We start from the raw sequence: 56,590 nt of genomic DNA, 5'->3' as shown, positions 1-56,590 counted from the left end.
CACGATCCGTTCGCTCGGGGCACCGGCGGCATGGCTCTGCGGCTCGACGCAGAGGAAATCGACGCCAGCCGGCGCCCAGACCACTGGGCAGCGCAGGCTCTCGCTCGCGCTCAGCGTGATCGCGAGGCCGGTCGAGGGTGTCTCGATCCGGGCCGTGCCGTCCCAGCCCAAAAGGCTCCAGGCGCTTTCCGCATCAGTGGCGAAGACCGGGTTCCCGGCATAGGGCCCGCCATCGGCGAAGGCTTGCGTGCCGGTGGCGCGGAACTGGTCGCCGAAGATCAGCGCGCCGGTCGCGGTCATACCAAGACGGGTGTCGGCGGCGCAGGGAAACCAGGGATGCAAGCCCATGCCGAAGGGGAGGGCTTGATCGGCCTCATTGGTCAGCGAGAGCGCGACGGTCATACCGCTCTCACCCAGCCGGATTTCCTGTTTTGCCAGGTAGCGATAGGGATCGGGGCCGGCACTACGCCGGTGCACCAGCACGGTATGGCCGGTGCCCTGTTGCTCGACCTGCCAGGCGGACTGCCAACCGAAGCCATGGATCGTGCCGGCAGGATTGTTTGATGGCACGGTGAACCGGGTATGGCCGTCGTCGATCATGCTGTCGAAAGCGCGGTTGGCGAAGGGCAGCATCGCCCATGCGCCGAACTTGTTAGGCGTTTCGGTTTGCGGCGTCAGCCCGGCTGGCGCGTGCAGCAGCGGCCGCGTCGTCCCGTCTGATCCCTGCCATTCGAGCGCCGCGATCATGCCGCCGGCCTGCGGAGCGATATGAGCGGAGTAATGGCTCGCCGAGAGAATCAGCATTGCGATGTCCTTCAGGCCGTCTGGCTGCGGCAAGGCTAGATGGCGCAGAACCGCGTGCAGCGCGAGACGATTTTCTTCGGCATCCGATTGCAGGCAGGTCCGGTCTCATCGGTAGCGAGGCGATACGATCCAGTTCGATGAGCGGCCAGTTGGATTAGATCGCTGATGCCGCCAAGACTATCGGGGTCAGCGAAGGCCGTTCTGGATGTGACCGTGCGACGCGAAACCGTTCTGCTTCCTGTAACCGTCTTCGGCTGGCTGTTCTGTGCGGGCGCGATGGCCGAGACGCCGGCTGCCCGGCCGGCGCCGGAGCAACTCGATCTGCCGACCCTGCAGAAACAGGCCGGCCGAGGCGATGCGCCGGCGCAGTTCGAGCTCGGCAAGCGCTACCAGCATGGTCAGGGCGTCCGAAAGGACCCGCGGCGTGCGCTCGGTCTCTATCGGCAGGCGGCCGAGCAGGGTCATCCGCCCTCGATCAACAATCTGGCGGCTGCCTATCTGATGGGAGACGGCGTGCTGCGCGACGAAGCCAGAGCGCAGGCGCTGTTCGAGCGTGCCGCCGCGGGCGGCAACATGGTGGCCCAGCACAATCTCGGCCTGCTTCTGTACCGGCGCGGCAATGCCGAGGCAGACCCGCTCGCCTTCACCCGTTTCACGCAGGCAGCACAGCAAGGCCATATCGGCGCGATGCGTGCCCTGGTGACCCTCTATTCGAAAGGGCGCGGCACGGAACGGGACTACACTGCGGCGCTAAGTTGGATGCGTAAGGCCGAGGCCGCCGGTTGCGTCTCGGCCAAGACTGACCTGGCCAAGGCCTATCAGTATGGCTACGGCGTGCCGATGGACCTGCCCGTCGCCGTAGCGCTCTATCGCCAGGCCGCGGAGGCGGGCGACGTGCCGGCGCAACACAACCTCGGGGTTCGTTACGCACGCGGCGAAGGCGTCCCGCGCGACAATGCCGAGGCGCTGCGCTGGTTCCGCAAGGCCGCCGACCAGGGCTTTGCCCGGTCCTTGAGCGCACTCGGCACGATGTATGCCAGCGGTGCGGGCGTCGCCCGGGATCCTTCCGAAGCCGCGCGCCTTTATCGGCTCGCTGCCGAGCGTGGCGATGCCGACGGCCAGACCAATCTCGGCCGCGCTTATGTCGAAGGCAAGGGCGTCGGGGCCGATCCGGTCGCCGCCTTCGTCTGGCTGACACTGGCCGCGCGCCAGAACGGAACCGACGCCAAGGCGGATCTAGCCAAGCTGCTGCCCAGGCTCGATGCCGCTCAGATCGGGCGCGGCAATGCCGCAGTCGGTCGCTGGCGTCCGCAGCCGGCCTCCGGCAAGGTCGGACCATCTGACAGGGAGTTGGGATGCGAGAACGGTTGAGAGTGCTTCGAGGCTGGGCCGCGCTCGCCATGGCATTGCTACTCACCTCTGCAACGAGTGCCTTGGCCCAGACCAGCCGCGAGGCGCGCGCCTGCTTCGGCACCAACAAGGCCGACGAGCTTCTGGCCCGCTGCCAGGCGGTCATTGCCCGCGGCGACCGTGAGCCGCCGGCTGTCCGGGCGCGAGCCCATAGTCGCCTCGCCGACGTCTTCCGCGAGCGCGGCGAATCCGACCGGGCCATCCAGGAGCTGAATGCGGCGATCGCGCTGGCGCCGGGAGAGGTGCGCTACCTCGCCAACCGGGCTGTCTCCTTCTCCGACAAGGGGGAGAGGACGAAGGCGATCATCGACTACAGCGCTGCTATCGCTCGGGATCCGAAGAACGCGCTGCTCATCTTCAATCGCGGCGTCGATTACGCCGCCGGTGGTGAGTTCGATCTCGCCATCGCCGATTTCTCGCAGGCGATCGTGCTCAAACGCGACTTCACCGAGGCTTTCGACAATCGTGGCGCTGCCTTCTTTCACAAGAAGGAGTTCGACAAGGCCGCGGAGAATTTCTCGCAGGCGATCACGCTCAACTCGAAATTCGCCAACGCCTGGTACAATCGCGGCGTCCTTCTGGCCGAGCAGAACAAGCTCGATCTCGCGCTCAAGGATTTCGACGAGGCGGTGAAGCTGGCGCCGAATGACGCCTCGGTCCGGGTGAAGCGCGGCAAGGTGCTGTTTCTGCAGGGCGAGCTCGGCCGCGCCATCGCCGAGTTCAACCTGACCTTGCGCCTCGCGACGGGCTCGGTCGAAGCCTATCAGCTGCGGGCGGCCACCTACATGAAGCTGAAGCAGCCGCAGCGTGCGATCGCCGACTACACCAACCTTCTGCGCCTGACCCCGAACGATGCCGGCGCCTTCTATAATCGCGGCACCGCCTATTTTCAGAGCGGCGATAGCGAGCGTGCTGTGCTCGACTTCAACGACGCCCTGCGCCTGAAACCGAACGATCCGGCGACGCTGACGGCGCGGGCCGAAGCCCGCACTCCGCTTGGCAATGACGAGGCTGTTCTCGCCGACCTCGCGGCAGCGCTCGTCAGCGACCCGAAGTTCGCCCGGGCTCTCGTGGTTCGCGGCAACCTGTTGGCCCAGCTCAAGCGGGAGCCTGAGGCGCTCGCCGATCTCGACAAGGCGATTGCGCTCGATCCGGCGCTGGTCGAGGCCCATCGCGTCCGCGGCGATCTGTTCGCACGGCAGGGCAAGCTCGAGGCGGCGATCGCCGACTACGATGCCGTCTTGCGGCTCTCGCCGAACGATGCGCGCAATCATTGGACACGCGCCCAGCTGCATATGCGTGCCCGCGACTACGACAAGGCGATCGCCGATTTCGGCCGGACGATGGAGCTCGATCCCGGCAATGCCGGCGCGTTTCTGATCGACCGCGCCGGCGCCCGCTCGCAAAAGGGTGACAAGCCGGGCGCCCTTGCCGACCTCACAGCGGCGATCGATATCGGCCAGCCGAATGCCGGGCCTGCCTTTTATCAGCGGGCCTATCTCCATGCGGGCCTCGACCAGTTCGACAAGGCTCTGGCGGATATCGGCGAGGCGATCGCCAGGGGCAATACGCGCAGCGAAGCCTATAACCTCAAGGCCTGGGCGCTCTACAAGCTCGGCCGGCCGGCCGAAGCCTTGCCGGATGCCGAGCGGGCGGTGCTCGCGAGCCCGGGTTCGGCCTATGCGCTCGATACCCGCGGCCATATCCGCGAGGCGCTCGGCCAGCGCGACGAGGCGATCGCCGACTACCGCGCGGCACTGAAGCTCGTTCCGGATCTCACTGAGGCGCGCGATGCGTTGAAGCGGCTCGGAATCGAACCTTGAAGCCCAGCGATATCGCGTTATGGACAGGATGAGCCGCCGTCCTGGGTGGCGTCGCGCCGGAGCCTGCCATGCCGAAACCCCTGATCGCGCTCGACTGGGGCACGACACGCGTTCGCGCCTTCCTGATCGACGAGGATGGCGCGGTGCTGGCCAAGCGCAGCGCCGATCGCGGCATCCAGTCGGTGCCGGCTGGTGGCTTCCCGGCTGCCTTCGCCGAGATCGCCGGCGAATTCCGCCAGGCGCGCCCCGATGCGGCGGTGTTGCTGGCCGGTATGGTCGGCAGCCGCAATGGCTGGGTCGAGGCGCCCTATGTCGCCTGCCCGGCGGCGCCCGAGAACATCGCCGCCGCCGGCTTGGCCGTTACGCTCGACGACGGCACGCAAGCGACCATCCTGCCCGGCCTGTCCTGCGACGAGGCCGCCTTCGACGTGATGCGCGGTGAGGAGACGCTGATCGTCGGCCTCAGGCTGACCGATGGCATCGCCTGCCTGCCCGGCACCCATTCGAAATGGGCTGAGGTCAAGGGCGGCCGCATCACGCGTTTCGCCAGCTTCATGACCGGCGAGGTCTACGGCCTGCTGCGCGAGCATTCGATCCTGTCGCGGTTGGCGAGCGAGCCCGTGGCCGATGACGCAGCCGAGGGCGCGCGGCGCGGGCTTGCCGCGGCGCGGCGGCCCGGCGGCCTGCTCAACGCCGCCTTCCATGCGCGCAGCGAGATCCTGGGCGGGCGCATGGAGGGCGGTGCGGTCGGCCCCTATCTCTCTGCCCTGCTGGTGGCGCAGGAGATCGAAGGCGCCCGCGCTTTGTTCGGTGGCCTCGCCAATATCCATCTCGTCGCCGACGGCGTGCTGGCTGGGAGCTATGGCCGGGCGCTCGCCGCTGCCGGCCTCGACCATACGCTGATCACGCCCGAGGACGCCTTTATCGCCGGCGTGACCCACCTCGCCACCGGGCTACACGCATGATCATCGTCTTCGGCTCGCTCAATGTCGATCTGGTGACGCTGGTCGAGCGCTTGCCGGGTGCGGGGGAAACCGTAATGGGCCCCGGCTATGTCCTGCATCCCGGCGGCAAGGGCGCCAACCAGGCGTTGGCGGCCCGCCGTGCCGGCGCCGAGGTGACGCTCGTCGGCGCGGTCGGCCGCGACGGCTTCGCCGAGATCGCGCTCGGTCTCCTGGACGAGGATGGCGTCGATCTTTCCCACGTCGCGCGCACCGACGCGCCGACCGGCGCGGCCTTCATCGCCGTCGATGCCGATGGCGCCAATCAGATCGTTGTTGCAGCCGGCGCCAATGCGCTGGCGAAGGCCGATGCCGCCGAGGAGTTGAAGCCGGGCGAGGACGATCTCCTGCTGCTCCAGCGCGAGGTGCCGGAGAGCGAGTGCTTGCGGGCCGCGCGCGCGATGCGCGCCGGCGGCGGCCAAGTGATCCTCAACCTTGCTCCGGCCGGGGAACCAGCCCCGGAGTTGCTGGCGCTGACGGACATCCTGATCGTCAACGAGCATGAGGCGCTGATCCTGGCCCGCTCGCTCGGCTGGGACGAGACCGAGCCCGATGCGATCGCCCAGCGCGTCGATGGCGAGCGCAGTATCGCCTGCATCGTCACGCTGGGGAGCGCCGGCGCGGTCGGCTGGCATGGCGGCGTCCGGCGCCGGCTCGAGGCGCCGGTGGTCGAGGCGGTCGACACCGTTGCGGCCGGCGACAGTTTCGTCGGCGCCTTCGCTGCGGCGCTGCAAGCCGGCTTCGGCTTCTCGGGTGCGCTGCAGCGCGGGCTCGCCGCCGGCTCGCTGGCCTGCACTGTCGCCGGCGCCCAGCCGAGCGTGCCGCGCCGCGAGGCGATCGAGGCGCTGGCGGGCAAAAGTGTCCTGTAGAACACCGGCTGCTTCATTGACCGGCGGTTAAGGCTGACCTTGCGCCGCAAGGCGAATTCTCGCTTGCGGCGGCGGTTTCTGCTCACAGATTTACGCTTGGTCAGCATCTTCGCCTGCAGCGTAGCCAACAGGGACACGCGAAGGGGAAGCCGTTCATGGCTCGGCCGATTGTCTGGTTCTTGGGCGTTGGCGGGCTGGCCAGCCTGCTCGCGCTGGGCTCTGCCGGCACTCTCGATCGGATGGCCCGGCAGGCGCCGGCTCCTGCCAAGGCCGGTGCGAGCGAGCGCGCGCCGGCGAACGCTGAACGCGTGCTGACGGTGCATGCCGACTATCGCGGCCACTATGTCGTCCACCCGTCGATCGACAACTATCGTGTGAAGATGATGGTCGACACCGGCGCGAGCTTTATCGCGCTGACCGACGCCGACGCCCGCGCGCTCGGGGTCAGGCCGGACCGCGCTGCGTATACAATCGGGCTCGGCACCGCCAACGGTGTGGTGCGGGGCGCCAGGACGATGCTGCGCGAGGTGCGGCTCGGCGACATCTCGGTGCGCGATGTCGAGGCCGTCGTGCTGCCCGCCGGCGCCCTGTCGGTCAGCCTGCTCGGCACATCCTTCCTGCGCCGGCTGCGTGGCTATGAGGTCCAGGGCGGCCGCATGGTCCTGCGCGGCTGAGCAGCCTGCCGTCGGTTCCCAACCTCATGCCGATCGGCTATGCCGGCCTTGCGTCCCCGCCCTGTCATGCTCAGGCTGCATTCATGTAGCCTGTGGCCTGTCCGTTCCGCACGCGTCTCGCTGCATGGTTTCCGCGCAGGCCTTACGGCCGGCGCTCCTCGAAAATGGATGGCCCGATGTTTCCGAAGCCCCTGCCCGAGCTCTTCCCGAACACCTTCGACTACGAATCGCTGCCGATGGTGAAGCCGACCGGCTTCCGCGAATACGATGCGCGCTGGTTCTTCGGGAAAGAGCTCAACCTGATGGGCGTGCAGGCTGTCGGCATGGGCCTGGGTACGCTGATCAAGCGCATGGGCGTCAAGCCCGAGATCGTCACCGCCCATGACTTCCGCAGCTATTCCTCCTCGATCAAGATGGCGCTGGTCACCGGCCTGATGGCCGCCGGCTGCAAGGTCCACGACATCGGCCTCGCCATGTCGCCCATGGCCTATTTCGCCCAGTTCGAGCTCGATGTGCCCTGCGTTGCCATGGTCACCGCCTCGCACAACGACAATGGCTGGACCGGCATCAAGATGGGCGCCCAGCGCCCGGTCACCTTCGGCCCGGACGAGATGGGGCAGTTGCGCGATCTCGTGCTGGCGGGCGATTTCGACCTCTCGGGCGGGGGCTCTTATCAATTCGTGCCCGACTTCCCGGCGCGCTACATCGCCGACCTGACCAACCGTCCGAAGATCAAGCGCAAGCTCAAGGTCATCGCCGCCTGCGGCAACGGCACCGCCGGCGCCTTCGCGCCGCAGATCCTGGAGGCGCTCGGCTGCGAGGTCATCCCGATGGATGCCGAGCTCGACCACACCTTCCCGCGCTACAACCCGAACCCCGAAGACATGAAGATGCTGCACGCCATGGCCGATGCCGTGAAGCAGCACGGCGCCGACGTCGCGCTCGGCTTCGATGGTGACGGCGACCGCTGCGGCGTGGTCGACAACCATGGCGAGGAGATCTTCGCCGACAAGATCGGCGTGATGCTGGCGCGCGACCTCGGCAAGCTCAATCCGGGCGCGCAGTTCGTCGTCGACGTCAAGTCGACCGGCCTGTTCTCGACCGATCCGGAACTGCAGAAGCTCGGCGTCAAGACCGACTACTGGAAGACCGGCCATTCCTACATCAAGCGCCGGGTCCGTGATCTCAACGCCCTCGCTGGCTTCGAGAAGTCCGGCCATTTCTTCTTCAACGCGCCGGTCGGCCGCGGCTATGATGACGGCGTCGTCACCGCGATCGCCGTGATCGACATGCTCGACCGCAACCCGGATAAGTCGATGGCCGAGCTCTATGCCGCGGTGCCGAAGACTTGGGGCACGCCGACCATGGCGGCCAAATGCGCCGACGAGATCAAATACGGCGTCAGTGACAAGGTGACCAAGCGCATCGAGGCGATGAAGGCGGCGGGCGACAAGATCGCCGGGCAGGCGATCCGCGACGTCATCACCGTCAACGGTGTGCGCGTCGTCAACGAGGACGGCACCTGGGGGCTGGTCCGCGCCTCCTCGAACAAGCCGGAACTGGTCGTGGTCTGCGAGAGCCCGGTCTCGGAAGCGCGCATGCGCGAGATGTTCAAGGCGATCGACAGCGTGCTGCGCGAGAACCCGGAAGTCGGCGCCTACAACCAGACGATCTGACGATCGCCTCCGGGCGGGGCTACCTCTTCTGGCCCCCGCCCGCCGCGGCATTGCGGGCAGCCGCTTGTCCGCCGGCTTCGTTGAAGTGACGCTGTGCGTCGCCGAGCTGAGCGCTCGGCTGGCAATCGGGCGTGCAGGAATAGCTCTCGCGCTCGAGGCCGCGCTGCACGGTCAGGATCGAGTCGCTGGCCGCGCCGACGCGCACGCTGGATTCCGCCAACAGGGCGCCGGTGGCATCGAGAGCGATCAGGTTGGTCACGCCGTAGCTTTTGCCGGTGACGACCATGACGCCATTGGGCTGGACCGTGACGTCGGCGATCGCCGGGTTGCCGACAATCACCGTCTGGGCCCGTTCGGGCAGCCGCAGCACTTTGGCATGATCGACCGTCACCGTAACGGCATCGATTTTCGCTTCCCTGCCGATGTCGCCCTGGTTTTCCGGTACTGGCGCCGGCACGAGCCGGGCCTGCGCGCGTGCGAGGTCGGCTGAAAAGCTCAAGCCCGCAGCGCCCGCAAATCCGGCGCAGACGAGCGCCAGGAAGGATTTGGAGAGCCGCGATCCCGGCATCGCAATGGACATGGTCCGCGCCCCAAGGTTTCGAACGGGGTGAGGTAAGCCGAAAATGATGAATGCATTCCTAAGATGGCGATTTGAGCGAGGTGCCCGCTGGCTCGACAGTCATTGAAGGTCGTTGATGTGCAGTGAAAAGCACAGATGTCTGACGGCGTCGCTTATGCTAACGTAGCGTAATATTTTGAAGTCATGCGAAGTTGTTTCAGATAAATTGGCAATGAGAAAAGTTTTATACCAGTCATTAACTACGGTTTCCTGATAAAAGCTCATTAACCATCAAGTGAAGGCCTATAAAATTCGGCGAATTATTCGGTCGCCTTAACCGATCTGCAAGGGGGGCTCTGTAGTGTCTCTCCTGTCGCTGACCGAAGCCACTTAGAGCGAAGGCAGCAGTCAAACGTGGTGCAAAGGAGACTACCATGAAGAACCTGTTTGCGCGTTTCGCCAAGGACGAGTCGGGCGCCACCGCCATCGAGTACGGCCTGATCGCTGCCCTGATCGCCGTCGTCTGCATTACCATCTGGGGCAGCATCGGCACGGGCCTGAACGCCAAGTTCAAAACGGTCGCCACGGCGCTCGGACAGTAAGCGCTAAAGCGGTCGACCCTCGTTGGACGGCACGAAACGCCCTGGAGCCTAACCCAGGGCGTTTCACATTTCTTCGACGCCTGATCCATATCTGCGTTTGAGTTGGTAAGCCTTTGGTGAGGCGACTGCGGCAAGATCGCGCGACTCCGCATGGAATCTCTGTGATGACGATACCGCTGCTCCTGATTCTCGTCGTCTTCCCAGCCGCCATGGCCTATGCCGCGGCCAGCGATATCGTGTCGATGACGATCTCCAACCGACTCTGCCTGGTGCTGGCCGCCAGCTTCGCAGTGTGCGCGGTGAGCGTTGGGCTGACCTGGAGCCAGCTTGGCTGGCACGTGGCCGCCGGTTTGCTCGTGCTCGCCGTCTGTTTCGGCTTTTTCGCGGCCGGCTGGATCGGTGGCGGTGACGCCAAGCTCGCTGCGGTGACCGCGCTTTGGTTCGGCTTCGACCAGTTGCTGCCCTACATTCTGATTTCTTCGTTCGCAGGCGGAGCACTTACTCTGGGGCTGCTCCAACTGAGAAAAATGCCGCTGCCGCGGCCTGCGATGAATTGGGATTGGGCGCTGCGTCTGCACGACAAGGACGAGGGTGTGCCCTATGGCGTAGCGCTGGCTTTCGCTGCGCTCGTGGTGCTGCCGGAAACGGCGATCTGGCGCGCCGCAGTTAGTGCCTGAGATATCGATCCTGTTTCATGGTGATCGATCCGCGCAAAAAGATACCTCCGGTTAACCATAAGTTGACGATTCCGGGGCCACGATCCGGCTGAGGGTCGGCGTATGCCGGCCAAGGATCGTGTGCCATGAGTCCCGCCCGCATCATCATTTTGGCTGTAGCGGTTGTCGCCGGTCTCGGCGCTGCCTTGCTGATCAGTCAGCCGCCGAAGGTCACGACCCCGTCGGAGACCACGTACGAGCCTGCTCCCACGGTCGAGGTGCTGGTCGCGGCCGCTGATGTCCCGCTCGGCAACAAGCTGGCCGCGGGCGATCTCAAATGGCTGGCCTGGCCGCTGGCGAGCCTGCCGACCGAGGTGATCCGCCGTCAGGACCTTCCCGGAGGCGAGGGCGAATTCGTCGGACAGATCGCCCGCGCGCAGCTTTACAGTTCGGAGCCGATCCGGCGGGAGAAGTTGCTCAAGGCCGATTCCGGTTTCCTGGCGGCGATCTTGCCGCCTGGTAAGCGCGCGGTCGCGATCACCACCGATAGTCGCGGAGCCAATACCGCTGGCGGCTTCATCCTGCCCAATGATCGCGTCGACATCATCCGCACCAGCCGCGACGACAGCAACGCGAGGGACGGCGCGGCGGCGGCGAGCGAGACCTTGGTCGCCAATGTCCGCGTGCTCGCCATCGGCCAGAACATCCAGGAGAAAAACGGCGAGAAGGTCGTCATCGGCGAGACCGCGACACTCGAGCTCGATCCGAAGCATGTCGAAGCGGTGACGCTGGCGCAGAAGACCAGCACCCTCTCTCTGGCGCTGCGCAGCCTGCAGGATGCCGGTGACAAGAGCCTGCCGAGCGACGAGGGCGGCCTCACGCTCGTGCGCTTCGGCGTCGTCACCAAGGCGGTGAAGCCATGATCCCCATGCCGAGGTTCACTCCGCTGTTTCTCTGTGTCTACAAGTGCTGCCTTGCCTCGACGCTGGCGATCGTACCTATGATCACATCGCTGGTCGTTGCTCCGGCCTTGGCGCAGAGCAAGGGCGCCGCGCCGGTCCTGAACGTCGGCGCCAGCGAGCACGCTATTTCGCGTCGGCTCGATCTCTCGATCGGCCGCTCGCTGATCGTCGAGTTGCCGCGCGACGCCAAGGAGGTCTTCGTCGCCAATCCCAAGGTGGCGAACGCCGTGGTGCGCTCGGCCCGCAAACTTTTCGTCATCGGCATGGCCGACGGTTCGACTTCGATGTTCGTAATGGACGCCGAGGGCAGGCAAATCACGGCCCTGGAAATCGAGGTCGGCCGCGACCTCAACGTGCTGCGCCAGACTCTGCGCGCGGCGATGCCGGGCGCGGACATCCAGGTCAAGCCTGCTGGGGATTCGATTCTTCTCGTCGGCACCGTCGCGAATGCCTCCGAGGCGACGCAGGCCGTGGATATCGCAAGCGCCTTCGTCGGCAGCTCCACCACGGGAGGTTTCGTCCAAAGCACGTCCAAAGGAGGTGTGATCAACTCGCTGACCATTCGGGGACGCGACCAGGTGATGGTCAAGGTCACCGTTTCCGAGATCGCCCGCAAGGCGATCAAGCAGCTCGGCATCAACTCGACCGGCGAATGGAAGCTGGGCAAGCTCAGCATTACCCCGACGATCGACAATCCGTTCTCGGTGCAGCCGCAAACGCTCGCGGCGACTTCGATCGCCGCCGGCATCGGCAATTCGACCAACGTTACCTTGCGTGCACTCGAGCGGGCCGGCATGTCGCGCATTCTCGCCGAACCAACGGTCACGGCGATCTCGGGCGAAAGCGCGAAGTTCACTGCGGGCGGCGAGATTCCCGTGCCGAGCGGCTACAGCTGCGACGTCTCGGGGCGCTGCAATCTCAGCATCGTCTACAAGACGATCGGTGTTTCGCTGAATTTCACCCCGATCGTGCTGTCCGATGGCAGGATCTCGATGCGGATTGCGACAGAGGTCACCGAGCTTGACGCTGAAAATCAGCTGCTCCTCGCCGATACCAGACAGACCGGTGCGGTCAACGCACCGGGTTTCCGGACGCGCAAGTCGGATACGACAGTCGAGCTGCCCTCTGGCGGAACGCTGGCGACGGCAGGCTTGATCCAGCGCGTCTCGCGTCAAGCGATCAACGGCATGCCGGCGCTGATGAACATTCCGATCATCGGCACGCTGTTCCGCTCGCGCGACTATCAGCGCGAGGAGACCGAGCTGATGATCGCGGTGACACCCTACATCGTGAAGCCGGTCGGGCCCAATACGCTGCAGCGGCCGGATGACGGCTTCGTCGAGGCGCACGATGCCCAGACGATCCTGATGGGACGCTTGAACAAGATGTACGGCTCGACGAGCGGAGGGCCGATCCCGCAGGCCTACAAGGGTCGCGTCGGTTTCATCGCTGATTGAAGACGGGCCGTGACAAGGATGGCGATCATGGTCGTACACAGGAAACCGCACCCGAAGCGCGCTCGGCGCGCCGCATTGCCGGTGGCTCTTGGCGCCGCGCTCCTGCTCGGGGCTTGTGCCAAGGGCGATATTTCAACCTCCGGTATCCCGATCGATACCCGCGAGCGCCATCCGATCGTGTTGCGCGATGCGCCGAATTCGCTGGATGTCTTTGTCGGTCGGGCAGGCGGTGGATTGGATCCGCGCCAGGCCGATGACGTCACCCGTTTCGGCGCGGACTATCGTCGCAGCGGCAAAGGTGGTCTCGTCGCGGAGGTACCGACGGGAACCGGGCGCGACCTCGCCGCGCGCGACACGCTCGACAGCATCCGTCGCTCGCTGGCCAGGGCCGGTGTCTCGCCCGGCGCTCTTTCGGTCAGGACCTATCCGATCGCCGATCCCGGGCTCGCATCGCCGATTCGCCTGACCTATGCCTCGCTGCAGGCGGGATTGCCGCATTCCTGCGGACAATGGCCGACCGATCTTGGCGCTTCCAGCTACAAGACGAGTGCAACGAACGAGCCCTACTGGAATTTCGGCTGCGCTACTCAAGCCAATCTCGCTGCGCAGATCGCCGATCCGCTCGATCTGGTGCGCGCGCGCAGCGAAGGTCGCCTCGACACCCTCAAGCGCATGGAGGCGATCAAGAAACTGCGTGAGGGCAAGGATCCGTCCACGCAGTATCGCCAGGAACAAACCAAGGTCAGTGACGCCGTCGGAGGCAAATGATGGCGAACATGCCAGGATTTGAGCCGGATACCGGCGGCGAGGAGATCATCGCCCCGTTGCCCCGCGTCACCTTGCAGGCCTTCTGCGAAACGCGGGAGGTCGCGGACTCGATGCAGGCGGTCGCCGCCGACCGCCGCATGGACAAGGTCCAGGCCCGAGTGCAGATGGGGGGGCCGGCCGCGGCGGTCGAGGCTTTCCGCGGCGCGCCGACACCGAATGTGATCGTCCTGGAAACGGTCAGCGAGCCGTCGGGGCTGATCGCGAATCTCGATGCCCTCGCCGCGAGCTGCGATCCGGGCACCAAAGTCGTCGTCATCGGGCATGTCAACGACATCCAGCTTTATCGCGAGCTGATCCGGCGTGGCGTCAGCGACTATCTCGTCGCTCCGTTCGGCGTTCTCGACCTGTTGCGTACCCTGTCCGAACTCTATGCCGCATCAGGCTCGGCGACGCTGGGGCGTACCATGGCCATCGTCGGCGCCAAGGGCGGCGTCGGCGCTTCCACCGTCGCGCACAATGTCGCTTGGGCGGTCGCTCGCGATCTCGGCGCCTCGACTGTGATCGCCGACCTCGACATCGCCTTCGGCACGGCCGGGCTGGATTTCAATCAGGATCCGCCGCAAGGCATCGCCGACGCTGTGTTCGCGCCGGAGCGGCTCGACGCCAACATGCTCGACCGGCTTCTGTCGCGCTGCAGCGAGAACCTCTCTTTGCTCGCGGCTCCGGCCATGCTGGATCGGACGATCGATCTTAGCGACGACGCGTTCGAGCTCTTGTTCGACCTGCTGCGCGCGAGCGTGCCCTGCATCGTGCTGGACGTGCCGCATCTGTGGTCGGGCTGGGCGAAGCGCGCGCTCGTTAGCGCCGATGAGGTGGCGATCGTCGCCGCGCCGGAGCTCGCCTCGCTGCGCAACGCCAAGAATCTGGTGGACCTCCTGCGTGCGGCCCGGCCGAACGATTCCGTGCCTCGCCTGATCCTGAACCAGGTCGGCTTGCCCAAGCGGCCGGAGATCGAGGCCGGCGAGTTCGCCAAGGCGCTCGGGATCGAGGTGCTGAGCTCCATCCCCTTCGATGCGCCGCTCTTTGGCACGGCAGCCAACAACGGTCAGATGATCGCCGAGGTCCAGTCGGGCGGAAAGGCAGCGGAGGCCTTCGTCCAGATCGCAACTGCTCTCACCGGGCGCGGCGAGCAGAAGCGTGGCAAGCGTGGCCTGTTCGAGCCCTTGGCCAAGCTGATGCGTCGGAAGGCCTGAAGATGTTTGGCAAGCGACAGGCGACTGCCCCGGCTCCGACGACTCAGTCGAGCGCAGCGCCGCTCTCGTCAGTGCGTCCGGTCGAATCGCGTTCCGCCGCCGCGGAGGCGCGGCGTCCGCCGCCGCCAGCGCCGGTCGAGGCACAAAAATCCGACGAATACTACCAGATGAAGAGCATGATCTTCGGTGCTCTCATCGAAGCGATCGACCTCTCCCAGCTGGCCAAGCTCGACGGCGAATCGGCACGTGAGGAGATCCGCGACATCATCAACGAGATCATCTCGCTGAAGAATGTCGTGCTCTCGATCTCCGAGCAGGAAGAGCTGCTCGACGACATCTGCAACGATGTGCTCGGCTATGGGCCGCTCGAGCCGCTGCTAGCGCGCGACGACATCGCCGACATCATGGTCAACGGCGCCGGCCGGACCTTTATCGAGACCGGCGGCAAGATTCAGCTCACCAGCATCCGCTTTCGTGACAACGCGCAGCTGATGAATATCTGCCAGCGCATCGTCAGTCAGGTCGGCCGCCGTGTCGACGAGGCCTCGCCGATCTGCGACGCGCGCCTCGCTGACGGCTCGCGCGTCAACGTCATTGCTCCGCCGCTTGCGATCGACGGGCCGGCCCTCACCATCCGCAAGTTCAAGAAGGACAAACTGACCCTCGACCAGCTCGTCCGTTTCGGCGCGATCTCGCCGCCCGGCGCCGAGATCCTGAAGATCATCGGAAGGGTCCGCTGCAATATCGTGATCTCGGGCGGTACCGGTTCGGGCAAGACGACGCTGCTCAACTGCCTGACCAATTACATCGAGCACGATGAGCGTGTAATCACCTGTGAGGACGCGGCCGAGCTGCAACTGCAGCAGCCGCACGTAGTCCGCCTCGAGACCCGTCCCCCCAATCTTGAAGGGTCGGGAGCGGTCACCATGCGCGATCTCGTCAAGAACTGCCTGCGCATGCGGCCCGAACGCATCATCGTCGGCGAGGTGCGCGGCCCGGAGGCCTTCGACCTGCTCCAGGCGATGAACACCGGCCATGATGGCTCGATGGGCACGCTGCACGCCAATACGCCGCGTGAGTGCCTGAGCCGCATCGAATCGATGATCACCATGGGCGGCTTCAGCCTGCCCTCGAAGACCCTGCGAGAGATGATCTGCTCCTCGGTCGATGTGATCATCCAGGCTCAGCGCATGCGCGACGGCTCGCGTCGCATCACCCACATCACCGAGGTGATGGGCATGGAGGGCGATGTGATCATCACCCAGGACCTGATGCTCTACGATGTGCTCGGCGAAGACCCGAACGGTCGGCTGATCGGCCGGCACCGCTCGACCGGTATCGGCCGGCCTCGCCTCTGGGAACGCGCCCGCTATTTCGGCGACGAGCAGCGGCTCGCCACGGCGCTCGACCAGCTCGAGCTCGAAGGCCGGGCCGACGCCTAGGCGCGGGGAGAAGGCACGTCATGGACTATGGCCAGATCGCCGCCGCTATCCTCGCCGCTGTCTCGGCGGGCGGGATCGCTTACGCCCTGTTCTACCCTCGGCTCAGCGGCCAGGCGCGCGCCGAGCAGCGCCGCCGCGAGTTCGCCGCCCCGGCCGTGGTCCGCGCCGCGGCGGATCGTGAAGCGCAGAGCCAGGTAAGGCGCGGGCAGGTCGCGCAAAGCCTGAAGGATATCGAAAACCGCGAGAAAGCACGCCACAAGCTCACGATTGACGGGCGAATCGAGCAGGCCGGGCTCTCCTGGTCGCGCAAGCAGTACTGGCTGCTCGGCGTCGCGCTGGGCATTGCCCTGGCTGTTGTGCTCTTCATCGTCTCAGGCAACTGGGGCGTCGTGCTGGTCAGTTTCCTCGTCGGCCTTTTCGGCCTGCCGCGCTGGTATCTGGGCTATCTCGGCAAGAAGCGGATGCTGCGCTTTACCAACGAATTCCCGAATGCGCTCGATGTCATCGTGCGCGGCATCAAGTCGGGCTTGCCGCTGAACGATTGCCTGCGCATCATCGCCAGCGAGGCTCAGGAGCCGGTCAAGACCGAGTTCCGCCTGATCGTCGAAGCGCAGACGCTTGGCCTGTCGCTGACGGACGCGGTCGCCAAGCTGTTCGAACGCATGCCCTGCGCCGAGGCCAATTTCTTCGGCATCGTTCTGGCGATCCAGCAGAAGACCGGCGGCAACCTCGCCGAAACCCTGGCCAATCTCTCGCGCGTGATCCGCGAGCGCCGCAAGATGCGCGACAAGATCAAGGCCGTGTCGATGGAGGCGAAGGCGTCCGCCTCAATCATCGGCTCCTTGCCTCCCGTCGTCGCCGTCCTCGTCTACCTCACGAGCCCAGGCTACATGGACGCGCTCTGGACGACCGATATCGGACGAGCGGCGCTCGTCGGCTGCGGCGTCTGGATGGCAACCGGCGTGCTGGTGATGCGCAAGATGATCAATTTCGAGATCTGAGGAGCCTTTGGCATGCTCGCGCTCCTGATCGAGAAGCTCACCGATATCAGGTTCCTGCTTGCCCTGGTCGGCGGAGTGGCTGTCGCGATCACGATCATGACCGTGGCGGCGCCCTTGCTCGAAGGCAATGTGCTGGGCAAGCGCATGAAATCCGTCGCCACCGAACGCGACAAAATCCGAGCACGTGAGCGCGATCGGTTGACGCGGCAGAACGAGCGAGTCTCGCTCCGGCAGGAGCCGAAGGTTTTCATGCGCGACATCGTCGAGCGCTTCAAGCTCAGCGACTGGCTCGGTACCGAAAACGCCAAGAAGCAGCTCACCATGGCTGGCTTCCGCGGTCAGCAGGCCGAGGTAGGTTTCCTCTTCTTCAGGCTGATCACCCCGATCGCCCTCTTTCTGTTCGCCCTGTTTTACCTCTTCGTGATCAATAGCTTCGGCCAGACCTTTATCGTGCGGGTCGGCATCGTGATCGGCGCTGCCTATCTCGGCATCAAGGCGCCCGAAATCTACCTGTCCAATGCGACGACAAAGCGCCAGCACTCGATGCGGCGCGCCTTCCCGGACGCGCTCGATCTGATGCTGATCTGTGTCGAATCGGGCATGTCGATCGAACTCGCCTTCCGCAAGGTTTCGACCGAGATCGGCAGCCAGTCGGTGCCGCTGGCCGAGGAGTTCTCCCTCTGCACGGCGGAGCTGTCCTATCTCTCCGAGCGTCGGCAGGCCTACGAGAACCTCGCCATACGCACCGGGCTCGAATCGGTGAAGTCGGTGTGTACGGCGCTGATCCAGGCCGAGCGTTACGGGACGCCACTCGGAACAGCGCTGCGGACGCTCGCGCAGGAGAGTCGTGATCAGCGGATGAACGAGGCGGAAAAGAAGGCCGCGGCCCTGCCGCCGAAGCTGACAGTGCCGATGATCCTGTTCTTTCTGCCGGTGCTGTTCGTGGTGATCATGACTCCGGCGATGATCAAAGTCTTCGCCAACTTCTAAGCGACGCTTGTGACGGAGTTCGGAGAAGCACCCGCTTTTTGCCATTAGCTTCCACGCCAGATCAGCCACCGGGCTGCCTCAAGCAGGCCTCCTGCGATGATCTGGTCCAGGGAGGCTTCCCAACGCCTTCATGGTGCCCCCAGGCAAAACTTTGAGCGATAGGCGCGCGGGTGGAGGTTGAATTGCGAGTGGTGCGAGCTGCATGTCGTGCCAAGCTGTGACAGGCAATCAACCATTGCCGGTCTTGCTTCCCCCGGAGTGAGGATCCGGCACGCGCTCCGCCTCTTGCTGCCGGAACAAGGGCTCAGGGAGCGCCGCGGGTCTTCAGCCGTTCGTGGGCTGAGCGTCGTCCTGCGTTGGCCTCGACGTCGGGGCTGCGGCACGGGTTGTTGGCTTGGCCTTGCTGCCGCGCAGCAAATCCCAGCTGTTCGGCTGGCTGACCGAGCGGCGCAGATAGGCGATGGTCGCCGAGGCCTCGGCCGGGCTCATGTCCTGGCGGGCCAGTTGCTCGGCGTCCTGGAAACGCCCCTGCAGGCCGAGCACCAGGACGAGGTTCTGGCGCACCCTGGCGTCGGCGCCAGGTATGGCAGCGGCCTCGCGCAGCACGCGTTCGGCATCTGGCAGATGCTTCGACAACGCGAGCGACAGGCCGAGATTGGACATGATGGTTGGTTCGTTCGGTGCCAGCTTCAGCGCGGCCGCATAGAGCTGTTGGGCACGCTCATGCTCGCCGAGCTGGTCGGAGACAGTGCCTTGTGCCGACAGGATCCGCCAATCGGGCCTTTCCGGCAGATGGGCGCGGCTGAGCACGTCGTCGGCCTGCTTCAAGCGGCCATTGTCGGCGAGCGAGCGGCCATAGGCGCCGAGCAGCTCACGATCTTCGGTATGGACGATGACCGCGCCTTCCAGGATGGCGAGAGCCTGGGCATTCTTGTCGAGTGCGCGCAAGGCGCGGGCATAGAAGAAGGCGGCGTTTCGGTCCTTCTGATTCGCCTCGTAGCGCGGGGCCCATTGCGCCTCCTCGCTGCGCCATTGCGCCTCGGTGCGTGGCTGGGTCTGCCTGGTGCCGATCGAGCCGGTGACGTCGCCGGGGCCGCCGCGCATCTGGCAGGCGCCGAGCGCAAGGCAGAGGGCCGAAGCCGCGGCGAAATGGCCGAAACGGAGTGCGCGGATGCGGATGGACATCAGCCGGAATGCCTCGCCGGTACGGGAAAGCTGTTGCCCTCGGTGATAAAACGTTAACCCTAACGGACTGTTAACCGGGCGGATTCGCGTGGGCTTGAATGCCGGCGCCTGGCTCGCCAATCCGAGGTTTGTCGATCGTGCACCCGTTGCTGCTCCCTGCCGGAACGTCCGCCATCCCCGTCCATTGCGTCGCCAAGGCCGACTGGCCGGCCTTGCAAGAAAAACTCGCGTCCGTCTCGCGCAGCTTTGCCCAGGCTCAGGGCTTCGAAGCACGGCCGGGCCAGCATGCCCTGCTCCCGGACGCCGCCGGCTCACTCGCCGCCGTGGTGCTCGGGGTCGAGCCCACCGGCCCGCGGCGACGCGACCCGTTTGCTCCAGGCCGCCTCTCCACCAGCCTGCCGCCGGGCGACTATGCCCTGGCGGGTGATATCGGCGATGCCGGTCTCGCCGCGCTCGGCTGGCTACTCACCGCCTATCGTTTCGAGCGCTACCGCAAGCCCAAGCCCGCTGCGGCGCGGCTCGTCCTGCCCCAGGGCATCGACGGCGACGAGTTGAGCAATCTCGCCGACGCGAGCGCCCTGGCGCGCGACCTCGTCAATACCTCCGCCGCCGATCTCGGCCCGGCCGAAATCGAGGCGGCCGTGAGGGCGTTCGCTGACACCTATGGTGCCGAGGTCGGCAGCACGGTCGGCGACGATCTGCTTGTGGCCAATTTTCCAATGATCCATGCCGTCGGCCGGGCTTCGACCCGGGCGCCACGGCTGATCGATCTCCATTGGGGCGCAGCTGATCATCCCAAGGTGACACTGGTCGGTAAGGGCGTCGCCTTCGACACTGGCGGGCTCAACCTCAAGACCGACGCCGGCATGCTGCTGATGAAGAAGGACATGGGCGGCGCAGCGGCGGCGATCGCGGCGGCGCGCATGATCATGCAGGCGAAGCTGAAGGTTCGCCTGCGCCTGCTGGTGCCAGCGGTCGAGAACGCGGTCTCGGGCGCCTCCTTCCGCCCCGGCGACGTGCTGCAGAGCCGGAAGGGGCTGACCGTCGAGATCGGCAATACCGACGCGGAAGGGCGGCTCATCCTCGCCGACGCGCTGGCGCTTGCCGACGAGGAGGCGCCGGAGCTGCTGATCGATTTCGCCACGCTGACCGGCGCCGCCCGCGTCGCGCTCGGGCCCGATCTGCCGCCCTTCTATACCCATGATGACGGGCTCGCCGCCGAGATCGCCCGCCTCGGCGCCGCCGTGAACGACCCGGTCTGGCGCATGCCGCTCTGGCCGCCCTATGACGGCATGCTCGACTCCAAGATCGCCGACCTGAACAATGTTTCCGGTGGCGCCTTCGCCGGCTCGGTGACGGCCGCGCTCTTCCTCAATCGTTTCGTCGAGAAGAGCCGCTCCTATGCCCATTTCGACATCTATGGCTGGAATCCCTCGACCAAGCCGGGGCGCCCGGAAGGCGGCGAGTGCCAGGCGGCGCGGCTGACCTACGCGCTGGCCAAGCAGTTCTACGGCGCCCGTTAAGCCTGCCCTGCGACTTCGGTTGCACGGCGGCGGTGGTGCGATAATGATACGGCCCCGTAACGATCGGGGGCGGCATGGCGCTGGAGATCAAGCCGACGCAGGCGCTCAAGCTCTGGCGCGAGGTTCATCTCGACCTGGTGCGCGATACCCAGTCCGACTTGTCGGTCCGCCAGACCGCGATCCTGCTGACCATTTATCTTGAGCTGCCGCCGCATACCGTGCGCGGCCTCGCGGCGCGCCTCGGCGTGACCAAGCCGGTGATCACCCGCGCTCTCGACAGCATGGGCAAGCTCGGCCTGGTCAGCCGCAAGCGCGACGAGTTCGACAAGCGCAATGTGGTCATTCAGCGGACGGTCGCAGGCGCGTTGGCGGTCGAGCACCTCGCCGATCTGGTCACGGCTCGGGCGCGAGAGCTCGGCCCAGCCTGAGCGTTCCGCGCTTCGCCCGTTAACCGGACGGGGCTAGAGTGCTGTCATGACCGCGATTCTCGACCGCCGCCTCACCCCCGCCCGCCCGGACCTCGCCGCCCGTCATCTCGACGGCAAGGTCGAGGCGCTCGCTTTCGCGGATCCGATCCCGATGCGGGTGGTGACGCCGTCAGCGCCGCTGCGGCGCGAGCCGCGGCCGGATGCTCCCCTCGACACCGAGGCGCTCGCCGGCGAGGCCGTCCGGGTCTACGAGCAGCATGAGGGCTGGGCCTGGGGCCAGCTCGTCGGCGATTCCTATGTCGGCTATCTGCCGGAGGACTGCCTGGCCGGCGACGCGCCGGTTCCGACGCATCGCGTCAGTGCGCTGCGGACCTTCGTCTACCCCGGTCCCTCGATCAAATTGCCGCCGCTGGAGGCGCTGTCCATCGGTGCGGCACTGGCGGTCATCGGCGAGAGCGGCGACTTCTTCACGACCGGGCATGGCGGCTATATCTTCAAGCAGCATCTTTGTCCGCGCGATCAGCACGAGCCCGATTTCGTCGCGGTCGCCGAGCGCTTCCTGCACGTCCCCTATTTCTGGGGTGGCAAGACCAGCCTCGGCCTCGACTGCTCGGCGCTGGTCCAGCTCTCGCTGGCTGCGGCTGGCGTGGCGGCGCCGCGCGATTCGGACATGCAGGAACAGGGGCTCGGAGAAGCTGTCGCCGTTGATGACGGCCTCGCTGGCCTGCGCCGCGGCGACCTCGTCTTCTGGAAAGGCCATGTCGGCATCATGACCGACCCGGACACGCTGCTGCACGCCACCGCCTTCACCATGAGCGTGATCAGCGAGCCCCTGCGCCCGGCGCGCGATCGCATCCTCGCCCGCAATGGCGGGCCGATTACCGCGATCAAGCGCGTGGCGCCTCAGTAACCCCGCGCCGGATCGACCACGTTCTCGAGCTCCCCGCCGGCTTCCAGCCGCCTGATCTGCGCCGCGATCTGGTCGGCGACGGCTTCCGGCGCCGACATGGCGGCATTATGCGGCGTCACCGTCACGGCGGGATGGCTCCAGAGCGGCGAATCCTGCGGCAGCGGCTCGGTCTCGAAGACGTCCAGCACCGCAGCTCTGAGCTCGCCGGCATCGAGCGCTGCGAGGATGTCCGTCTCGACCTGCAATTTGCCGCGGCCGGCATTGATCAGCACCGGCCCGCCGAGCCGTCCATTGCGGGCGAGGCTTGCAAGCAGCGGGCGGTTCAGGATGCCGTGCGTCTCCGGGGTGTGCGGCAGCAGGCTGACGAGAATGTCGGTGCGGGCGAGGAAGGCTGCCATGCCGTCCTCGCCGGAGAAGGTGGCAAGTCCCTCGATCGTCTTTGGCGAGCGGCTCCAGCCGGCGACGTCGAAGCCGATGATCTGGAGCTTGCGCGCCGCATCTTGCCCGAGTTCGCCGAGCCCCATGATGCCGACGCGCACTTCGCGCGCGGCCGGCTGGTGGCGGTCGTCGTCCCAGGACTTTTCGCGCTGCTGCCGATCATAGCGGTGCTGCTGGCGCAGCTGCATCAGGCAGTGCAGCACGACATATTCGCTCATCCGCGTCGTCAGGTCGGGGTCGATCACCCGCGCGATCGGCACTTCGGGCAAACGGCTGTCGGTAAAGAGATGGTCGACACCGGCGCCGAGCGAGAAGATCGCGGCGAGATTGGGCAGGCCGGCGAGGCTCCCCTCCGGATGCTTCCAGCTCGCGACATAGTGGACGGCGCGCCGGTCGAAGGGCTCGCCAAGCGTGACGATCGGCAGCTCGGGCAGCAGTGCCGCGAAGCGCTCGCGCCAGCTCTCGACATGCCAGCCGGTGATCGCCAGAAGCAGGCTCATAAGCGGAAACTTTCCTAGGCGGGGATGATCAATGGGCCACGCGTAACAGCAGCCTCGCCGCGGCGATAGGCGCTCTTCAGGCGGATGCGGGCGGCGTCGAAGCCGGCCTCGCTGCGGGCATGGATGATGCCGAGTGGCCGGTCCGGCCCGACCCGGTCGCCGAGGCCGGCGAGCTCGGTGATGCCGACGGCATGGTCGATCTCGTCCTGCGGGCGGGTCCGGCCGCCGCCGAGCGCGACCACGGCGAGACCGATGCCGCGCGTGTCGATCGCCTCGACCAGCCCGGGCCGGTCGGAGAAGACCGGCCGCACGATCGGAGCGCGGGCGAGATGCCGTTCGGGGTGCTCCAGCAGGTCGGCCGGGCCACCGAGCGCCGCAATCATATGGATGAAGCGCTCCGCCGCCGCGCCGCTGGCGAAGGCGTCCTCGATCTTCGCGATCGCTTCCTCGCGCGTCGCCGCCAGCCGGCCGAGCAGCAGCATCTCGGCGGAGAGCGCCACCGTGACCTCGTGGAAGCGTGGTTCGCGCCGGCGCCCGGTCAGATAGTCGAGCGCATAGGCGACTTCGAGCGCATTGCCGGCGGCGGAGGCCAGCGGCTCGCTCATATCGGTGAGCAGCGCCCGTGTCGGCAGGCCGGCACCGTTGCCGACATCCGTCAGGCTCTGCGCCAGCGCCTCCGCCTTGTCGAAATCGCGCATGAAGGCGCCGGAGCCGAACTTCACGTCCATGGCGAGGCCATGCAGGCCGGCGGCAAGTTTCTTCGACAGGATCGAGGCGGTGATCAGCGGGATCGATTCGACCGTGCCGGTCACATCCCGGATCGCATAGAGCCGCTTGTCGGCCGGGGCGAGGTCGGCGGTCTGGCCGATGATGGCGCAGCCGACCTCGCGCACGACATGGCGGAAGAGGTCGATGCCCGGCTGGGTGACATAGCCCGGCACCGCGTCGAGCTTGTCGAGCGTGCCGCCGGTATGACCGAGGCCGCGGCCGGAGATCATCGGGACATAGCCGCCGCAGGCCGCGACCGCCGCCGCGAGCGGCAGCGAGACCGTGTCGCCGACGCCGCCGGTCGAGTGCTTGTCGAGCGCCGGGCCCGGCAGATCGCGCCAGTCCAGCACCGTGCCGGAATCGCGCATGGCGAGCGTCAGCGCGACGCGCTCCTCGGCATCCATGTCGCGAAAGAAGATCGCCATGGCGAAGGCGGCCGCCTGGCCCTCGCTGACCGAGCCGTCGGTCAGGCCCGCGATCATCTGGCGGATGTCCTGGGCGCTCAGGCGCTCGCCGTCGCGCTTGGCGGCGATGATCTCCTGCGGCAGGCGCATCAATAGGCTCCGTCTGTCCGTTCGGGCGGGGTGGTGCCGGCGATGATGTCGGCGAGCACGCCGTAGAGCCCGCTGGCGCCGAAGCGGAAGGTTTTTGGCGTCGCCCAGCCCGGCTCCATGATCTCGTCGGCGAGGTCGAGATAGGCTCTGGCATCGGCCAGCGTGCGCAGACCGCCCGAGGGCTTGAGACCGACCGCCCTGCCCGAGACCTTGATCGCCTCCAGCATGGTGCGGGCGGCGGCCGGCGTGGCGGAGGTCCCGGTCTTGCCGGTCGAGGTCTTGATGAAGTCGGCGCCGGCGGCGATGGCGAGATCGGAGGCAGCGCGCACCGCTGCCTGATCCGGGTATTCGCCGGTTTCGAGGATGACTTTGAGCGTCTTGTCGCCGCAGCTGCCGCGTGCTTCGGCAACCATTTCGCGCGCGATCTCGACATTCCCGGCGAGAAAGGCGCGCCAGGGCAGCACCAGGTCGATCTCGTCGGCTCCATCCGCGATCGCTTCGGTGATGTCGCTGCCGATCAGGCTGCAATTGCTGTTGCCGGCGGGGAAATTGATCACGGTCGCGATCCTGACCGGCGAGCCCTTGAGTGTCTGACGCGCCAGCTTGACGAACTGCGGCCAAATGCAGATCGCCGCGACCGGGCCGGGCGCGGCAACGGCGCGGGCACAGAGCTGCAGCGCGCCGGTCTCGTTCGCCTGATCGGACAAATCGGTCAGATCGAGCAGGCGTAGCGCACGCAAAGCGAGATCGGCGTCGGACATGGTCAGAGCTCGCTAAGGAAGGCGCGCAGCACGCGCCGGAGCGCCGTGGTCGCGGTCGCCGCGACGTCGCGCGTCTCGCCATGGCTGGGCGCACCGCCGAGGATGCCGGCGCCCATATTGGTGACGATCGAGATGCCGGCGACGCGCAGCCCGTAGCGGCGCGCCAGGATCACCTCCGGCACGGTCGACATGCCGACGAGGTCGGCGCCGAGGGTCTTGGCCATCTTGATCTCGGCAGGCGTCTCGAAGCTCGGTCCGGAGAACCACATATAGACGCCCTCGCCCATATTGGCGCCACTGGCGGCGGCGGCCTTCTTCAGGCGGGCGCGCAGATGCGGGTCATAAGCGTCGATCATCGGCACGAAGCGGCCGTCGCCGATATCGCCAACCAGCGGGTTCGGGCCGTTGTAGTTGATGTGGTCGGTGATCAAAGCGAGGCTACCGGGCCTGAGATCGGGCCGCAGCGAGCCCGCGGCATTGGTCAGCACCAGCGGCGGCGAGCCGAAAGCGGCGAGCATGCCGAGCGGCACGCGCATGATGGCGGGGTCGCCGGTCTCGTAGAAGTGCGCGCGCCCCTCGAAGACCAGCACGCGCTTGCCGTGCAGCACGCCATAGCTCAGCCGCTTGGCGTGGCCCGAGACAGAGCCCTTGGGAAAGCCCGGGATTTCCTCGAAAGGCACCGAAATCGGATCGACCATATCGTCGATGATGCGTCCGAGCCCGGTGCCGAGCACGACGGCGCAGTCGATGCCGCCATCGATGCCACGATCGATCAGTACCGATGCCGCTTGGTCGAAAAGCGCATCCGCCGCCATATTGTCTGCTCCATCGGCGCGTTGTCTGCGCTCATCGGGTCACTCTGTAGGCGCCCGCAAATCACTTCGGCAAATTGGCCGGTCCGAACGAGGCTGGCAACAGCTCGGCCAGCGAAAAGCGGGCGCGGATGCCCTCCGGTCCGGCGATCAGGATCGGCGTCTCCGGCGCGGCGAATTCGCGGATGCGCTGGCGGCAGGCACCGCAGGGCGTCACCAGTTCGGCGCCGTCGCCAATGACGACGATTGCCCGGATCGCGCGCGACCCACCCGCGACCATCGCCGAGATTGCGCCGGCCTCTGCGCAGGCGCCAACCGGATAGGCTGCGTTCTCGACATTGCAGCCCGGATAGACCTTGCCGTCATCGGCCAGGATGGCGGCGCCGACCTTGAAGCGTGAATACGGCGCGTAGGCCTTCTGCTGCACGGCAAGAGCCGCGGCGAAGAGCGCGTCGAGATCGGGTTCGGCGGACACTCAGCGTTCTTTCACATAAGGCAGGCCGGAGGCCTTCGGCGGCGTCGCCCTGCCGATGAAGCCGGCGAGCAGCACCACTGTCATCACATAGGGCAGGGCCTGGATCGCCTGCACCGGGACCTGGCCGATGCCGGGCAGGACGACGCCCTGCAGCCGGATCGCGACGGCATCGAGCAGTCCGAAGAGCAGGCAGGCGAAGAGCGCTGGCCAGGGCCGCCAATTGGCGAAGATCACGGCGGCGAGCGCGATGAAGCCCTTGCCGGCGGTCATCTGCGGCAGAAAGCCGGCCGATTGCGAGACCGCGAGATAGGTGCCGCCGAGCCCGCAGAGCGCGCCGCAGATGATCACCGCGGCATAGCGCAAGCCGGCGACCGAGACGCCAGCGGTGTCGACCGCAGCGGGATTCTCGCCGACCGCCCGCAGGCGCAGGCCGAAGCGGGTATGCTTCAGCGTCAGCGCCGTCAGCACCAGGGCAAGCACCGCGAGATAGACCGGCGCGGTATGGCCGGAGATCGCGATGTCGTAGATCGGGCCGAGGATAGGGATGCCCTTGATCGCTCCGACCAAAGGCAGGTCGAGCTCGGGAAAGCGGGCCGATCCTTCGAGGTTCGGCGTGCGCCCGCCTTGCCCGTACCAGGCATTGCCGAGGATGGCGGTGAGCCCGACCGCCAGCATGTTGATCGCAACGCCGGAGACGATCTGGTTGCCGCGCCAGGTGATCGCGGCGAAGCCATGCACCAGCGACAGCGCGATCGCGGCGAGCATGCCGGCGCCGAGGCCCGCCCAGGCCGAGCCGCTGTGATAGGCGACGACGGCCGAGGCGAAGGCGGCGATCAGCATCTTGCCTTCGAGGCCGATGTCGACGACGCCGGAGCGCTCCGACCAGAGCCCGGCCAGCGCGGCGCAGAGCAGCGGGATCGACAGGCGGATCGTCGAATCCAGGATGACGGCGAGCGTCTGGACGATCTCCATCGCCTAGCCTCCGCGCCCGAGATTGAGCACGCTCGCCACCAGCCGCCGGAACAGCCCGTCCAGCGCGCCGGCGAAGAGGATGACGATGCCGCCGATCACCACGACCATGTCGCGCGTGATGGTCGGCTTGTCGAAGGAGAGCTCCGCCCCACCCTGGTAGAGCACACCGAAGAGCAGCGCCGCGAGCCCGACGCCGACCGGGTGGCCGCGGCCCATCAGCGCCACCGCAATGCCGACGAAGCCGTAGCCGGCGGTGAAATCGAGCACGAGCCTGTGCTGCACGCCCATGGCTTCGTTGACCGCGAGCCCGCCGGCGAGCGCGCCCGAGATCGCCATCGCCACCATCGTAATGCGGGCTGGTGAGATGCCGGCATAGGCCGCGGCGCGCGGATTGGCGCCGACGGTGCGGATCGCGTAGCCGAGCCGCGAGCGATAGATCAGCGCCCAGACCGCGACGAGAGCGGCGAGCGCCAGCAGAAACGAGGTGTTGAGCGGCGTCGAGGGTAGTTTAAGGCCGAAGGCGCCGAGCAGCTCGTGAATCGGCGTCAGCACAGCCTGCTTCGGGAAATCCGGGGTCTCCGGCTGCATCGAGCCCGCTTTCCCCATGACCTCGACCAGCAAATAGACGATCAGCGTCGCTGCGATGAAGTTGAACATGATCGTGGTGATCACGACATGGCTGCCGCGCGTCGCCTGGAGGTAGCCGGGTATGAAGGCCCAGAGCGCCCCGCCCGCGGCCGCGGCGAGGATGGCGAGCGGGACCAGCAGTATACCCGGCAGCGGCGCCAGCCAGAGGCAGGCGAGCGCGGCGAAGATGCCGGCGATGGTCGCCTGGCCCTCGCCGCCGATATTGAACAGGCCGGCATGGAAGGCGACGGCGACGGCAAGTCCGGTGAAGATGAAATTGGTAGTGTAGTATAGGGTGAAGCCGAGCCCCTCCAGGCTGCCGAGCGAGCCCTTGAGCAGGAGCGCCGTCGCCTCCAGCGGGCTTTCGCCAATCGAGAGCACGACGAGCCCGGCGACGACGAGCGCTGCCGCGACAGAGACCAGCGGCACCAGCGCGGTGTCGGCCCAGCGGGGAAGTTCGATCGGGGCCGCGCTCATGCCGCGCGCTCGCTGACGCCGGCCATCAGCAGGCCGAGATCGCGCTCGTCGGTCGCCACCGCCTCGCGCTCCCCGGTGATCTGGCCGCCGCAGAGCGCGAGAATGCGGTCGGAGAGCGCCATCACCTCCTCGAGCTCGACCGAGACGAGCAGGATCGCGACACCCTGATCGCGTAGGGCGATCAGGCGGCGATGAATGAATTCGATCGCGCCGATATCGACGCCGCGCGTCGGCTGGCCGACCAGCAGCACCTTCGGCGCCCGCTCGATCTCGCGGGCGAGCACGATCTTCTGCTGGTTGCCACCGGAGAACTTCGCCGTCTTCAAGGCCGGGTCGACCGGGCGGACATCGTAATCCTGCATGCCGGCCCGGGCATGCTGCTCGACGAGGGTCGGCGACAGGAAGGGGCCTCGCCCGAAAGCCGGATCGTCATGATAGCCGAGGATCGCGTTCTCGGCTGCGGCGAAGGCGGTGACGAGGCCGGTCCTCAGGCGATCCTCGGGGATATGCATCAGCCCGAGCCGGCGCAGATTGGCTGGGTTGCGGTCGGCGGCGTTGAGGATCTGGCCGCCGAGCCGGATCACCCCGCGCGTCGGCTGGATCAGTCCTGCGAGGACGTCGAGCAATTCGCTTTGGCCGTTGCCGGCGATGCCGGCGATGCCGACGATCTCGCCTTCGTGCAAAGTGAGGCTGGCGTCGCGCAAGGTCTCGCAGCCGCGCTCGTCGATCACGGAGAGGCCGGCCGCCTCCAGCACCGGCGCACCGCGCTTTCGCGGCGTCTTCTCGACGCGCAGCAGCACGCGCCGGCCGACCATCGCCTCGGCGAGTTCGGCCGGTGACGTCCTGGTCGTCTCGACATGCGCGACCATCTCGCCGCGCCGCATCACCGAGACGCGGTCGGTCACCGCCATGATCTCGCGCAGCTTGTGGGTGATCAGGATCACCGTCTTGCCCTGCGCTTTCAGGGCCTTGAGCAGTTCGAAGAGCTGGTCGGCCTCGGCCGGGGTCAGCACCGCGGTCGGCTCATCCAGGATCAGTATCTGCGCGCCCCGATAGAGCGCCTTCAGGATCTCGACGCGCTGCTGCAAGCCGACCGAGAGCTCGCCGACGATCGCGTCGGGATCGATGGCGAGCCCGTATTCCTGGGAAAGCCGTGCCAGTTCCGCCCGCGCCTTGGCGATGCCACCCTTGAGCAGCGCCCCGCCCTCGGCGCCGAGCACGATGTTCTCGACGACCGACAGCGGCTCGACCAGCATGAAATGCTGGTGGACCATGCCGATCCCCGCGGCGATCGCATCCGAGGAGGAGCGGATCCGGTGCGGTTCCCCACGGACCCGAATCTCGCCGGTATCGGCCTCGTAGAAGCCATAGAGGATCGACATCAGCGTCGACTTGCCGGCGCCGTTCTCCCCGACGATGCCGTGGATCGAGCCGGCGGCGACCGAAAGCGACACGTCCTTGTTGGCCTTGACCGGGCCGAACGCCTTGCTGATGCCGATCAGCTCGATGGCAGGGGGCGGGCTCGTCACCGGCAGCGCAAGCTCACATCGTGCACTTGGAATCCGACATGTAGTCGTGGACCTTGACGGTGCCGGCGATGATGTCGGCCCGCGCCTTGTCGGCGGTGGCCTTGATCTCGGGCGTGATCAGCGCCTTGTTGTTGTCGTCGAGCGCCCAGCCGACGCCGTCCTCCTTCAGCCCGAGCACCGAGACGCCCGGCTTCCAGGTGCCGTCGCGCGCCTCCTTGAACGAGGTGTAGGTGGCGACGTCGACGCGCTTCAGCATCGAGGTCAGCACCTTGCCGGGATGGAGCATGTTCTGGTTCGAGTCGACGCCGATGCCGAGCTTGCCGGCGTCCGCTGCGGCGCGCAGCACGCCGATGCCGGTGCCGCCTGCGGCGTGGTAGATCACGTCGGCGCCGCGATCGATCTGCGACTTGGCGAGCTCACCGCCCTTGACCGGGTCGTTCCAGGCGGCCGGAGTCGAGCCGGTCATGTTCTGGAAGATCTCGGCGTCCTTCTTGCCGGCCTTGACGCCCTGGACATAGCCGCAGGCGAATTTGCGGATCAGCGGGATGTCCATGCCGCCGACGAAACCGACCTTGCCGGTCTTCGAGGCGAGGCTGGCGATGAGGCCGACGAGATAGGAGGCCTCATGCTCCTTGAAGACGACGGACTGCACGTTCGGCAATTCGACGACCATGTCGATGATGGTGAACTTCAGGTTCGGGAACTCGGCCGCGACCTTCTGCAGCGCGGTCGCCTGCGAGAAGCCGACGGCGATGATCGGCGAATGGCCGTCGCGAGCGAAACGGCGCAGCGCCTGCTCGATCTGGGCGTCATTGGTCGGCTCGAAATCGCGGAACTCGACGCCGGTCTCGGCCTTGAACTTCTCGGCCCCGACGAAGACGCCCTCATTGAAGGATTTGTCGAATTTGCCGCCCTTGTCATAGACGATCGCCGGCTTGATCGCGGTCTGGGCCATGGCCGCTATGGCCGAAAGGGCGACGCCCGCCAAAGCGAGCGCGAGAGATTTCAGTTGCATCGAGCCGTTCCCCTGTCATGCGCGGAATGGTTGCCCCATCCCTGCCTGCGGTCACGATGGCACGGCTTGCCGACGGGGCCAAGCGGGCTGGAGAGCCCGCTTGGCGATATATGTCATATATGAACAGTCGCCTTAGCCGCGCTGGATCGAGACGCCGCCATCGGCGAGGAAGGCCGTGCCGGTGACGAAGCTCGACGCGTCCGAGGCGAGAAACAGCGCGGCGCGGGCGATCTCCTCCGGCTGCGCCATCCGCTTCAGCGCATGGATGCCCTCGACGAAGGCGGTGACCTCGGGACCGGAGGTCGGATCGTTGGTGATGCTCGCCGGCGTGTCGGTGCCGCCCGGCAGCAGGGCGTTGACGCGGATGCGCTTGCCGCCGAGCTCGGCCGCGAGCGCCTTCACGAGGCCGATCTGCCCGGCCTTGCTCGCCGCATAGGCCGACATTCCGGCGAGCCCGGCAGTGTAGCCGACGAAGCTCGCGGTGAAGATCAGCGAGCCGCCGCCGCGGGTCTCGAGCGCCGGCGCCTGATACTTCGCGCCGAGGAAGGCGCTGGTCAGGTTGGTCTCGATCAGCTGGTGCCAAGTCGCCAGCGACATCTCGGCGACCGGTCCGAGATCGCCGACCGTGCCGGCATTGTTGAAGGCGATATCGAGCCCGCCGAAGCGCTCGGTCGCCGTTTCGACCAGGCGCTGCGCCAAGGCCTCCTCGCGAATGTCGCCGGCGACAGCGATCACTTCGCCGCCTTCCGCCTTGATCTCGCCGATGAGCGTATCGAGCTCGCTCTGCCGCCGCGCCGTGATCACGAGCCTGGCGCCCTCGGCCGCGAACAGTTTTGCCGCCGCCCTTCCGATGCCGGAGCTCGCGCCGGTGACGATCGCGACCTTGTCCTTCAGTGCCATCATGTCCCGTTCCTTCGTTCAGACGATGAGGCACGGGTGATCGCAGGCGGCGGGCGGGTGCAGACACCCGCTTCCTGTCACGGCACCGCACCCGATTGCTGGCAGGACGGGATCGGCCTAGCTTTCCCGCCATGACGCTGAACGATGCCGAGATCGAACGCTACGCCCGCCATCTGGTGCTGCCGGAGATCGGCGGCCCCGGCCAGGCCAAGCTCAAGCGCGCCCGGGTTCTGGTGATCGGCGCGGGCGGGCTGGGAGCGCCGCTGATCCCCTATCTAGCCGCCGCCGGCGTTGGGACGATCGGCATCGTCGACGACGACCATGTCTCGCTCTCGAACCTGCAGCGGCAGATCATCTTCGGGGCGGAGGATATCGGGGCGCGCAAGGTGGTCGCGGCCGCCAATTTCGTCACGAGGCTCAACCCGCGGGTCGAGATCGAGGAATACGTCACCCGGATCGACGCGCATAACGCCCGCGCCCTCGTGGCGTTCTATGATGTCGTCGCCGATGGCTCAGACAATTTCGCAACGCGCTATGCCGTCTCCGATGCCTGCTTCCACGAGAAGAAGCCGCTGGTGACGGCGGCGCTCGGCCGCTTCGACGGCTCGCTGACCACGATCCGCGCGCATGAGACCAGCGCCGACGGCCGGCCCAATCCGACCTATCGCTGCCTGTTCCCGCAGGAGCCGCCGCCCGGCACGGTTGCGCCCTGCGCTGAGGCCGGCGTGCTCGGCGCGCTCGCCGGCGTCATGGGCTCGATGATGGCACTGGAGGTGATCCGAGCCATCACCGGCTTCGGCGAGCCGCTGGTCGGCAAGCTCCTGCTCGTCGACGCGATGGCGATGCGCTTCGGGACGATGAAATACGGCTGGGATCCGGAAAATCCGCTGAACGGGACGGCGAGAAGCCAAACAGCGAATGCTTCAATTTGATCTAACGGGTTTCATCTGAATTTTTGCATCCTCTGCCATGGTTATGAGCTTGGCAGGGGACTTACCGATGCGCCGGCTGGTCATTTGTGTTGTCGGGTGCATTCTGTGCACATCGGTACAGGCGTTCGAGAGTACTTGGGTTTGGCTCGCGAGCTATCGAATTCTCGAACCAAGCTGCCGTTCCGACATTCAGTCGGCCTTGAAGGGCTTGTCGACGTCCGATCTGGAAGAAGCGATCGAGATCGCTCGCCAACGAGAAGTGGTATTCACCTCCAGGGTTAAGACAGCCGGCGATGCTGCGAGGGCGCAGAATGAGCTCGATGACTACCACGTCGTGATGGTAGCTCAGCTCGAAGGCGGGCTGAAGACAATGGGATGTCCGAGGGTCATTCAGAAGCTCGGCCTCAACCTTCCCAAGCCTATGACCAAGGAGCAGGTTACCGAGATGGCTCGCTCGGCCCCGCTCCAAAGTTCCGAGCGCACGGATTCAATCCCTGCTGCCGACCGGATCGGCACGAAAGCAGCCTATCAGCTTCAGAAAAATCATCACTTTGAACATCACGCAAAAGAAGAGTTGCGACCTGAACTCATTGCGAGTGACCTCGTTGAGCGAGGTCGATCGCACTCCCCGCGATGCGCCTTCGTTCGTGGGCATGCTCCGGACCTACACCGAACGCTGGGCGATCGTTTGCGATGGAGAGGCGGAGGCGAACATCGTGACCTTTCATCAGGATGCCCGGAGATGGCGCAGTTACAAGGTTGAGCATAGCGCTCGAAAGAGCGCGAGCAACGATGCCTCGTCAGCCGAGCCAGTTCTCAGAAAAGGGCTACAAAATTAGGCCGAAGCCGCCCGCTTTGCGTCGATCACGTCCCAGAGCTGTGCCGCCAGATCCGGCCCGCCGAGCTTCTTGATCGCGCGCACCCCGGTGGGCGCGGTGACGTTGATCTCGGTCAATCGGCCGCCGATCACGTCGATGCCGACGAGCAGGAGGCCGCGCTCCCTCAGCGCCGGGCCAATGCGCTCGCAGATTTCGAGCTCGCGCTTGGAGAGGTCCGTCGGCTTGGCTGCGCCGCCGCGTACCATGTTGGCGCGCAGGTCGCCGACCGCCGGGACGCGGTTGACCGCGCCGGCCGCCTTGCCGTCGATCAGGATGATGCGCTTGTCGCCCTCGGAGACCTCCTTCAGGAAGGCCTGCACGACCCAGGGCTCGCGGAAGAGGTTGGCAAACAGGTCGTAGAGGGAGCCGAAATTCGGGTCGCCCTTGCCAGTCTTGAACACGGTCGCGCCGCCATGGCCGTAGAGCGGCTTCATCACGATATCGCCGAACTCCTCGCGGAAGGCCTCGATCTCGGCGCGGTCGCGCGTGATCAGCGTCGGCGGCATCAGATCGGGAAAATGCGTGACGAAGAGCTTTTCCGGCGCGTTGCGGACCTCCGTGGGATCGTTGACCACCAGCGTCTTCGGATGGATGCGCTCGAGCATATGCGTCGAGGAGACATAGGCCATGTCGAAGGGCGGGTCCTGGCGCAGCAGCACCACGTCCAGCGTCGAGAGGTCAGTGCGCTCGGGCTGGCCGAGCGTGTAGTGGTCGCCCTCGACGTCGCGCACCTCGACCGGATTGATCACGGCGGTGACCTTGCCGTCGCGCAGGGTCAGCTTCTCAGGCGTGTAGGTGAAGAGCCTGTGGCCGCGCGCCTGCGCCTCCAGCATCAGCGAAAAGCCGGTGTCGCCGGCGATGCGGACCTTCTCGATCGGGTCCATCTGGATGGCGACGTTCAGCGGCATGGGCGAAAGCTCCGGTTGCGGCCGTTATATCGGCTGCGCGACCATTGCGGCGCAAGAGGGCTGGCCTTGCGTCAGAGCACGAGCTCGAACACGCGGGGGACATGGCGAGGCAGCCGCCAGGGCGCGAGGAAGACGGCATCGGCCCGAAGGTTGCGCTGCATCGCCCAGGGATTGCGCGCCAGCCATTGCCTGATGCGGGCCTCCATCAGCCGGCGCTTGTCCGCCGTGATCGCCATGGCGGCATCGTCGAGCGATGCGCGCGCCTTGACCTCGACGAAGACGATATCGTCGCCGCGGGCCATGATCAGATCAATCTCGCCACCCTTGCCGCCGAAACGGCGCTGCAGCAGGCGATAGCCCTTGGCGCTGAGGAAGGCGACGGCGAGCCACTCGCCGCGGCGGCCGGCGAGGCCGGAATGGCGCGCGCGGCGACTGCGCAGCGCCTCGCTCATGGCGCGCGGGTCAATTCGAGGGCGCGGGCATAGACGACGCGGCGCGGCTGCCCACTCGCGGCCGCGACCTGCGCCACCGCCTCCTTCAGCGAAACCTTGGCGAGCGCGGCGCGCAGCGCCTCGTCGAGCGTGTCGCCCTGTACCGCCGCGGCGGAGGCGTCGGGTGGGCCGATGATCACCACGATCTCGCCGCGCGCCTCCTCGGCCTCGGAATAGTGCGCAGCAAGGTCGGGCAGAGGGCCACGGCGGACGTTCTCGTAATACTTGGTCAGTTCGCGCGCGACAGCTCCTGACCGCGCGCCGAGCACCGCAGCGGCGTCAGCCAGCATCTCCGCGAGGCGTCGCGGCGATTCGAAGAAAACGAGCGTGCCGGGAATGGCGGCAAGCTCGGTCAGCCGGGCTTTGCGGCCGGCGCTCTTCGGCGGCAAAAAACCCTCGAAGAAGAAGCGGTCGGTGGGCAGCCCCGCCAGCACCAGCGCCGCCAACACGGCGGACGGGCCGGGAATGCCGGTGACCGGCAGCCCTTCCGCGACGACCTCAGCGACGAGCTTGTAGCCGGGATCGGAGACGAGCGGCGTGCCGGCGTCCGAGATCAGCGCGAGCTTGCCGCCCTTGCGCAGCCGTTCAAGGATCTTCGGGCGCATCTGCGCGGCGTTGTGCTCGTGATAGGGCAGCAGCGGCGTCGCGATGCCGTAATGCGCCAGCAGCGTCTTCGAGGTCCTGGTGTCCTCCGCCAGCACGGCATCGGCGGCGGCGAGCGTCGACAGCGCCCGGAAGGATATATCCTTCAGATTGCCGATTGGTGTTGCGACGATGTGGAGGCCCGGCGCGAGCGGCTCGGCCTCGGCCCGGAGGCCGAAGGCCGTATAGCTCGGAGCGCGACCAGTAGCAGGCAGGGCGGATATGGGGCCGGACATGGCGGCGAAACTGCCACAGCGATCGGCAAGATGCCACCGCCGGCCCGGCAACCTAGAGTTAACAACTTGAAAATAGCTTCGCTCACTGGCAGGACTTGTTCACGGTTCGGGACAAGACATTCAGCTGGTGTGAGCTTGCCTTGCGCCTCGCCGAGGAGTGGAGACGAAAACCGTGTCGCGTCACTTGAAGCTCCTCGTCCCGCCGAGCCGCCGGCTGATCCTGCTATCCGGCGTTGGCGCCGCGCTCGCTGCCTGCAGCGGCGGTACCGGCGGCCTTCCCGGCTTCGACACCCAGACGACGCCGCAGGGCGGCGGTACTCAGCCCAGCGGTCCGACCATCGGCGCCGGCTCGGTAAAGGTCGGGCTGATCCTGCCGCTGACCGCCGAAGGCCAAGGCGCGACCGTCGGCAACTCGCTCAAGAACGCCGCCGAGATGGCGCTTGCGGAATTCCCCGGCGCCGACCTCACGCTGCTGGTCAAGGATGATCGCGGCACGCCGGAGGGCGCCCAGGCCGCAGCGCAGGAGGCGCTCCGCGAGGGCGCGGAGCTGATCATCGGACCGCTTTTCGCGCCCTCCGTCCAGGCCGTCGGTCAGGTCGCCCGCGGTGCCGGCAAGCCGGTGATGGCCTTCTCCAGCGACAGCAATGTCGCCTCGCGCGGCATCTATCTGCTCTCTTTCCCGCCTGAGAACGACGTCAACCGCGTCATCGCCTATGCCTCGGCGCAGGGGCGCAAATCCTTCGCTGCACTGGTACCCGAGACCGCCTATGGCAAGGTCGTCGAAGGCGCCTTCCAGCAGGCGGTCGCCAATCGCGGTGCTCGTGTCGTCGTGATCGAACGCTTTGGCTCCGACCAGAACAGCATGCGCGCCGCGGCGACGCGGCTCGTGCCGGCGCTGCAGCAGGCCGATGCCCTGTTCGTGCCCGCCGACGCTGCTGCGATGCCGACGCTTGGCCTCGTCTTGCAGCAGGCCGGCTATGACCCCGCCAAGGTCAAGCCGCTCGGCACGGGCGTCTGGAACGACGCCAATGTCGCGCGCGTCCCGGCGATCCAGGGTGGCTGGTTCGCCTCGCCCGACACCGCCGGCTTCAACGCCTTCTCCGGCCGCTACCAGAAGCGCTTCAACAGTGCCCCGACGCGGACCGCGACGCTGTCCTACGACGCGGTCTCGCTGGCGGCGGCGCTCGCCCGAACTCAAGGCAGCCAGCGCTTCTCCGAAAGCGTCTTGACCAATGCCTCGGGCTTTGCCGGGGCCGACGGGGTCTTCCGCTTCCGTCCGGATGGGTTGAATGAGCGCGGGCTTGCCGTGCTCGAGCTGCGCAACGGCCAGATCGTCACGGTCAACGCAGCCCCGCGCGATCTCGGCCCGCGGACGAACTGAGGCTCGCGAAAGGGCGTCATTCTCGGGCGGCGCAGAGCGCCGACCCGAGAATCTCTTGCAGAATGAGGCGCCTTTCACGGGCGCCTTTTTTGCCCTGAGATGCTCGGGTCAAGCCCGAGCATGACGTGAGCAACTGCTCACCCGCCGATGTTGAACGCCGCCAGCGCGGCCATGTTGACGATATCGGAATCCTTAGCCCCGAGCGGCACGATCTGAACCGGCTTGTCGAGGCCGACCAGCAATGGGCCGATCACGGTCGCACCGCCGAGCTCCTGCAGCATCTTGGTCGAGATCGAGGCCGAGTGGAACGCCGGCATGATCAGGACGTTCGCCGGCCCGGTCAGGCGGCAGAACGGATACTGCGCCATCAGATCGCGATTGAGCGCGACGTCGGCGGCCATCTCGCCATCATACTCGAAGTCGACGCGCTGGCCGTCGAGGATCGTCACCGCATCGCGCACCTTTTCCGAGCGCTCCCCCGCCGGATGGCCGAAGGTCGAGAAGGCGAGCATCGCGACCTTCGGCTCGTAGCCAAGGCGACGCGCGACGCCGGCGGCCTCGATCGCGATCTCCGAGAGTTCCTGCGCCGTCGGCATCTCGGTGATCGCGGTGTCGGCGACCAGCACGGTACGCCCACGCGTGATCGCGATCGAGACGCCGATCAGCCGATGGCCCGGCCGGTCGTCGATGACACGGCGGACCTCTTCCAGCGCGATCGAGTAGTTGCGGGTGACCCCGGTCACCATCGCATCGGCATCGCCGAGTGCGACCATGGCGGCGGCGAAATGATTGCGATCCTGGTTGATCAGGCGCTGGCAGTCGCGGAACAGATAGCCGTGCCGCTGCAGCCGCTCGTAGAGGTACTGCGCATAGGCTGAGTTGCGATGCGAGAGCCTCGCGTTCTGGACCTCGATGCCCTTGGCGGCGAGGTCGACGCCGAGATGCTCGGCCGTCTCGTTGATGCGCTCCTCGCGTCCGACCAGGATCGCCTTGCCAAGCTCCTGATTGACGAAGGAGGCCGCGGCGCGGATGACCTGCTCCTCCTCGCCCTCGGCGAAGACGACGCGCTTGGGATAGCGCCGGACGCGCTCGAAGATGCGGTTGAGCGTGCCGGTGACCGGGTCGCGCCTTGCCGAGAGCTGCGCCTTGTACGCGCCGGTGTCGACGATCGGCTTGCCGGCGACACCCGTCTCCATCGCCGCCTTGGCGACCGCCATCGGCACGACATGGATCAGTCGCGGATCGAACGGTACCGGGATGATGTAATCCTTGCCATAGCGCGGGCGTGCGCCCTGATAGGCGGCGGCGACCTCGTCGGGGACGTCCTCGCGCGCCAGCGAGGCCAGTGCCTCGGCTGCGGCGATCTTCATCTCCATGTTGATCGTGGTGGCGCGGACATCGAGCGCGCCACGGAAGATGAAGGGGAAGCCGAGGACGTTGTTGACCTGGTTCGGATAGTCCGAGCGCCCGGTCGCCATGATCGCGTCGTCGCGAATGGCGTGCACCTCTTCCGGCGTGATCTCCGGATCGGGATTGGCCATGGCGAAGATGATCGGGTTCGCCGCCATCGAGGCGACCATCTCCGGGGTCACCGCGCCCTTCTGCGACAGGCCGAAGAAGGCGTCTGCGCCTTCCAGCGCCTGCGCCAGCGTGCGCCGGTCAGTGACCGCCGCATGGGCCGATTTCCACTGGTTCATGCCCTCGGTGCGGCCCTGGTAGATCACGCCCTTGGTGTCGCAGAGGATGACGTTGTCGGGCTTGAAGCCCATTGCCTTGAGCAGTTCGATGCAGGCGATGGCGGCGGCGCCGGCACCGTTGATGACGAGCTTCGTCGACTTGACGTCGCGCTCCGTCAGGTCGAGCGCGTTGATCAGGCCGGCGGCGGCGATGATCGCGGTGCCATGCTGGTCGTCATGGAAGACCGGGATGTCCATCAGTTCGCGCAGGCGCTGCTCGATGATGAAGCATTCCGGCGCCTTGATGTCCTCGAGATTGATACCGCCGAAGGACGGGCCGAGATAACGCACGGCCTCGATGAACTTGTCGGCATCCTCGGTATCGACCTCGAGATCGATCGAGTCGACATCGGCGAAACGCTTGAACAGGATGGATTTGCCTTCCATCACCGGCTTGGAGGCGAGCGCGCCGAGATTGCCGAGGCCAAGGATGGCGGTACCATTCGTGATCACCGCGACGAGATTGGCGCGTGCGGTGTAGTCATAGGCGCGGCTGGGATCCTCGGCGATCGCCAGGACCGGCACCGCGACGCCGGGCGAATAGGCCAGCGACAGGTCGCGCTGCGTTGCCATCGGCACGGTTGGAATGATCTCGAGCTTGCCTGGCCGCCCCTGCGAGTGGAAGAGCAGCGCCTCCTGATCGGTGAAGGTCGGACGGGTGCGCTTGGGCGGCGGGGAGCGATCGTTCATGCGCTTGTTCTTTTTCAAAGGCGTTTCCTCGGGGGAGCCGACCATAGGGTAGCGCCGCTTTCCTCGACAAGGCGCGATTGCGCGACAGCACCTTTCCTGTGACGGCAGGGTAGGGACGGGAGCGGAAGCGTCAGAGGCCGGCGCGCATGCGCCCGACGCAGTCGCCGACATAGCGGTCGAGCTCGACCGCCTGCTCGCTGACCAGACGCGCCGCCTCGACGACCCGTGCTGCGGCCTCGCCGGTGGCTCGGGCTTCGCCCCCGGCTCCGGCGACGTTCTCCGTGACGGTGGCGGCCGAGCCTGCCACGGCCTGGGCGTCCAGCGCGATGCCTGAGGCGATCGTGCCCTGGCTGGTCACGACCTGCGCGATCGCGTCCGAGGTTGTCTCGATCGTCCCCATCGTCCCTTCGATCTGTCCGACGGCATTGGCGACGGCCGCGGCAGCGCCACGGATCTCCTGCAGCGTGGCGCCGATGTTCTGTGTCGCCTGCTGGGTCTGCTCGGCGAGGTTCTTGACCTCGCCGGCGACCACCGCAAAGCCGCGGCCGGCAACCCCGGCGCGTGCTGCCTCGATCGTCGCGTTGAGAGCGAGCAGATTGGTGCGGACCGCGATGTCCTCGATGAATGCAAGCACGGCCCCGACCTTGTCGGCGGCAACCGCGAGCCCGTCGACGTCGGTTCGGGTCGAGCGGACATGGTTCGCCGCCTGCCGCGCGGTCTCGGCGGCAAGATCGGTCTGGCGCGTCAGCTCGCGGATCGAGGCGTCGATCCGCTCGGCCGCGTGGGCGACGCTGCCGACGCGTTGCGAGGCGAGCTCCGCCTGTTGCGTCGCCTCGCCGGCCCGCAAGGTGGTACGGTCGGCGTTCGCTGCCATGCCGCGCGCCGCCTCGTGCATGCCGCGTGCCGAATCGCCGACCCGGCGCAATGCCTTGCCCACTGTCACTTCGAGATTTACGGCCAGCTCCTCGAGCGCCGCGCGGCGCAGCGTTTCAATCTCGTCCCTGCGGGTCTCCAGTGTCTTCTCGGGCGTGACGTCAAGCAGGATGCCATCCCAGATCGCCGTCCCGTCGGACAGGCGGCGCATCGTCGCCTCGCTGCGCAGCCAGACGATGCCGCCATCGGGCGCGGCATAGCGCGCCTCGAAGCGCCAGACGTCGTCCAGGGCTGTCAGAGCGGCGCGCGCTGCCTCGAAACGCTGCCGATCCTCCGGCAGCATCTTGCCGAGCCAGGCCTCCGGATCGCGTTCGACCTCCTCCTTGGTAACACCCAGGAGTTTGTCGATGGCGAAGGATGCGAACTGATAGCGCAGCGAACCATCGGGTGACACGACACGCTGATAGAGGGTGCCGGGCGCGCGCTGGATCAGCGTGCGCAGGCGATAGGACGTCTCGCGCCGGTCCCGGTCGTTGCTGAGGACGAGTCCGACCAGGATGGTGCCGATCGTGCTGACCACGATCATGATCGGCACAGCCTCGCGCAGGAAGCGTTCCGCCGCAGGCCAGTTCGGCATGAAGACGTTCGAGGCGATGAGGCAGCCGGCGCTGATCAGGCTGAGCAGGACGAGATCGCGCAGCGTCAGCGAGCGCTTCTGCCGGCCGAGCCAGGCGGCGTAGATCACGCCGGCAACGGCGTGCAGGACGATTCCGGCGATCCCGGTCGGCATCCCGACACCGCCCAGATTGTAGCGCGCAGCGGCGAGGGGGACAGCAGTCAGCAATGCGGCGAGCGGTCCGCCGATCGGGCCGGCCAGGATCGCGAAGGTGTTACGCGAATCGACGACCAGTCCGGGCTGGATGACGAAGGGATTGGCCATGCTGCACAGCGCTCCCGCGGCGAAGAGCACGCCGACGACGAGCTGGCGCAGCAGCGGACGCTGATCGATCCACGTGGCGGCCGCCGTCAGGATCAGGGCCGCCAGCAGCAGGAAGGACAGGCTCTCGATCAGGTTGATGAACAGTGACATGGCGGGCCCTTGGCCGGGAACGGCCCGATGAAGCTGCTTTAATTTGTTGAAAGCCATCCTAACGGATGGCCTTGCCGGCGCGATTTGCTAGCGTGCCCGCCCCATGCGCCACACCACCCCAAGCGATGTTGCGGAAGCCCGCTCCGCCAGCACGGCCGATCTCGGCCGCGTCACGCCGATGATGGCGCAGTACGTCGAGATCAAGGCCAATAATCCCGATTGCCTGCTGTTCTACCGGATGGGCGATTTCTACGAATTGTTCTTCCAGGACGCCGAGATCGCCTCGCGCACGCTCGGCATCGTGCTGACCAAGCGCGGCAAGCACCTGGGCGAGGACATCGCCATGTGCGGCGTCCCGGTCGAGCGCGCCGACGACTATCTGCAGAAGCTGATCGCTGCTGGCCATCGCGTCGCGGTCTGCGAGCAGACCGAGGATCCGGCCGAGGCCAAGAAGCGCGGTGCCAAATCGGTGGTGAAGCGCGATGTCGTCCGCTTGGTCACGCCCGGCACCATTACCGAGGAGCGCCTGCTCGATCCCGGCCGGGCGAGCCTGCTCGTCGCGGTGGCCCGGCGCCGGCTGTCGGACGAGGTTTATGCCTATGGCATCGCGGCTGTGGACATTTCGACCGGTCGCTTCGCCGTGCTCGAAACCGACCAGCGCGGGCTTGCCGTCGAGCTTGCCCGCCTGGAGCCGCGCGAGATCGTCTGTCCCGATGCGATCCATGACGATCCCGAGCTGAAGGAATTCTGGCGCGACGTTGCAGCTCCCGTGACGCCGCTGGCGCGCGAAGGGCTCGACCCGGCTTCCGGCGAGCGCCGGCTGAAGGAGTTCTTCGGCGTCGCTACGCTCGATGCCTTCGGCGCCTTCACGCGTGCCGAGATCGCCGCCGCCGCTGCAGCGCTCGCCTATGTCGAGCGCACCCAGCTTGGCGCCCGTCCGCCTTTGTCGCCGCCTGTCCGCGAGGGCCAGAGCGCGACCATGCTGATCGACGCGGCCACGCGTGCGAATCTCGAACTGACCCGAACCCTCGCCGGTGAGCGCTCGGGCAGCCTGCTCGCCACCATCGATCGGACCGAGACGCCGGGCGGCAGCCGCCTGCTCGCCGAGCGGCTGGCCGGGCCGCTCACCGATCCGATCGCGATCGGACGGCGGCACGATGCCGTGACGCTCCTGGTCGAGACGCCGTCGCTGCGCGAGGCGCTGCGGCGTGATCTTTCCCGCGTGCCCGACATCGCCCGCGCGCTGGCCCGGCTCTCGCTAGATCGTGGCGGCCCGCGCGATCTCGCCGCGCTTGGCGTCGGGCTGGAGGCCGCCCGTGGTGTCGCCGCCGCTCTGCTGCGCCAGGGCGATCTGCCCGATGAACTGCGCGAAGCGGCCCTCGCGCTTGGCCGCACCGACCCTGATCTCGCTACGCGCCTGTCCGCAACGCTCGCCGACGAGCTACCGCTCATGAAGCGCGACGGCCGTTTCGTGCGCGAGGGTTTCGACGCGGCTCTCGACGAACTCAGGCTGCTGCAGGTCGATTCGCGCAAGGTGATCGCGCAATTGCAGGCGCGCTATGCCGCCGAGACCGATTGCCGGACACTGCGGATCAAGCACAACTCCATGATCGGCTATTTCGTCGAGGTGCCGCAGGCGGTCGGTGAGACCTTCCTGAGGGAGCCCTGGCGGGCGGTGTTCGTGCATCGCCAGACCATGTCGGACGCGATGCGCTTCTCCTCGGTCGAGCTCGGCGAGCTCGAGGCCAAGATCGCCTCCGCCGCAGACCGGGCGCTGAAGCTGGAGCTCTCGGTCTTCGCGGCGCTGACCGAGGCCGTGTTGGCGCAGGCCGAGCCGATCAAGGCGGCGGCGCAGGCACTGGCGGTGATCGATGTCGCCGCGGCGCTGGCCGAGCTCGCGATTGATGCCGGCTGGACGCGCCCGCAGGTCGATGACGGTGCCGCCTTCACAATCAAGGCCGGCCGCCATCCCGTGGTCGAGGCCGCGCTGAAGCGGCAGGGCCAGCCCTTCGTCGCCAATGACAGCGAATTGTCCGCCGCTGCGCAAGGCCGGGACGGCCGCATCTGCCTGATCACCGGCCCCAACATGGCGGGTAAGTCGACCTTCCTGCGCCAGAACGCGCTGATCGCCGTGCTCGCCCAGATGGGCTCCTTCGTGCCGGCTGGGAGCGCCCATATCGGCGTGGTCGACCGGCTGTTCTCGCGCGTCGGCGCCGCCGACGATCTCGCTCGCGGCCGCTCGACCTTCATGGTCGAGATGGTCGAGACTGCCGCGATCTTGAACCAGGCCGGGCCGCGTGCCCTCGTCATCCTCGACGAGATCGGCCGCGGCACCGCGACCTTCGACGGGCTCTCGATCGCCTGGGCCGCGATCGAGCATCTGCATGAGGCCAATCGCTGCCGGGCACTGTTTGCGACGCATTATCACGAGCTGACGGCGCTGGCCGAGCGGCTCGACCGCGTCGTCAACGCCACCGTGCGCGTCACCGAATGGAATGGCGAGGTCATTTTCCTGCATGAGGTCGTGCCCGGTGCGGCCGATCGCTCCTACGGTATCCAGGTCGCCAAGCTCGCCGGCCTGCCGCCGGCGGTGGTCGAGCGGGCCCGCGCCATCCTCGGCGAATTGGAGAAGAGCGAGCGCGAGAAGCCGGTCGCGGCTTTGGTCGACGACCTCCCGCTCTTCGCCGTGCAGATGCGCAAGCCGGCACCGGCCGCAGCGCCGGTCGCTGGCCCCGATGAATTGCGCGAGGCGCTTTCTGGGATCGACCCCGACGAGATGACGCCGCGCGAGGCGCTGGAAGCGCTCTACAGGCTTAAGCGTTTGAACTGAGCCGACGCTTGATCCCCTCCGCCGCCGCCACACCGGTGGCGAAGCAGGCTTGCAGCAGATAGCCGCCTGTCGGCGCCTCCCAGTCGAGCATCTCGCCGGCGATGAAGAGGCCGGGCAGGCGCTTCAGCATGAAGTCCGTGTCGATCTCGTCGGTGACGATACCGCCCGCTGTCGAGATGGCGCGGGCGATCGGTGCGGTACCTGTCAGGCGCAGCAACGCGCTCTTGATCAGGGTGGCTAGATTGCCGGCTTCGGCCGGCAGCGGCCCGTTTGCCGTCTCCCGCAGCGCCGCCGCTGCCACTGGCGAAAGCCCGGCCGCCTTGCGCAGGTGGTTACTCAGCGTCTCGCCGGCCCGGCGGCGTTCGAGGCGGGCCGCCAGTGCGGACTCGTCGAGATCGGGCCGCAGGTCGATGACGAGGTCGGCATGGCCGTCGCGGTCGATCGCCTTGCGCAACGGTCCCGACAGCGCATAGATCGCCCCGCCCTCGATGCCGTCCGCGTCGATCATTGCTTCGCCAAGGACGCGCTGCCCGGCGAAGCTCAGCGCGATCCGCTTCAGCGGCTGCCCGGCGAAGCGCTCACGCATCAGGGGCGACCAGGCGACCGTGAAGCCGGCATTCGCGGGTCGCAACGGCGAGATCACGACACCTTTTTCGGCAAGCAACTCGACCCAGGAGCCATCCGAGCCCAGTCGCGGCCAGCTTGCGCCGCCGAGCGCCAGCAGCGTCGCACGCGGGCTCACAATCTCCTCGCCGCCTTCGCGAGCGGTGAAGCGCAGCGCGCCACTCTCGTCCCAGCCGATCCAGCGTCGGCCCGACACCAGTCGCACGCCGAGCCCATCGAGCCGCGTCAGCCAGGCGCGCAGCAGCGGCGAAGCCTTCATCGCTCTGGGGAAAATACGCCCGCTCGAGCCGATGAAGCTTTCGGCACCGAACCCGTCGGCCCAGTCGCGTAGCGCCGGTGGCGGGAAGGCGTGGATCGCCGGCTCCAGCCAGCTTCGCGCTGCGCCATACCGATCGAGAAAGCTGTCGAGCGGTTCGGAATGCGTCAGATTGAGCCCACCGCGGCCGGCGAGCAGGAATTTGCGCGCCGGCGAGGTCATCCGCTCATAGATCGCGACGTTGTGGCCGGCCTCGGCCAACCGCTCGGCCGCGATCAGCCCGGCCGGGCCGGCGCCGATGATGGCGACGTCCGGTTCGCTCAATTGCCAAACACGGTGTTGAGCTGGCTGCCGACCATGATGAAGGTGGTGCGCTTCGGCATCTCCTTCAGCCTGACCGCGCCGATATAGGTCATCGCCGAGCGCACCCCGCCCATGATCTCCTGCATCGTGCCCTCGACCGGGCCGCGATAGGGCACCTCGACGGTCTTGCCCTCGGAGGCCCGGTATTTGGCGACGCCGCCGGAATACCGCTTCATCGCCGTGTCGGAGGACATGCCGTAGAAGACCATCGCGACCGGCACGGTCTCGCCGTCATGGGTCTCGTAGCGGATCTCGCCCTCGCATTCGTCGTGGCCGGCGAGCATGCCGCCCATCATCACAAAATCGGAGCCGCCGCCATAGGCCTTGGCGACGTCGCCGGGCACGGTCAGCCCGCCATCGCCGCAGACCAGGCCTTTCAGCCCGTGGGCGGCGTCGGAACATTCGATGATCGCCGAGAGCTGCGGATAGCCGACACCGGTCATTTTGCGGGTGGTGCAGACCGAGCCCGGGCCGATGCCGACCTTGACGATATCCGCGCCGGCCAGGATCAGCGCCTCCGTCATGTCGCCGGTGACGACGTTGCCGGCCATGATCGCCGCGTTCGGGAAGGCCTCGCGCGTCGCCTTGACCGTGTCGACGAACTTCTCGGTGTAGCCATTGGCGACATCGAGGCAGATCTTGTCGATCGGCGCCTTGGCGTGGACCGCTTTCAGCTTGTCGTGGTCGGAATCGGTGGTGCCCAGCGAATAGAAGGCGTTGGCGGAGCCCGGCTCCTTGAAGAAGGCGATCAGCTCGTCGGCGTCGTAATGCTTGTGCAGGGCGACCATGGCGCCGTGCTTCAGTAAAGCGCGCGCCATCGCCATGGTGCCGACCACGTCCATATTGGCGGCGATCAGCGGAAAGCCCGTCCATTCGCGGCCGGTATGGGCGAAACGGAAGCTCCGGTTGACGTCGACCTCGGCGCGGCTGCCGAGCGTCGAGCGCTTCGGCCGGATCAGCACGTCGCGGAAGTCGAGCTTCGGATCGTTCTCGATGCGCATGATGAAAGCTCCGGCGGCTGACGCAGACGGTGAAAGGCGCACGCGGCTTCAGGGAGCGTGCCGGGATTCATAGCCGCTCGAACCTTTCGGAGCAATGCAGGGGGTGTCATTCGGATGCCGTGGATCAGACACTTTAGTGATCCCTAAAGTTTCTCTGGACAGGTCGCTCGCATCACGATACTTAAGCGCATGCTTCACCAACCAGAGCAGCTCGACCTGATGTTCCAGGCGCTGGCGGATCCGAACCGCCGGCAGATGGTGCAACGGCTCTGCGAGGGACCGGCGAGCGTCAGCGAGCTCGCTGCGCCACTGCAGATGACGCTGTCGGCTGTGGTGCAGCATCTCGCCGTGCTCGAAGGAGCCGGGTTGGTGCGTTCGCAGAAGGTCGGGCGGGTCCGCACCTGCCAGCTCGACACGCAGGCCTTGCGGGCGGCGGAGCGCTGGATCAGCGAGCGCCGCTCCCTCTGGGAGCGACGCTTCGACCGGCTCGGCGCCTTCCTCGCCGAGCAGGACCAAGATTTGAAGGAAGGAGGCGGATAATGACCGAACGGACCGTCGTCCATACCGATTTCACCATCGAGCGCCGCTACGATGCGAGCCCTGCCCGCGTCTTCGCCGCCTTCGCCGATCCCGTGGCGAAGCGGCGCTGGTCGGCCTGTCATGACGAGGGTGGGCTCGGCGAGCACAGGCTCGATTTCCGCGAGGGCGGCCGGGAGACCATGCGCGGCGCTCCGGCGGAAAGCGGCGTCTTTGCGATGAACGCGACCTTCGCGGAGATCGTGCCGGAGCAGCGCATCATCTACAGCTACGAACTGCTGCGCGACGATGTTCGCCTGTCGATCTCGCTGGCGACGATCGAGTTCCATCGCGACGGCGCCGGCACGAGGCTGCTCTTCACCGAGCAGGCTGCCTTCCTCGACGGCCATGATCGGCCCGAATGGCGCGAGCAGGGCTCGCGCATCGGCTTCGACAGGCTGGCCGACTATCTCGCGCAGGAGCAGGCGCCGGCCTGAGCCGCACCCGTCTTCGACCAAGAACCCTTTCAACCCGCTCCTTTCCAGAAGCAGGAATGCACAGCCATGTCCCTGACGCTCTATTTCCATCCGCTTTCCGGCTTCTGCCAGAAGGCACTGGTCGCGCTCTACGAGAACGACACGCCGTTCACGCCGCAACTCGTCAATTTCGGAGATTCCACCGAGCGCGCCGATTTCCTGAAGCTCTGGCCGATCGGCAAGTTCCCGCTGCTGCGCGACGATAGCAATGGCAGGCTGGTGCCGGAGACCAGCCTGATCATCGAGTATCTCGCATTGCATTATCCCGGTCCGGTGGCGCTGCTGCCGGAGAACCCGGTCGCGGCGCTCGAGGTTCGGCGGCTCGATCGGCTCTTCGATCTCTATGTCGCCATCCCCATGCAGAAGGTGGTGCTCGACCGACTGCGCCCGGAGGGCAGTCATGACCCGGTTGGCGTCGCCGAGGCCAAGGCGACGCTTGCGTCAGCTTATGACGTGCTGGAGGCCGAGCTCGGCGACCGGCACTGGCTGACCGGCGACGCTTTCACCATGGCCGACTGCTCGGCCGCACCGGCGCTGTTCTATGCCGAGCGGGCGCTGTCCTTCCGCGACAGCCATCCGCGGCTCTGGGCCTATTTCGAGCGCCTGCGCATGCGGCCGTCCTATGCCCGCGCCTTGGCCGAGGCCGAGCCTTATTTCGAGTTCTTCCCGCGCAATCCGGGCGATGCCGGGCTCTCCCGCTAGTCCAACCCTCTTCGATCCTCATCAGCCAAGAGAAACAACCATGACCGCCACCCCCGTCGTCCATGCCAGCTTCACCCTTGAGCGCAGCTATGCCGCCTCGCCTGCCCGCGTCTTCGCCGCCTTCGCCGATCCCAAGCAGAAGCGCCGCTGGTTCGCCGAGGGCGAAGGCTGGGAGGTCGAGCAATTCGATGTCGACTTCCGCGTCGGCGGCCATGAGCGCAGCCGTTTTCGCTTCCAGGGCGGCCCGCCGATCAACAACGACACCGTCTATCAGGTGATCCAGCAAAACGAGCGCATCATCCTCGCCTATGCGATGGCGATCGATGGAGCGCCGCTCTCGGGCTCGTTGCTGACCATGGAATTCATGCCCGAGGGAACCGGCACCAGGTTCGTCTTCACCGAGCAGGGCGCCTATCTCGACGGCAAGGACGGCCCTATCCAGCGCGAAGAAGGCTCGCGGGAGCTACTCGAAAGCCTGGCAAGGATGCTCGGCGAGCCTGCGAACGCTGCGGCCTGAGGCGCGGGGCGCCATTCATCCGCCATTCACCGGCAGTTCATCCCCCGCCGGCTAAGCGGGATGGTGGCGCAGCCTGACCGGGAACACCCGGCGGGTCACGCCTCCGATGTCACGATCCGGGGGGATCTTTCGGCTGTGCTCAAGGCCGTCGACCAGCGTATCCAGGCCGCCGGCCCGCCATCCGATTGGCAGGTCGCCAAGAGCTTTGCGCGCCTGACCGGCGGCTTCTGGCGCGGTGGCACCGCCAGCCGGGCCTGGTTCTGGTCGCTCGCTTTGGCGAGCGCGATCATCCTCTCCGTCTTCGCCAACGTCACCGTCAATCGCTGGAATGGCTGGTTCTTCGACGCGCTCGAGAAGAAGGACGGCGAAAGCGCGCTGATCGCCATGGCGGTCTTCCCGGTGCTGGTGCTGATCGCGGCGGGCCTGGGCGTCATCATCCTGATTTCGCGCGAGACCTTTCAGGTCCATTGGCGCGCCTGGGTCACGGCCAAGCTCGCCGATCGCTGGATCGGAGAGCGCCGCTTCTACCGGCTCGGCCTTTCCGGCTACGAGCCGGCCAATCCGGAATACCGCATCGCCGACGATGTGCGCTGGGCGACCGAGCCGGTGGTCGACTTCGCCATCGGCCTGCTCTCGGCCGTGATCACCGCGATCACCTTCATCGGCATCCTCTGGTCGATCGGCGGCTCGCTCAGCGTCGAGGCTCACGGCGTTCCGTTCGAGATTCCGGCCTATATGGTCCTGGCCGCGATCATCTATGCCGTCCTGGTCTCCGGCCTGATCACCTGGGTCGGTCGGCCGCTGCCGCGCCTGATCGCCGCCCGCAACGAGGGCGAGGCACGCCTGCGCTTCTCGCTGATGCGTATCCGCGACCATGGCGAGACGATCGCGCTCTCGCGGGCCGAGGTCGGCGAACGCCGTGCCGTCGCCGCGACCTATGACACCCTGGTCACGCGCTGGCTCGCCATGATCCGCCAGCGCGGCCGGCTGACCTGGATCACCAATGGCAGCGGCGCCCTCGTCCCGGTCGTGCCGCTCCTGCTGGCTGCGCCAAAGTACCTCTCGGGCGAGATGTCGCTTGGCGACGTCGTCCAGGTCGCCGCCGCTTTCGTCGCCGTGCAGAACGCCTTCAACTGGGTGCTCGACAACTTCATGCGGATTGCCGAGTGGCTGGCCTCGGCGCGGCGCGTCAACGAGCTCGCCATTGCGCTGGGCGCGATCGAGGCCGGCTCGGCGGAAAGCGACATCGTCGTCCTGCCGAGCGAGGACGGTGGCTTGCAGCTCGACGAGTTGACCTTGACCGACCGCGACGGCCGCACGCTCCTCGCCGATTTCGGCCTGGCGCTGCCGGCCGGAGCGACGATCCATGTCGCCGGCGAGATGGGGCACGGCAAGGCCGCCTTGATCCAGGCCGTCGCGGGCCTCTGGCCCTGGGGCCGGGGCTCGGTTGCTCTGCCGGACGAGGCGCGTATCGCGGTGCTGCCGCAGCATCTGCACCTGTCGGAAGGCAGCCTTCGGGCCGCGCTCGATCCGATCGGCGGCCATGGCGCTGCGCAGGCGGAGGCGGCCTTGCGGCACTACGGTCTCTCGGGCCTCGTGCCGCAGCTGGATCTGTCGCGCGACTGGGAGAAGGCGCTGACCACTGGCGATCGCCAGCGCCTCGCTCTGGCGCGCGCCGAATTGGCGGAGCCCGACATCCTCCTGCTCGACGAGGCGACGAGTGGTCTGGAGACCGAGGCGGCGCTCGATCTGCTGGCGCGATTGCGGGCGGCCCGTCCCAATGCGGTCATGCTGCTGATCGGCCAGAGCCCCGGCTTCGCCGAAGCGGCCGACCATCATCTCACCATGCGCCGCGCCGGTGGCGTCGCCCGCATCGTCTCCAGCGATGGCGTGCGTCCGGCAGCGCTCGCCGAAGCCGGTGGCGGCTGAGGCTCAGGCAGGATTCAGGACCTTTTCCATCCAGTGCCGGCACTCCCGGCCTTCACGATACGGAGCGATCACATGTTGAACATCTGGGACGTCTATTGGGGCCTGCGCGTCGAGCAATGCCCCTGCGACGTGCACTTCGTCGAATGGCTGGAAGAGCAGGGCCTGACCGGCAAGCGCATCTACCATTTCGGCACTGGCGGCCACCATTATGTCGGCATCCGCTGCGCCGAGCCGGAATTCGACAATACGGTGCTTGGGATCACCGCCTCGCCGAAGGAATACGATGCCTTCGTCAAGCTCGCGATCGACAATCCGACGATCACCAAGACCTACAGCGCCTATTTCGGCGACATCTACACCAGCAATGTCCGGCTGCTGCCGCGGTTCGACGTCGTCACGCTGTTCCACTCCTGCGAGTTCCGCAGCGAGAAGAACGACGCCTATGGCGCGCTGACCGATCTCGAGGTGATGCAGCTCTTCACCGACCAGACCGATACCGGCGGCTACATCCTGTTCTACACCGGCTCCTTCGCTTACGAGGGAGCCAAGCCGATCATCGCGGACTGGGCCAAGTCCCGTGGAGTTGAGGAGATCGGCGAGTTCAAGACGCTCCGCATCTTCCGCAAGACCGCCTGAGGCGATTGCGCTGGCCAGCGAACGGCGCTAATTCCGTCTCGTCTGTTCACACGAACCAAAGGAGGGCTGCGTGATCACGTTCTTTCGTCACCATCGTCAGCGCGGCCCCGTTCAGGCCCTGCAAGCCAGCTTGCAGGGCTGACCGCACAGGCGATCCCCACGGTTCTCGTCCAGGTCTGCCCTTCGTGAGGGCGTAGCGTTTCCGCTGCGTCTCATCCTCTCATCGAGCACAGCGTTCCGCATTCGTGACGCTCCGGGGCAGGACCCCGGCCGGATGACGACGCGCGGCTCGGGCAGTCCAGAGACCGACCATGACCCTGATCACCCTGCGCAATCTCAGCGTCACGCTGGGAACGCCGCTCTTCACCGATCTTTCGTTCTCCCTTGTTGCCGGCGATCGCCTCGGTCTCGTCGCCGCCAATGGCCGCGGCAAGTCGACCCTCCTGCGCTGCCTTGCCGGCCTCGTCGAACCTGCGGCCGGCGAGATCACGCGCTCGCGCGGCCTGCGCATCGGCCATGTCGAGCAGGACGCCCCGCCGCAATTGCTGGACCAGCCCGTCGACCGGCTGCTGCTCGATAGGCTGCCGGCCGATCAACGCGAGAGCGAGCATTGGCGCGTCGAGGTCGCGCTCGACACGCTCGCGATACCCGAAGAACTGCGCCGGCGTCCGCTCGGGCAATTGAGCGGCGGCTGGCAGAGGCTCGTCCTGCTGGCGCGTGCAGGTATCGCCGAGCCTGACCTGTTGTTGCTGGACGAGCCGACCAACCATCTCGACCTCGCGCGGATCGGCCTGCTGGAGAGCTGGCTTGCGGCCCTGCCGCGCGACATGGCCGTGATCCTGTCGAGCCATGACCGTGCCTTCCTCGACAGCGCGACCGGCAAGACCCTGTTCCTGCGCCAGGAGCACTCACAGCTCTTCGCGCTGCCCTATTCGCGGGCCCGCGTCGCGCTCGACGAGAGCGACGCTGCGATGGCGCGCCGCAACGAGCGCGATCTCAAGGCCGTCCAGCAGATGCGGCGGCAGGCGGCGAAGCTGAACAATCTCGGCATCAATTCCGGCAGCGATCTCCTGCTGAGCAAGACCAAGCAGCTAAAGCGACGGGCCGACGAGCTCGAAGCGGTGGCGCGTCCGGCCCATCGTGAGCGCTCCGCGGGCGCGATCAGGCTCGCCAGCCAGGGTACGCATGCGCGGGTCCTGATCGCGCTCGACGACGTCGCAGTCGAGACGCCGGACGAGCGGCTGCTGTTCAAGACTGGCAAGCGCTGGATCAGCCCCGGCGACCGCATCGTGCTGCTCGGCTTGAACGGCGCCGGCAAGTCGCGCTTCATCACCATGCTCCATAAGGCGATCGCAGGTGGCGATCAGCGCGGCATCAAGCCGACGCCCTCGCTGGTGCTCGGCCATGCCAGCCAGAGTCTCGCCGAGCTGCCCGATGCCGAGACACCGCACGGGCTGATCAGCCGTCGCTTCGATATCGGCGACCAGCCGGCCCGCGGCCTGCTTGCCGGCGCCGGCATCGTCATCGATCGCCAGACCGGTCCGATCGGCGCGCTTTCGGGCGGGCAGAGGGCGCGGCTCGCCATGCTGGCGCTGCGCCTCGCCCGGCCGAATTTCTACCTGCTGGACGAGCCGACCAACCATCTCGACATCGAGGGGCAGGAAGCCTTGGAAGCCGAGCTCACTGCCGGCGAGACGAGTTGCCTGCTGGTCTCGCACGATCGCAGCTTCGTTCGAGCCATCGGCAACCGCTTCTGGCAGATCGATCGGCGGCGGCTGGTCGAGGTCGACGATCCCGAGACGTTCTTCGCGGAGGCCATGGCGGGCGAGGGCTAGCAATTTCGCTCGCCACTCTCCAGGCAGCCGGCGCGTCCTGCGCCAGCTTCATGGCGCGCATTCGCCGCGGTGTACCGACTTGTGCATCGCGGCGGAGGCGCTATCTCTCGGGCCGGCCGTCAGGGCCAGCCGCCAGCAACCCGCCTTGCTCGCCGCATTCTGCGTGCGAGCACAACCCGACAAGAGTGCTGATGTCGTTTGGCCCGCACGAGCCAGGGATGCCGCTGCGCAAGCGCAGCCGCTGGTGGTGGCTCGGCCCGCTCGCCAGTTCGGTGATCTTCATCGCCTCGCTGGTCGTGCTCTACTACATCGTTCGCGAGATCGAGCCCGGCGAGCTTGCCCGTGCCTTCGCCAATGCCAGCCAGCGCCAGCTCCTGCTCGCGCTCGGCTTCACCGCGCTGAGCTATCTGCTGCTCACTGGCTATGACGCGGTGGCTCTGCGCCGGCTCGGCCTGTCGATTCCCTATCGGACGACGGCGCTCGCCTCCTTCACCAGCTATTCCGTCGCCTTTACGCTCGGCTTCCCGATCGTGACCGGCGGCACGGTGCGCTACTGGATCTATTCGGCCAAGGGCGTGCGCGCTTCGGAGGTCGCGAGCCTGACCGTGATCGCCGGCCTCACCTTCTGGCTCGGTCTCGGCATGATCCTCTGCGCCAGCCTGTTCTACGCCACGGATTCGGTGGCCCAGCTGGCGCGCACCTCGCCTCTGGTGGTCCAGGCAGTCGGTGGTGCGGTCACGCTCGGAACGCTCGGCTACCTCTTCTGGATCGCGACCGGCGAGCGCACCTTGCGGGTCAGCGGCTGGAACCTGCCGCTGCCGGGCCTGGGCGTCACGCTGGCGCAGATGCTGCTCGGCGCCGCCGAGGTCTGCGCTGCCGCCGCCGTGCTCTACGTGCTGCTGCCGGGCGGCCACGACCTGCCCTATGAGAGCTTCCTGGCGGCTTACATCTTCGCCTGCCTGATCGGCATCGCCAGCCATGCGCCGGGCGGGCTCGGGGTCTTCGAGGCGACCATGCTGATCGCGCTCAGCCGCCTGCCCTTCGAGCAGGTGCTCGGCGCGCTGCTGCTCTTCCGGATCATCTACTACATCCTGCCCTTCATCCTGGCGCTGGTGCTGCTGGCGCTGAACGAGATGTTCCGGCGCATCAGGCGGCACGAGCGCTAAGTCTTAAAGTCTCAGCTCTCGCCGCCGTTGCTCAGATATTCCTCGGCCGTCAGCACGATCCTGTGGTCGATCTCGCCGATCGCCTCCTCGTCCTTGCCCTTGTAGGGCACGGCGTGGAGCACATGGCGGATCGCGTTCAGGCGCGTGCGGAACTTGTCGTTGGCGCGCAGCACCGTCCAGGGGGCCTGATCGGTCGAGGTCTTGTCGAGCAAGCCGTCGAAGGCGTCGGAATAGGCGTCGAAGCGCGGGATCGCCTCGAAATCGATCGATGACAGCTTCCAGCGCTTGAGCGGATCGTGCCAGCGCGCGTGCAGCCGGCTCATCTGCATCTCGCGACCGATGGTCAGGAACAGCTTGACCAGCCTGATGCCGTCGCGAGCCAGCATGCCCTCGAAGACCGGAGCTTCGCGCAGGAAGCTCTCCGACTGCTCTTGCGTGCTGAAGCCCATGACGAGCTCGACGCCGGCCCGGTTGTACCAGGAGCGGTCGAAGAACACGATCTCGCCGGCCGCCGGCATCTCTGCCGCATAGCGCTGGAAATACCACTGCCCCTTCTCGGTGTCGGATGGCTTCGACAGGGCGACGACCCGCGCCTGGCGCGGATTGAGATGCTGGGTGAAGCGCGTGATCGCGCCGCCCTTGCCGGCACCGTCGCGCCCCTCGAAGACGATGACCAGCCGCTCGCCCTTCTCGCGCACCCAGCCGAGCAGCTTCTGCAGCTCGATCTGGAGCGGCTCGAGCTCCTTCTCGTAGAGCTTGCGCTTGTATTTCCGGTGATAGGGGTATCCGCCGCTGGCGAAGGCCTTGTCGTCGATCTCCTTGGGCAGGGCTTCCGCTTCGATGTCGAAATCGAGCTCGTTATGCTTTGCCTTACCGTGCTTGCCTGCCTTCATGCCATTCGAAGCCTTCTTCGCCATCGCGATTGTCTCCTGCGCTGGCTCGCAAGCTAGAGTGCGCGGTGCAGGAAGGGAATTGCGCCCTGGTGCCACTCCGGCCTAAGAGGCCTCGCCGCAGACCACGCCTCGAAAGGCAGGAACCGCATGCACGCTTTGGTCGACCCAAAGGCGCCGGTCACCGCCGCGCTGATCGAGGCCATCGGCGTCCCCGCCGTGCTGCTCGACCCGCAGGGCGTGATCCAGGCACTCAGCCCGACAGCGCCGGCCCTGATCGCGGCACTCGCCAAGGGCAAGCCGCTCGCCTTGGTGATGCGCGATCCTGATCTGATCGATGCGATCGAGCAGGTCTCGCGCCATGGCGGCCGCCGTGCCATCGAGCTGATCGAGCGCGTGCCGGTCGAGCGCACCTTCCGCATCCATATCGCCGCGCTCGCCGGCAGCGGTTGGCGCCGGGCGGTGCTATTGACCTTCGAGGACCTCAGCGAGCAGCGCATGACCGAGCGCATGCGCGTCGACTTCGTCGCCAATGCCAGCCATGAATTGCGCACGCCGCTCGCCTCCGTGCTCGGCTTCATCGAGACCCTGCAGGGGCCGGCGCGCAACGACGCCGCAGCGCGCGACCGGTTCCTCGCGATCATGCGCGAGCAGGGCCTGCGCATGGCCCGCCTGGTCGATGACCTGCTCTCGCTCTCGCGCATCGAACTGCGCGCCCATCTCGCGCCGGAGGCGCCGGTCGATCTTGCCGGCATCGCCCGCGAGATCCTGGACTCGCTCGTGCTGATGGCGCGCGAGCGCGAGGTGACGCTGAAGCTCGACGTGCCGCAGCGGCCTGTCACCGTCGCGGGCGACCGCGACGAATTGCTGCGGCTGATCGAGAACCTGGTCGAGAACGCGATCAAATACGGCCAGCGCGGCGGCGAGGTCGACATCATCGTTGGAGTTTCCGACGGCGAGGTCAGCCTCAGCGTGCGTGACGACGGGCCCGGCATTGCCCCGGAGCACCTGCCCCGTCTGACCGAGCGCTTCTATCGTGTAGACACGGCCGCCAGCCGCGAGGCCGGCGGCACGGGCCTCGGGCTCGCCATCGTCAAGCACATCGTCCTGC

At 66.9% G+C, this 56,590-nt stretch carries 52 protein-coding genes (2 of these 52 only partly in view); 31 read left to right on the top strand and 21 right to left on the bottom strand.

All coding sequences use genetic code 11. The annotated features are described in order from the left end of the window. Positions 1-804, bottom strand: partial view of an aldose epimerase family protein gene (locus BLM15_RS20975; RefSeq protein WP_126114577.1) — the 5' portion only. It extends 81 nt beyond the left edge of the window; the window shows 804 of its 885 coding nt (coding positions 1-804); its start codon is at positions 802-804; its stop codon lies off the left edge, out of view. Positions 805-1,017: 213 nt separating this feature from the next. Between BLM15_RS20975 and BLM15_RS20970 the strand changes: the two genes are divergently transcribed. The 6 genes from BLM15_RS20970 (at position 1,018) to BLM15_RS20945 (ending at position 8,257) form a co-directional block, all read left to right on the top strand. Beyond that, complete coding sequence (locus BLM15_RS20970) at positions 1,018-2,175, top strand: SEL1-like repeat protein (RefSeq protein WP_164547600.1); 1,158 nt, start codon at positions 1,018-1,020, stop codon at positions 2,173-2,175. 2 nt (positions 2,176-2,177) lie between these two features. Then, complete coding sequence (locus tag BLM15_RS20965) at positions 2,178-4,037, top strand: tetratricopeptide repeat protein (RefSeq protein WP_236846782.1); 1,860 nt, start codon at positions 2,178-2,180, stop codon at positions 4,035-4,037. Between the two features lie 68 nt (positions 4,038-4,105). Then, the gene (locus BLM15_RS20960; RefSeq protein ID WP_126114574.1) at positions 4,106-5,002 is read left to right on the top strand and encodes a 2-dehydro-3-deoxygalactonokinase; all 897 of its coding nucleotides are present in this window, start codon (positions 4,106-4,108) and stop codon (positions 5,000-5,002) included. Continuing rightward, positions 4,999-5,907, top strand: a complete 909-nt coding sequence (locus BLM15_RS20955) for a ribokinase (protein ID WP_126114573.1) — start codon at positions 4,999-5,001, stop codon at positions 5,905-5,907. Before BLM15_RS20960 ends, BLM15_RS20955 begins: the two co-directional genes overlap by 4 nt. A 155-nt stretch (positions 5,908-6,062) precedes the next feature. Continuing rightward, a complete protein-coding gene (locus BLM15_RS20950; protein WP_126114572.1) occupies positions 6,063-6,581 on the top strand; it encodes a retropepsin-like aspartic protease family protein in 519 nt (172 codons plus the stop codon). A 176-nt stretch (positions 6,582-6,757) separates the two neighbouring features. Beyond that, positions 6,758-8,257, top strand: coding sequence for a phosphomannomutase/phosphoglucomutase (locus tag BLM15_RS20945; RefSeq protein ID WP_126114571.1), 1,500 nt, complete (start codon positions 6,758-6,760; stop codon positions 8,255-8,257). Between the two features lie 19 nt (positions 8,258-8,276). Here the strand turns inward: BLM15_RS20945 and BLM15_RS20940 are convergent, their stop codons facing one another. Then, on the bottom strand, positions 8,277-8,837 hold the full coding sequence (locus BLM15_RS20940) for a pilus assembly protein N-terminal domain-containing protein (RefSeq protein WP_236846364.1): 561 nt from the start codon (positions 8,835-8,837) through the stop codon (positions 8,277-8,279). A gap of 413 nt (positions 8,838-9,250) precedes the next feature. Here BLM15_RS20940 and BLM15_RS20935 point away from each other — a divergent pair, with 413 nt between their 5' ends. From BLM15_RS20935 to BLM15_RS20895, 9 genes are all read left to right on the top strand, one after another. After that, a complete protein-coding gene (locus BLM15_RS20935; RefSeq protein WP_126114570.1) occupies positions 9,251-9,418 on the top strand; it encodes a Flp family type IVb pilin in 168 nt (55 codons plus the stop codon). 164 nt (positions 9,419-9,582) lie between these two features. Then, positions 9,583-10,095, top strand: a complete 513-nt coding sequence (locus BLM15_RS20930) for an A24 family peptidase (RefSeq protein WP_126114569.1) — start codon at positions 9,583-9,585, stop codon at positions 10,093-10,095. 125 nt (positions 10,096-10,220) lie between these two features. Continuing rightward, the gene (cpaB, locus tag BLM15_RS20925) at positions 10,221-10,997 is read left to right on the top strand and encodes a Flp pilus assembly protein CpaB (RefSeq protein WP_126114568.1); all 777 of its coding nucleotides are present in this window, start codon (positions 10,221-10,223) and stop codon (positions 10,995-10,997) included. 5 nt (positions 10,998-11,002) lie between these two features. Then, entirely contained in the window at positions 11,003-12,493 is a 1,491-nt protein-coding gene (locus BLM15_RS20920; protein ID WP_206438550.1) for a type II and III secretion system protein family protein, read from the top strand. Between the two features lie 27 nt (positions 12,494-12,520). Next, on the top strand, positions 12,521-13,261 hold the full coding sequence (locus BLM15_RS20915) for a CpaD family pilus assembly protein (protein WP_126114567.1): 741 nt from the start codon (positions 12,521-12,523) through the stop codon (positions 13,259-13,261). 8 nt (positions 13,262-13,269) lie between these two features. Further along, complete coding sequence (locus tag BLM15_RS20910; RefSeq protein ID WP_126116278.1) at positions 13,270-14,514, top strand: CpaE/TadZ family protein; 1,245 nt, start codon at positions 13,270-13,272, stop codon at positions 14,512-14,514. Positions 14,515-14,516: 2 nt separating this feature from the next. Continuing rightward, positions 14,517-15,956: a CpaF family protein gene (locus tag BLM15_RS20905; protein ID WP_126114566.1), complete on the top strand. Its 1,440-nt coding sequence runs from the start codon at positions 14,517-14,519 to the stop codon at positions 15,954-15,956. Between the two features lie 20 nt (positions 15,957-15,976). Continuing rightward, complete coding sequence (locus BLM15_RS20900) at positions 15,977-16,957, top strand: type II secretion system F family protein (RefSeq protein ID WP_126114565.1); 981 nt, start codon at positions 15,977-15,979, stop codon at positions 16,955-16,957. Between the two features lie 12 nt (positions 16,958-16,969). Next, the gene (locus BLM15_RS20895; protein WP_126114564.1) at positions 16,970-17,947 is read left to right on the top strand and encodes a type II secretion system F family protein; all 978 of its coding nucleotides are present in this window, start codon (positions 16,970-16,972) and stop codon (positions 17,945-17,947) included. Between the two features lie 324 nt (positions 17,948-18,271). On the opposite strand, the gene BLM15_RS20890 is transcribed toward BLM15_RS20895, so the two are convergent. Next, complete coding sequence (locus BLM15_RS20890; protein ID WP_126114563.1) at positions 18,272-19,132, bottom strand: tetratricopeptide repeat protein; 861 nt, start codon at positions 19,130-19,132, stop codon at positions 18,272-18,274. 98 nt (positions 19,133-19,230) lie between these two features. Between BLM15_RS20890 and BLM15_RS20885 the strand changes: the two genes are divergently transcribed. The 3 genes from BLM15_RS20885 (at position 19,231) to BLM15_RS20875 (ending at position 21,993) form a co-directional block, all read left to right on the top strand. Further along, on the top strand, positions 19,231-20,655 hold the full coding sequence (locus tag BLM15_RS20885) for a leucyl aminopeptidase family protein (RefSeq protein WP_126114562.1): 1,425 nt from the start codon (positions 19,231-19,233) through the stop codon (positions 20,653-20,655). Positions 20,656-20,729: 74 nt separating this feature from the next. Beyond that, positions 20,730-21,083 (top strand): MarR family winged helix-turn-helix transcriptional regulator, encoded by a 354-nt coding sequence (locus BLM15_RS20880; RefSeq protein ID WP_126114561.1) that lies wholly within the window; start codon positions 20,730-20,732, stop codon positions 21,081-21,083. A gap of 46 nt (positions 21,084-21,129) precedes the next feature. Further along, entirely contained in the window at positions 21,130-21,993 is an 864-nt protein-coding gene (locus BLM15_RS20875) for a C40 family peptidase (RefSeq protein WP_126114560.1), read from the top strand. On the opposite strand, the gene BLM15_RS20870 is transcribed toward BLM15_RS20875, so the two are convergent. The 10 genes from BLM15_RS20870 to BLM15_RS20825 all read right to left on the bottom strand — a co-directional run bounded on the left by BLM15_RS20870 (position 21,987) and on the right by BLM15_RS20825 (position 31,824). Beyond that, positions 21,987-22,931 (bottom strand): 2-hydroxyacid dehydrogenase, encoded by a 945-nt coding sequence (locus BLM15_RS20870; RefSeq protein ID WP_126114559.1) that lies wholly within the window; start codon positions 22,929-22,931, stop codon positions 21,987-21,989. The two genes, BLM15_RS20875 and BLM15_RS20870, sit on opposite strands and share 7 nt — an antisense overlap. A 14-nt stretch (positions 22,932-22,945) precedes the next feature. Beyond that, entirely contained in the window at positions 22,946-24,253 is a 1,308-nt protein-coding gene (gene deoA / locus BLM15_RS20865; RefSeq protein WP_126114558.1) for a thymidine phosphorylase, read from the bottom strand. Beyond that, the gene (gene deoC, locus BLM15_RS20860) at positions 24,253-25,014 is read right to left on the bottom strand and encodes a deoxyribose-phosphate aldolase (RefSeq protein WP_126114557.1); all 762 of its coding nucleotides are present in this window, start codon (positions 25,012-25,014) and stop codon (positions 24,253-24,255) included. Before deoC ends, deoA begins: the two co-directional genes overlap by 1 nt. Before the next feature lie 2 nt (positions 25,015-25,016). Then, entirely contained in the window at positions 25,017-25,829 is an 813-nt protein-coding gene (locus BLM15_RS20855) for a purine-nucleoside phosphorylase (RefSeq protein ID WP_126114556.1), read from the bottom strand. 61 nt (positions 25,830-25,890) lie between these two features. Then, on the bottom strand, positions 25,891-26,301 hold the full coding sequence (locus BLM15_RS20850; protein WP_126114555.1) for a cytidine deaminase: 411 nt from the start codon (positions 26,299-26,301) through the stop codon (positions 25,891-25,893). Further along, positions 26,302-27,273, bottom strand: coding sequence for an ABC transporter permease (locus BLM15_RS20845; protein ID WP_126114554.1), 972 nt, complete (start codon positions 27,271-27,273; stop codon positions 26,302-26,304). It lies immediately after the preceding gene. 3 nt (positions 27,274-27,276) lie between these two features. Next, a complete protein-coding gene (locus tag BLM15_RS20840) occupies positions 27,277-28,377 on the bottom strand; it encodes an ABC transporter permease (protein ID WP_126114553.1) in 1,101 nt (366 codons plus the stop codon). Continuing rightward, the gene (locus tag BLM15_RS20835; RefSeq protein ID WP_126114552.1) at positions 28,374-29,906 is read right to left on the bottom strand and encodes an ABC transporter ATP-binding protein; all 1,533 of its coding nucleotides are present in this window, start codon (positions 29,904-29,906) and stop codon (positions 28,374-28,376) included. The genes BLM15_RS20840 and BLM15_RS20835 overlap by 4 nt, the downstream gene beginning before the upstream one ends. A 13-nt stretch (positions 29,907-29,919) precedes the next feature. Then, positions 29,920-30,921, bottom strand: coding sequence for a BMP family lipoprotein (locus tag BLM15_RS20830; RefSeq protein ID WP_126114551.1), 1,002 nt, complete (start codon positions 30,919-30,921; stop codon positions 29,920-29,922). A gap of 132 nt (positions 30,922-31,053) precedes the next feature. Continuing rightward, on the bottom strand, positions 31,054-31,824 hold the full coding sequence (locus BLM15_RS20825; RefSeq protein WP_126114550.1) for an SDR family oxidoreductase: 771 nt from the start codon (positions 31,822-31,824) through the stop codon (positions 31,054-31,056). A gap of 128 nt (positions 31,825-31,952) precedes the next feature. On the opposite strand from BLM15_RS20825, the gene BLM15_RS20820 reads away from it, so the two are divergent. Together BLM15_RS20820 and BLM15_RS20815 are read left to right on the top strand one after the other, a co-directional pair. Then, positions 31,953-32,753: a HesA/MoeB/ThiF family protein gene (locus tag BLM15_RS20820; protein WP_126114549.1), complete on the top strand. Its 801-nt coding sequence runs from the start codon at positions 31,953-31,955 to the stop codon at positions 32,751-32,753. Positions 32,754-32,820: 67 nt separating this feature from the next. Then, the gene (locus BLM15_RS20815; RefSeq protein ID WP_126114548.1) at positions 32,821-33,516 is read left to right on the top strand and encodes a hypothetical protein; all 696 of its coding nucleotides are present in this window, start codon (positions 32,821-32,823) and stop codon (positions 33,514-33,516) included. A gap of 72 nt (positions 33,517-33,588) precedes the next feature. Here BLM15_RS20815 and gshB read toward each other — a convergent pair whose 3' ends face one another. From gshB to rsmI, 3 genes are all read right to left on the bottom strand, one after another. Then, the gene (gene gshB, locus BLM15_RS20810) at positions 33,589-34,539 is read right to left on the bottom strand and encodes a glutathione synthase (RefSeq protein WP_126114547.1); all 951 of its coding nucleotides are present in this window, start codon (positions 34,537-34,539) and stop codon (positions 33,589-33,591) included. A 71-nt stretch (positions 34,540-34,610) separates the two neighbouring features. Beyond that, the gene (locus tag BLM15_RS20805) at positions 34,611-34,991 is read right to left on the bottom strand and encodes a YraN family protein (protein ID WP_126114546.1); all 381 of its coding nucleotides are present in this window, start codon (positions 34,989-34,991) and stop codon (positions 34,611-34,613) included. Then, a complete protein-coding gene (gene rsmI / locus BLM15_RS20800) occupies positions 34,988-35,908 on the bottom strand; it encodes a 16S rRNA (cytidine(1402)-2'-O)-methyltransferase (protein ID WP_126114545.1) in 921 nt (306 codons plus the stop codon). The genes BLM15_RS20805 and rsmI overlap by 4 nt, the downstream gene beginning before the upstream one ends. A gap of 172 nt (positions 35,909-36,080) precedes the next feature. Here rsmI and BLM15_RS20795 point away from each other — a divergent pair, with 172 nt between their 5' ends. Then, positions 36,081-37,289 carry a penicillin-binding protein activator gene (locus BLM15_RS20795; RefSeq protein ID WP_236846362.1) on the top strand — a complete coding sequence of 403 codons (1,209 nt, stop codon included), beginning with the start codon at positions 36,081-36,083 and terminating at the stop codon, positions 37,287-37,289. A 137-nt stretch (positions 37,290-37,426) separates the two neighbouring features. On the opposite strand, the gene BLM15_RS20790 is transcribed toward BLM15_RS20795, so the two are convergent. Both BLM15_RS20790 and BLM15_RS20785 read right to left on the bottom strand, forming a co-directional pair. After that, positions 37,427-39,715 (bottom strand): NADP-dependent malic enzyme, encoded by a 2,289-nt coding sequence (locus BLM15_RS20790; protein ID WP_126114544.1) that lies wholly within the window; start codon positions 39,713-39,715, stop codon positions 37,427-37,429. 130 nt (positions 39,716-39,845) lie between these two features. Then, positions 39,846-41,678 carry a methyl-accepting chemotaxis protein gene (locus BLM15_RS20785; protein ID WP_164547598.1) on the bottom strand — a complete coding sequence of 611 codons (1,833 nt, stop codon included), beginning with the start codon at positions 41,676-41,678 and terminating at the stop codon, positions 39,846-39,848. Positions 41,679-41,781: 103 nt separating this feature from the next. Between BLM15_RS20785 and mutS the strand changes: the two genes are divergently transcribed. Then, on the top strand, positions 41,782-44,508 hold the full coding sequence (mutS, locus tag BLM15_RS20780) for a DNA mismatch repair protein MutS (protein ID WP_126114542.1): 2,727 nt from the start codon (positions 41,782-41,784) through the stop codon (positions 44,506-44,508). On the opposite strand, the gene BLM15_RS20775 is transcribed toward mutS, so the two are convergent. Beyond that, entirely contained in the window at positions 44,492-45,712 is a 1,221-nt protein-coding gene (locus BLM15_RS20775; RefSeq protein ID WP_126114541.1) for a BaiN/RdsA family NAD(P)/FAD-dependent oxidoreductase, read from the bottom strand. The genes mutS and BLM15_RS20775 overlap by 17 nt on opposite strands. Further along, positions 45,709-46,752, bottom strand: coding sequence for a GMP reductase (locus BLM15_RS20770; protein WP_126114540.1), 1,044 nt, complete (start codon positions 46,750-46,752; stop codon positions 45,709-45,711). The genes BLM15_RS20775 and BLM15_RS20770 overlap by 4 nt, the downstream gene beginning before the upstream one ends. 189 nt (positions 46,753-46,941) lie before the next feature. Between BLM15_RS20770 and BLM15_RS20765 the strand changes: the two genes are divergently transcribed. The 8 genes from BLM15_RS20765 to BLM15_RS20730 all read left to right on the top strand — a co-directional run bounded on the left by BLM15_RS20765 (position 46,942) and on the right by BLM15_RS20730 (position 54,589). Continuing rightward, positions 46,942-47,292, top strand: a complete 351-nt coding sequence (locus BLM15_RS20765) for an ArsR/SmtB family transcription factor (protein WP_126114539.1) — start codon at positions 46,942-46,944, stop codon at positions 47,290-47,292. After that, positions 47,292-47,765 (top strand): SRPBCC family protein, encoded by a 474-nt coding sequence (locus tag BLM15_RS20760; RefSeq protein WP_126114538.1) that lies wholly within the window; start codon positions 47,292-47,294, stop codon positions 47,763-47,765. Before BLM15_RS20765 ends, BLM15_RS20760 begins: the two co-directional genes overlap by 1 nt. 66 nt (positions 47,766-47,831) lie before the next feature. Beyond that, positions 47,832-48,506: a glutathione S-transferase family protein gene (locus BLM15_RS20755; protein WP_126114537.1), complete on the top strand. Its 675-nt coding sequence runs from the start codon at positions 47,832-47,834 to the stop codon at positions 48,504-48,506. A gap of 40 nt (positions 48,507-48,546) precedes the next feature. Further along, positions 48,547-49,023, top strand: a complete 477-nt coding sequence (locus tag BLM15_RS20750) for an SRPBCC family protein (protein ID WP_126114536.1) — start codon at positions 48,547-48,549, stop codon at positions 49,021-49,023. A gap of 135 nt (positions 49,024-49,158) precedes the next feature. Further along, positions 49,159-50,952: an ABC transporter ATP-binding protein/permease gene (locus BLM15_RS20745; protein ID WP_164547597.1), complete on the top strand. Its 1,794-nt coding sequence runs from the start codon at positions 49,159-49,161 to the stop codon at positions 50,950-50,952. A gap of 72 nt (positions 50,953-51,024) precedes the next feature. Then, the gene (locus tag BLM15_RS20740; RefSeq protein WP_206438549.1) at positions 51,025-51,588 is read left to right on the top strand and encodes a hypothetical protein; all 564 of its coding nucleotides are present in this window, start codon (positions 51,025-51,027) and stop codon (positions 51,586-51,588) included. A gap of 311 nt (positions 51,589-51,899) precedes the next feature. Continuing rightward, positions 51,900-53,423, top strand: a complete 1,524-nt coding sequence (locus BLM15_RS20735) for an ABC-F family ATP-binding cassette domain-containing protein (protein ID WP_126114534.1) — start codon at positions 51,900-51,902, stop codon at positions 53,421-53,423. Positions 53,424-53,641: 218 nt separating this feature from the next. Further along, on the top strand, positions 53,642-54,589 hold the full coding sequence (locus tag BLM15_RS20730; RefSeq protein ID WP_164547596.1) for a lysylphosphatidylglycerol synthase domain-containing protein: 948 nt from the start codon (positions 53,642-53,644) through the stop codon (positions 54,587-54,589). An 11-nt stretch (positions 54,590-54,600) separates the two neighbouring features. On the opposite strand, the gene ppk2 is transcribed toward BLM15_RS20730, so the two are convergent. Further along, the gene (gene ppk2 / locus BLM15_RS20725) at positions 54,601-55,512 is read right to left on the bottom strand and encodes a polyphosphate kinase 2 (RefSeq protein ID WP_442859467.1); all 912 of its coding nucleotides are present in this window, start codon (positions 55,510-55,512) and stop codon (positions 54,601-54,603) included. A 117-nt stretch (positions 55,513-55,629) separates the two neighbouring features. Here ppk2 and BLM15_RS20720 point away from each other — a divergent pair, with 117 nt between their 5' ends. After that, positions 55,630-56,590: the 5' portion of an ATP-binding protein gene (locus tag BLM15_RS20720; RefSeq protein WP_126114532.1), read on the top strand. The gene runs 92 nt beyond the window's last position; only the first 961 of its 1,053 coding nucleotides appear in the window; its start codon is at positions 55,630-55,632; its stop codon lies beyond the right edge, outside the window.

This window comes from Bosea sp. Tri-49, assembly GCF_003952665.1.
GTDB lineage: Bacteria > Pseudomonadota > Alphaproteobacteria > Rhizobiales > Beijerinckiaceae > Allobosea.
The sequence above is the reverse complement of the archived record's forward strand: the minus strand, read 5'-3'. Positions and strand labels throughout refer to the sequence as shown.

Excerpts from the sequence above, each read along its gene's own strand:
- BLM15_RS20875 (WP_126114560.1), top strand. The coding sequence starts at position 21,130 with ATGACCGCGATTCTCGACCGCCGCCTCACCCCCGCCCGCCCGGACCTC.
- BLM15_RS20945 (WP_126114571.1), top strand. The coding sequence starts at position 6,758 with ATGTTTCCGAAGCCCCTGCCCGAGCTCTTCCCGAACACCTTCGACTAC.
- BLM15_RS20820 (WP_126114549.1), top strand. The coding sequence starts at position 31,953 with ATGACGCTGAACGATGCCGAGATCGAACGCTACGCCCGCCATCTGGTG.
- BLM15_RS20880 (WP_126114561.1), top strand. The coding sequence starts at position 20,730 with ATGGCGCTGGAGATCAAGCCGACGCAGGCGCTCAAGCTCTGGCGCGAG.
- BLM15_RS20930 (WP_126114569.1), top strand. The coding sequence starts at position 9,583 with ATGACGATACCGCTGCTCCTGATTCTCGTCGTCTTCCCAGCCGCCATG.
- BLM15_RS20805 (WP_126114546.1), bottom strand. The coding sequence starts at position 34,991 with ATGAGCGAGGCGCTGCGCAGTCGCCGCGCGCGCCATTCCGGCCTCGCC.
- deoA (WP_126114558.1), bottom strand. The coding sequence starts at position 24,253 with ATGCGCCTGCCGCAGGAGATCATCGCCGCCAAGCGCGACGGCGAGCGC.
- BLM15_RS20895 (WP_126114564.1), top strand. The coding sequence starts at position 16,970 with ATGCTCGCGCTCCTGATCGAGAAGCTCACCGATATCAGGTTCCTGCTT.
- BLM15_RS20870 (WP_126114559.1), bottom strand. The coding sequence starts at position 22,931 with ATGAGCCTGCTTCTGGCGATCACCGGCTGGCATGTCGAGAGCTGGCGC.
- BLM15_RS20910 (WP_126116278.1), top strand. The coding sequence starts at position 13,270 with ATGCCAGGATTTGAGCCGGATACCGGCGGCGAGGAGATCATCGCCCCG.
- BLM15_RS20790 (WP_126114544.1), bottom strand. The coding sequence starts at position 39,715 with ATGAACGATCGCTCCCCGCCGCCCAAGCGCACCCGTCCGACCTTCACC.
- mutS (WP_126114542.1), top strand. The coding sequence starts at position 41,782 with ATGCGCCACACCACCCCAAGCGATGTTGCGGAAGCCCGCTCCGCCAGC.
- BLM15_RS20935 (WP_126114570.1), top strand. The coding sequence starts at position 9,251 with ATGAAGAACCTGTTTGCGCGTTTCGCCAAGGACGAGTCGGGCGCCACC.
- BLM15_RS20950 (WP_126114572.1), top strand. The coding sequence starts at position 6,063 with ATGGCTCGGCCGATTGTCTGGTTCTTGGGCGTTGGCGGGCTGGCCAGC.
- BLM15_RS20740 (WP_206438549.1), top strand. The coding sequence starts at position 51,025 with ATGTTGAACATCTGGGACGTCTATTGGGGCCTGCGCGTCGAGCAATGC.
- gshB (WP_126114547.1), bottom strand. The coding sequence starts at position 34,539 with ATGCCGCTGAACGTCGCCATCCAGATGGACCCGATCGAGAAGGTCCGC.
- BLM15_RS20730 (WP_164547596.1), top strand. The coding sequence starts at position 53,642 with ATGCCGCTGCGCAAGCGCAGCCGCTGGTGGTGGCTCGGCCCGCTCGCC.
- BLM15_RS20855 (WP_126114556.1), bottom strand. The coding sequence starts at position 25,829 with ATGGCGGCGGATGCGCTTTTCGACCAAGCGGCATCGGTACTGATCGAT.
- BLM15_RS20785 (WP_164547598.1), bottom strand. The coding sequence starts at position 41,678 with ATGTCACTGTTCATCAACCTGATCGAGAGCCTGTCCTTCCTGCTGCTG.
- BLM15_RS20955 (WP_126114573.1), top strand. The coding sequence starts at position 4,999 with ATGATCATCGTCTTCGGCTCGCTCAATGTCGATCTGGTGACGCTGGTC.
- BLM15_RS20765 (WP_126114539.1), top strand. The coding sequence starts at position 46,942 with ATGCTTCACCAACCAGAGCAGCTCGACCTGATGTTCCAGGCGCTGGCG.
- BLM15_RS20760 (WP_126114538.1), top strand. The coding sequence starts at position 47,292 with ATGACCGAACGGACCGTCGTCCATACCGATTTCACCATCGAGCGCCGC.
- BLM15_RS20845 (WP_126114554.1), bottom strand. The coding sequence starts at position 27,273 with ATGGAGATCGTCCAGACGCTCGCCGTCATCCTGGATTCGACGATCCGC.
- BLM15_RS20825 (WP_126114550.1), bottom strand. The coding sequence starts at position 31,824 with ATGATGGCACTGAAGGACAAGGTCGCGATCGTCACCGGCGCGAGCTCC.
- BLM15_RS20890 (WP_126114563.1), bottom strand. The coding sequence starts at position 19,132 with ATGTCCATCCGCATCCGCGCACTCCGTTTCGGCCATTTCGCCGCGGCT.
- BLM15_RS20905 (WP_126114566.1), top strand. The coding sequence starts at position 14,517 with ATGTTTGGCAAGCGACAGGCGACTGCCCCGGCTCCGACGACTCAGTCG.
- BLM15_RS20840 (WP_126114553.1), bottom strand. The coding sequence starts at position 28,377 with ATGAGCGCGGCCCCGATCGAACTTCCCCGCTGGGCCGACACCGCGCTG.
- BLM15_RS20755 (WP_126114537.1), top strand. The coding sequence starts at position 47,832 with ATGTCCCTGACGCTCTATTTCCATCCGCTTTCCGGCTTCTGCCAGAAG.
- BLM15_RS20815 (WP_126114548.1), top strand. The coding sequence starts at position 32,821 with ATGCGCCGGCTGGTCATTTGTGTTGTCGGGTGCATTCTGTGCACATCG.
- BLM15_RS20900 (WP_126114565.1), top strand. The coding sequence starts at position 15,977 with ATGGACTATGGCCAGATCGCCGCCGCTATCCTCGCCGCTGTCTCGGCG.
- rsmI (WP_126114545.1), bottom strand. The coding sequence starts at position 35,908 with ATGTCCGGCCCCATATCCGCCCTGCCTGCTACTGGTCGCGCTCCGAGC.
- BLM15_RS20770 (WP_126114540.1), bottom strand. The coding sequence starts at position 46,752 with ATGCGCATCGAGAACGATCCGAAGCTCGACTTCCGCGACGTGCTGATC.
- BLM15_RS20885 (WP_126114562.1), top strand. The coding sequence starts at position 19,231 with ATGCCGGCGCCTGGCTCGCCAATCCGAGGTTTGTCGATCGTGCACCCG.
- deoC (WP_126114557.1), bottom strand. The coding sequence starts at position 25,014 with ATGTCCGACGCCGATCTCGCTTTGCGTGCGCTACGCCTGCTCGATCTG.
- BLM15_RS20920 (WP_206438550.1), top strand. The coding sequence starts at position 11,003 with ATGCCGAGGTTCACTCCGCTGTTTCTCTGTGTCTACAAGTGCTGCCTT.
- BLM15_RS20915 (WP_126114567.1), top strand. The coding sequence starts at position 12,521 with ATGGTCGTACACAGGAAACCGCACCCGAAGCGCGCTCGGCGCGCCGCA.
- BLM15_RS20940 (WP_236846364.1), bottom strand. The coding sequence starts at position 8,837 with ATGTCCATTGCGATGCCGGGATCGCGGCTCTCCAAATCCTTCCTGGCG.
- BLM15_RS20735 (WP_126114534.1), top strand. The coding sequence starts at position 51,900 with ATGACCCTGATCACCCTGCGCAATCTCAGCGTCACGCTGGGAACGCCG.
- BLM15_RS20750 (WP_126114536.1), top strand. The coding sequence starts at position 48,547 with ATGACCGCCACCCCCGTCGTCCATGCCAGCTTCACCCTTGAGCGCAGC.
- BLM15_RS20830 (WP_126114551.1), bottom strand. The coding sequence starts at position 30,921 with ATGCAACTGAAATCTCTCGCGCTCGCTTTGGCGGGCGTCGCCCTTTCG.
- BLM15_RS20960 (WP_126114574.1), top strand. The coding sequence starts at position 4,106 with ATGCCGAAACCCCTGATCGCGCTCGACTGGGGCACGACACGCGTTCGC.
- cpaB (WP_126114568.1), top strand. The coding sequence starts at position 10,221 with ATGAGTCCCGCCCGCATCATCATTTTGGCTGTAGCGGTTGTCGCCGGT.